Source organism: Streptomyces sp. NPDC006012 (genome assembly GCF_042871185.1).
GTDB lineage: Bacteria > Actinomycetota > Actinomycetes > Streptomycetales > Streptomycetaceae > Streptomyces.
This window is the reverse complement of sequence record NZ_JBIAIE010000010.1, coordinates 170,513-228,183: the sequence shown is the minus strand read 5'-3', so window position 1 is coordinate 228,183 and position 57,671 is coordinate 170,513. Positions and strand designations below refer to the sequence as shown.

General features: G+C 72.0%; 42 protein-coding genes and 2 pseudogenes (2 of these 44 running past the window's edge). 22 read left to right on the top strand and 22 right to left on the bottom strand.

Annotated elements, in window-relative coordinates:
- Both vanX and ACFYPJ_RS20150 read right to left on the bottom strand, forming a co-directional pair.
- Positions 1 to 295 carry the start of a D-Ala-D-Ala dipeptidase VanX gene (vanX, locus tag ACFYPJ_RS20155; protein ID WP_389018658.1) on the bottom strand. The gene continues 314 nt to the left of window position 1, outside the view, so the window shows 295 of its 609 coding nt (coding positions 1–295); the start codon lies at positions 293 to 295; its stop codon lies beyond the left edge, outside the window.
- A pseudogene (locus tag ACFYPJ_RS20150) lies at positions 292 to 576 on the bottom strand (ATP-grasp domain-containing protein); the annotation flags it as partial. The gene vanX and the pseudogene ACFYPJ_RS20150, both read right to left, overlap by 4 nt.
- On the opposite strand from ACFYPJ_RS20150, the pseudogene ACFYPJ_RS20145 reads away from it, so the two are divergent.
- Positions 577 to 879 (top strand): annotated as a pseudogene (locus ACFYPJ_RS20145) (glutamate ligase domain-containing protein); the annotation flags it as partial.
- 45 nt (positions 880 to 924) lie between these two features.
- Here ACFYPJ_RS20145 and ACFYPJ_RS20140 read toward each other — a convergent pair.
- A complete protein-coding gene (locus ACFYPJ_RS20140; RefSeq protein ID WP_389018655.1) occupies positions 925 to 1,077 on the bottom strand; it encodes a hypothetical protein in 153 nt (50 codons plus the stop codon).
- A gap of 153 nt (positions 1,078 to 1,230) precedes the next feature.
- On the opposite strand from ACFYPJ_RS20140, the gene ACFYPJ_RS20135 reads away from it, so the two are divergent.
- Positions 1,231 to 1,653 (top strand): hypothetical protein, encoded by a 423-nt coding sequence (locus ACFYPJ_RS20135; RefSeq protein WP_389018652.1) that lies wholly within the window; start codon positions 1,231 to 1,233, stop codon positions 1,651 to 1,653.
- Between the two features lie 332 nt (positions 1,654 to 1,985).
- Positions 1,986 to 4,559 carry a DUF6185 family protein gene (locus ACFYPJ_RS20130; protein WP_389018727.1) on the top strand — a complete coding sequence of 858 codons (2,574 nt, stop codon included), beginning with the start codon at positions 1,986 to 1,988 and terminating at the stop codon, positions 4,557 to 4,559.
- 536 nt (positions 4,560 to 5,095) lie between these two features.
- Here ACFYPJ_RS20130 and ACFYPJ_RS20125 read toward each other — a convergent pair.
- The 6 genes from ACFYPJ_RS20125 to ACFYPJ_RS20100 all read right to left on the bottom strand — a co-directional run bounded on the left by ACFYPJ_RS20125 (position 5,096) and on the right by ACFYPJ_RS20100 (position 18,276).
- A complete protein-coding gene (locus tag ACFYPJ_RS20125; protein ID WP_389018649.1) occupies positions 5,096 to 6,037 on the bottom strand; it encodes a class I SAM-dependent methyltransferase in 942 nt (313 codons plus the stop codon).
- 341 nt (positions 6,038 to 6,378) lie between these two features.
- On the bottom strand, positions 6,379 to 10,236 hold the full coding sequence (locus ACFYPJ_RS20120; protein WP_389018646.1) for a S8 family peptidase: 3,858 nt from the start codon (positions 10,234 to 10,236) through the stop codon (positions 6,379 to 6,381).
- A 346-nt stretch (positions 10,237 to 10,582) separates the two neighbouring features.
- Positions 10,583 to 12,433: a glycosyl hydrolase family 28-related protein gene (locus ACFYPJ_RS20115; protein ID WP_389018643.1), complete on the bottom strand. Its 1,851-nt coding sequence runs from the start codon at positions 12,431 to 12,433 to the stop codon at positions 10,583 to 10,585.
- Between the two features lie 275 nt (positions 12,434 to 12,708).
- Positions 12,709 to 16,098 (bottom strand): S8 family serine peptidase, encoded by a 3,390-nt coding sequence (locus ACFYPJ_RS20110; protein WP_389018640.1) that lies wholly within the window; start codon positions 16,096 to 16,098, stop codon positions 12,709 to 12,711.
- 212 nt (positions 16,099 to 16,310) lie between these two features.
- The gene (locus ACFYPJ_RS20105) at positions 16,311 to 17,354 is read right to left on the bottom strand and encodes a helix-turn-helix domain-containing protein (protein WP_389018637.1); all 1,044 of its coding nucleotides are present in this window, start codon (positions 17,352 to 17,354) and stop codon (positions 16,311 to 16,313) included.
- Between the two features lie 400 nt (positions 17,355 to 17,754).
- Positions 17,755 to 18,276, bottom strand: coding sequence for a hypothetical protein (locus tag ACFYPJ_RS20100; RefSeq protein WP_389018635.1), 522 nt, complete (start codon positions 18,274 to 18,276; stop codon positions 17,755 to 17,757).
- 359 nt (positions 18,277 to 18,635) lie between these two features.
- On the opposite strand from ACFYPJ_RS20100, the gene ACFYPJ_RS20095 reads away from it, so the two are divergent.
- From ACFYPJ_RS20095 to ACFYPJ_RS20075, 5 genes are all read left to right on the top strand, one after another.
- Positions 18,636 to 19,199 carry an RICIN domain-containing protein gene (locus tag ACFYPJ_RS20095; RefSeq protein ID WP_389018632.1) on the top strand — a complete coding sequence of 188 codons (564 nt, stop codon included), beginning with the start codon at positions 18,636 to 18,638 and terminating at the stop codon, positions 19,197 to 19,199.
- Between the two features lie 861 nt (positions 19,200 to 20,060).
- The gene (locus ACFYPJ_RS20090; protein ID WP_389018629.1) at positions 20,061 to 21,467 is read left to right on the top strand and encodes an acyltransferase domain-containing protein; all 1,407 of its coding nucleotides are present in this window, start codon (positions 20,061 to 20,063) and stop codon (positions 21,465 to 21,467) included.
- A complete protein-coding gene (locus ACFYPJ_RS20085; protein WP_389018626.1) occupies positions 21,464 to 27,736 on the top strand; it encodes an SDR family oxidoreductase in 6,273 nt (2,090 codons plus the stop codon). Before ACFYPJ_RS20090 ends, ACFYPJ_RS20085 begins: the two co-directional genes overlap by 4 nt.
- Positions 27,737 to 27,777: 41 nt before the next feature.
- Entirely contained in the window at positions 27,778 to 28,419 is a 642-nt protein-coding gene (locus ACFYPJ_RS20080; RefSeq protein ID WP_389018623.1) for a 4'-phosphopantetheinyl transferase family protein, read from the top strand.
- Positions 28,392 to 29,165, top strand: coding sequence for an SDR family NAD(P)-dependent oxidoreductase (locus ACFYPJ_RS20075; RefSeq protein WP_389018621.1), 774 nt, complete (start codon positions 28,392 to 28,394; stop codon positions 29,163 to 29,165). The genes ACFYPJ_RS20080 and ACFYPJ_RS20075 overlap by 28 nt, the downstream gene beginning before the upstream one ends.
- A 377-nt stretch (positions 29,166 to 29,542) precedes the next feature.
- On the opposite strand, the gene ACFYPJ_RS20070 is transcribed toward ACFYPJ_RS20075, so the two are convergent.
- On the bottom strand, positions 29,543 to 30,148 hold the full coding sequence (locus ACFYPJ_RS20070; protein ID WP_389018618.1) for a helix-turn-helix domain-containing protein: 606 nt from the start codon (positions 30,146 to 30,148) through the stop codon (positions 29,543 to 29,545).
- An 89-nt stretch (positions 30,149 to 30,237) separates the two neighbouring features.
- Between ACFYPJ_RS20070 and ACFYPJ_RS20065 the strand changes: the two genes are divergently transcribed.
- Together ACFYPJ_RS20065 and ACFYPJ_RS20060 are read left to right on the top strand one after the other, a co-directional pair.
- Complete coding sequence (locus tag ACFYPJ_RS20065; RefSeq protein WP_389018616.1) at positions 30,238 to 30,864, top strand: class I SAM-dependent methyltransferase; 627 nt, start codon at positions 30,238 to 30,240, stop codon at positions 30,862 to 30,864.
- A gap of 43 nt (positions 30,865 to 30,907) precedes the next feature.
- Complete coding sequence (locus ACFYPJ_RS20060; RefSeq protein ID WP_389018614.1) at positions 30,908 to 31,408, top strand: DinB family protein; 501 nt, start codon at positions 30,908 to 30,910, stop codon at positions 31,406 to 31,408.
- Positions 31,409 to 31,662: 254 nt separating this feature from the next.
- On the opposite strand, the gene ACFYPJ_RS20055 is transcribed toward ACFYPJ_RS20060, so the two are convergent.
- The gene (locus ACFYPJ_RS20055; RefSeq protein ID WP_389018612.1) at positions 31,663 to 32,277 is read right to left on the bottom strand and encodes a CGNR zinc finger domain-containing protein; all 615 of its coding nucleotides are present in this window, start codon (positions 32,275 to 32,277) and stop codon (positions 31,663 to 31,665) included.
- A gap of 77 nt (positions 32,278 to 32,354) precedes the next feature.
- Here ACFYPJ_RS20055 and ACFYPJ_RS20050 point away from each other — a divergent pair, with 77 nt between their 5' ends.
- The 4 genes from ACFYPJ_RS20050 (at position 32,355) to ACFYPJ_RS20035 (ending at position 36,384) form a co-directional block, all read left to right on the top strand.
- Positions 32,355 to 33,158: an MBL fold metallo-hydrolase gene (locus ACFYPJ_RS20050; RefSeq protein ID WP_389018609.1), complete on the top strand. Its 804-nt coding sequence runs from the start codon at positions 32,355 to 32,357 to the stop codon at positions 33,156 to 33,158.
- Between the two features lie 427 nt (positions 33,159 to 33,585).
- Positions 33,586 to 34,092 (top strand): SigE family RNA polymerase sigma factor, encoded by a 507-nt coding sequence (locus tag ACFYPJ_RS20045; protein ID WP_389018606.1) that lies wholly within the window; start codon positions 33,586 to 33,588, stop codon positions 34,090 to 34,092.
- 10 nt (positions 34,093 to 34,102) lie between these two features.
- Complete coding sequence (locus ACFYPJ_RS20040) at positions 34,103 to 34,501, top strand: hypothetical protein (RefSeq protein WP_389018604.1); 399 nt, start codon at positions 34,103 to 34,105, stop codon at positions 34,499 to 34,501.
- 191 nt (positions 34,502 to 34,692) lie between these two features.
- Complete coding sequence (locus tag ACFYPJ_RS20035) at positions 34,693 to 36,384, top strand: dolichyl-phosphate-mannose--protein mannosyltransferase (RefSeq protein WP_389018601.1); 1,692 nt, start codon at positions 34,693 to 34,695, stop codon at positions 36,382 to 36,384.
- 75 nt (positions 36,385 to 36,459) lie between these two features.
- Here the strand turns inward: ACFYPJ_RS20035 and ACFYPJ_RS20030 are convergent, their stop codons facing one another.
- Positions 36,460 to 37,068, bottom strand: coding sequence for a DUF2690 domain-containing protein (locus ACFYPJ_RS20030; protein ID WP_389018599.1), 609 nt, complete (start codon positions 37,066 to 37,068; stop codon positions 36,460 to 36,462).
- Positions 37,069 to 37,724: 656 nt separating this feature from the next.
- Here ACFYPJ_RS20030 and ACFYPJ_RS20025 point away from each other — a divergent pair.
- Positions 37,725 to 38,777 (top strand): NAD-dependent epimerase/dehydratase family protein, encoded by a 1,053-nt coding sequence (locus ACFYPJ_RS20025; RefSeq protein ID WP_389018596.1) that lies wholly within the window; start codon positions 37,725 to 37,727, stop codon positions 38,775 to 38,777.
- Between the two features lie 333 nt (positions 38,778 to 39,110).
- Positions 39,111 to 39,704 (top strand): YbhB/YbcL family Raf kinase inhibitor-like protein, encoded by a 594-nt coding sequence (locus ACFYPJ_RS20020; RefSeq protein WP_389018593.1) that lies wholly within the window; start codon positions 39,111 to 39,113, stop codon positions 39,702 to 39,704.
- A gap of 108 nt (positions 39,705 to 39,812) precedes the next feature.
- Here ACFYPJ_RS20020 and ACFYPJ_RS20015 read toward each other — a convergent pair whose 3' ends face one another.
- The 3 genes from ACFYPJ_RS20015 to ACFYPJ_RS20005 form a co-directional block, all read right to left on the bottom strand.
- Positions 39,813 to 40,310 carry a hypothetical protein gene (locus tag ACFYPJ_RS20015; RefSeq protein ID WP_389018591.1) on the bottom strand — a complete coding sequence of 166 codons (498 nt, stop codon included), beginning with the start codon at positions 40,308 to 40,310 and terminating at the stop codon, positions 39,813 to 39,815.
- Positions 40,311 to 40,312: 2 nt separating this feature from the next.
- Positions 40,313 to 41,746: a molybdopterin-dependent oxidoreductase gene (locus tag ACFYPJ_RS20010; RefSeq protein ID WP_389018588.1), complete on the bottom strand. Its 1,434-nt coding sequence runs from the start codon at positions 41,744 to 41,746 to the stop codon at positions 40,313 to 40,315.
- A 306-nt stretch (positions 41,747 to 42,052) separates the two neighbouring features.
- Positions 42,053 to 43,429 carry a glycosyltransferase 87 family protein gene (locus tag ACFYPJ_RS20005; RefSeq protein WP_389018586.1) on the bottom strand — a complete coding sequence of 459 codons (1,377 nt, stop codon included), beginning with the start codon at positions 43,427 to 43,429 and terminating at the stop codon, positions 42,053 to 42,055.
- Positions 43,430 to 43,884: 455 nt separating this feature from the next.
- On the opposite strand from ACFYPJ_RS20005, the gene ACFYPJ_RS20000 reads away from it, so the two are divergent.
- Both ACFYPJ_RS20000 and ACFYPJ_RS19995 read left to right on the top strand, forming a co-directional pair.
- Complete coding sequence (locus ACFYPJ_RS20000) at positions 43,885 to 45,057, top strand: MFS transporter (RefSeq protein WP_389018724.1); 1,173 nt, start codon at positions 43,885 to 43,887, stop codon at positions 45,055 to 45,057.
- A gap of 457 nt (positions 45,058 to 45,514) precedes the next feature.
- Positions 45,515 to 46,150, top strand: a complete 636-nt coding sequence (locus tag ACFYPJ_RS19995) for a ScbR family autoregulator-binding transcription factor (protein WP_389018583.1) — start codon at positions 45,515 to 45,517, stop codon at positions 46,148 to 46,150.
- Between the two features lie 73 nt (positions 46,151 to 46,223).
- On the opposite strand, the gene ACFYPJ_RS19990 is transcribed toward ACFYPJ_RS19995, so the two are convergent.
- Positions 46,224 to 47,375 carry a tetratricopeptide repeat protein gene (locus ACFYPJ_RS19990; protein WP_389018580.1) on the bottom strand — a complete coding sequence of 384 codons (1,152 nt, stop codon included), beginning with the start codon at positions 47,373 to 47,375 and terminating at the stop codon, positions 46,224 to 46,226.
- A 59-nt stretch (positions 47,376 to 47,434) separates the two neighbouring features.
- Positions 47,435 to 50,311, bottom strand: coding sequence for a CHAT domain-containing protein (locus ACFYPJ_RS19985; protein WP_389018578.1), 2,877 nt, complete (start codon positions 50,309 to 50,311; stop codon positions 47,435 to 47,437).
- A 23-nt stretch (positions 50,312 to 50,334) separates the two neighbouring features.
- Here ACFYPJ_RS19985 and ACFYPJ_RS19980 point away from each other — a divergent pair, with 23 nt between their 5' ends.
- From ACFYPJ_RS19980 to ACFYPJ_RS19970, 3 genes are read left to right on the top strand one after another with little or no spacing between them, the layout of a single operon-like run.
- Positions 50,335 to 50,703, top strand: a complete 369-nt coding sequence (locus ACFYPJ_RS19980; RefSeq protein WP_389018576.1) for a hypothetical protein — start codon at positions 50,335 to 50,337, stop codon at positions 50,701 to 50,703.
- Complete coding sequence (locus tag ACFYPJ_RS19975) at positions 50,700 to 51,590, top strand: hypothetical protein (RefSeq protein ID WP_389018574.1); 891 nt, start codon at positions 50,700 to 50,702, stop codon at positions 51,588 to 51,590. The genes ACFYPJ_RS19980 and ACFYPJ_RS19975 overlap by 4 nt, the downstream gene beginning before the upstream one ends.
- Complete coding sequence (locus tag ACFYPJ_RS19970; RefSeq protein ID WP_389018571.1) at positions 51,587 to 52,132, top strand: hypothetical protein; 546 nt, start codon at positions 51,587 to 51,589, stop codon at positions 52,130 to 52,132. Before ACFYPJ_RS19975 ends, ACFYPJ_RS19970 begins: the two co-directional genes overlap by 4 nt.
- Before the next feature lie 151 nt (positions 52,133 to 52,283).
- Here the strand turns inward: ACFYPJ_RS19970 and ACFYPJ_RS19965 are convergent, their stop codons facing one another.
- A complete protein-coding gene (locus tag ACFYPJ_RS19965) occupies positions 52,284 to 53,528 on the bottom strand; it encodes an MFS transporter (protein ID WP_389018568.1) in 1,245 nt (414 codons plus the stop codon).
- Positions 53,529 to 53,660: 132 nt separating this feature from the next.
- On the opposite strand from ACFYPJ_RS19965, the gene ACFYPJ_RS19960 reads away from it, so the two are divergent.
- Positions 53,661 to 54,587, top strand: a complete 927-nt coding sequence (locus ACFYPJ_RS19960) for a LysR family transcriptional regulator (protein ID WP_389018565.1) — start codon at positions 53,661 to 53,663, stop codon at positions 54,585 to 54,587.
- 131 nt (positions 54,588 to 54,718) lie between these two features.
- Here the strand turns inward: ACFYPJ_RS19960 and ACFYPJ_RS19955 are convergent, their stop codons facing one another.
- From ACFYPJ_RS19955 to ACFYPJ_RS19940, 4 genes are all read right to left on the bottom strand, one after another.
- Positions 54,719 to 55,618 (bottom strand): HpcH/HpaI aldolase/citrate lyase family protein, encoded by a 900-nt coding sequence (locus ACFYPJ_RS19955; protein ID WP_389018562.1) that lies wholly within the window; start codon positions 55,616 to 55,618, stop codon positions 54,719 to 54,721.
- Positions 55,615 to 56,955, bottom strand: coding sequence for a CaiB/BaiF CoA transferase family protein (locus ACFYPJ_RS19950; RefSeq protein WP_389018560.1), 1,341 nt, complete (start codon positions 56,953 to 56,955; stop codon positions 55,615 to 55,617). The genes ACFYPJ_RS19955 and ACFYPJ_RS19950 overlap by 4 nt, the downstream gene beginning before the upstream one ends.
- An 89-nt stretch (positions 56,956 to 57,044) precedes the next feature.
- Positions 57,045 to 57,524: a PfkB family carbohydrate kinase gene (locus ACFYPJ_RS19945; RefSeq protein ID WP_389018557.1), complete on the bottom strand. Its 480-nt coding sequence runs from the start codon at positions 57,522 to 57,524 to the stop codon at positions 57,045 to 57,047.
- Positions 57,521 to 57,671: the 3' end of an ADP-ribosylglycohydrolase family protein gene (locus tag ACFYPJ_RS19940; RefSeq protein ID WP_389018555.1), read on the bottom strand. Its footprint extends 1,280 nt past the window's final position; only the last 151 of its 1,431 coding nucleotides appear in the window; its start codon lies off the right edge, out of view — the gene reads right to left on this strand; it ends in the stop codon at positions 57,521 to 57,523. Before ACFYPJ_RS19940 ends, ACFYPJ_RS19945 begins: the two co-directional genes overlap by 4 nt.

Here is a 57,671-nt window from a genome sequence, read left to right as displayed (position 1 = left end):
TATTCGGATAGTGTCGTGACTTCGTCCGGTCGTCCTCCGGCTGTTCCGACCAGCGCAGAAAGCAGTCGACGGCGCGCTGCGGGCGATAACCGTCCCAAAGCAGCAAGCCGAAGCCGAGGGATTCAGCCTTCTCTCGCGCTCGTTCCAGGGCTGCACACAAGGCCCTCGTGCCGACGATTCGATTGGCCAGATAGCCGTCCACCGGCTTGCCGGTGAAGTTGTCCCACGTAGCGTACTTGGCATCCCAACGTATTTCGGAGGCCAGTTCGTCCACAAAGACGAAGTCCTTCCTCATCGGCTTTTCCCTGTCAGTGCCAGCGATACGGTCTGGTCGATTACTTCGCTTAGCGGCATCCCTGCGGCGGCCACCATCCTCGGATAGCGGCTGTACGACGTCATACCGGGAAACGTATTAACCTCGTTGAGGACCACTGCTCCATCCTTCGTGAAGAACAGGTCCACCCGTGCCAGTCCCCTGCATCCCAAAGCTCGATAGACGACCATGGCCGTACGTTGAACGAGCTGGCGCGACTCCGCTGGAATATCAGCGGGAACGATTGCCGTCGAGTTGTCAGACTCGCGGCGATCGAGGGCGACCGCCGCATCGCCGTCCTCGGCGCGATGCTTGAGCTCGGCGCCAACAGCGAGGCCGAGCACCTCGCCGTCGGACGGTACGCCGCCTCCCGGACCGATGTGGTGGACGCGGTCGGCGAGGCCGCCCGGCCGATCGCCGACGGCGCGGGAGAGCGCGCAGTGGTGGCGACCGACAACGACGCGGCAGTCGACTGGTTGCGCGGCCGCCTCGTCGCCGGCGACATGGTGCTCGTCAAGGCATCCCGCGCGGCGGGGCTGGACGAGGTCGCCGCTGCGCTCGCGTAGTCGGCCGGCCCGAAGTCCGCCTTGCGCCTCAGCGCCCGCGCCGCCTCATGGCAGCCGCGTCCGGGCGGCGGCCTGCTGGTCCAGCACGTAGGCGACCCGCTCCCCCCAGCTGGTGTCCGTGTCCCACTTCGGACCGCGCAGGTCAGGGCGTACCGCTCCCGAGAATCGATGGGGTGACCGTTGGAGGGGTTCAGGCATGGAGAGCAGATCGTGTCCTGGATTCGTAACGACGCCAGGCGAAGCACAACGGGCGGGGAGGCCAGCCCATCTAGGGGATCAGCGAAGCGCACCGGGCGCTTTCGCCGAAGGAGATGGATCTCACCGGACGGGGGATCCACGAGAGGGAAGTCCATGACCAGGACGAAGAAGGCCGGGCTGAAGACGCGGGGCGGCCGTGTGGCTGTGATCGGTGCGCTGGGTCTGGCCTCGGTGGCTCTGGCCGCCGTGCCGGCGTTCGCCAAGGGCACGGTGGACATCACGGCGCCGCACACGGCACATGTCGGCAAGACCATCACGATCAAGGCGCACGGCGACGACGACAGTGCCGGCTACCTGCACCAGCTGTGCCTGGAGGAGAACGGCTACGGCGAGGGGTGGCACCAGGAAAACTGCAGCGCCGCGGTCAAGGGGGACGCACGGGTCACCGCGAAGGGCACGGCTGCCGCGCCCGGCGACCTCAAATTCCGTGCCGTGCTGTACGGCCTCACCAGCAAGCACGACCAACACCCGGTGCGCTTGCACGCCTCTGACGTGGTGACGGTGCACGTCCGCTGAGCCGGCAGCGCTGCCGCTGACAACGGGCACGGCAGCTGCTGACGGGGCTGGAAACGCCCACGGGCCGGTTTCCCAAGCTTGAGAAACCGGCCCCGCGCCCACCTCAGCTCGCAGTCCGCTGCAGCAAGTCCGAGGCGAGCTGCGCCCGGCCGGGGCCTGGTCCTCGGGTGAGGACACCTGGCTCACCCGGCCGGGTCCCGCTGTCCTGCGCACCGGATCGCTCCTTGCCGGAATCCACTCGTCCGGGGTATAGGTCTGTGGTCCAGGCGGTGCGCGATGGGTGGGGGGGCTCGTTGGGGCGGGGGCTGCGGCGGATTGTCTGTCTGTTGTTCATGACAGCGCTGCTGTGCATGGTGCCGGGCACGACCGCTCAGGCGGCGGACGACGAATGCCGCACCGAGCAGTTGAAGTCGGCGCGCGTCACGGCGTCGGTGCGTTTCAAGCACGAGGGCGAGGACTACACCAAGGCCGAGGGGCGCCTCACGGTGAAGGCACCCAAGTCCTGGAGCCGGGCGGCAGATCTGCTGCTGAACGGGGACACGGAACGGTACCGGACGGCCATGCGGTGTCTGCTGCGCTATCCCGACGATCCTTTTCCGTACCGGGACACGGAGGGGCGTACGGTGCCGCCGAAGGTGACCGTCGAGAAGAAGTGGGTGACGGTCGACCAGCGTGTCACGACCTGGGCCGTCAGTCTGCAGACCCGTGACTTCGGCCCCTGGCGCCTCACCCCGGGCAACCGGCTGTGGCACCTGGAGCTGATACCGGTGCCCGCCCTGGACGGGGCCTGGTGGCGGGAGGTCACCGTCGATCTGGGAGGGCGGGCCGCCCGGAGCGTTTCTCCGGCGCCGGATACGGGTGCCACGACCAGGCTGACCTGGACCAGCGAGAAGGCGGGCAAGCCCCCCGCGGTCTCGGTCACCCTGCAGCCGCCGGCGGCCAAGGCATCGGCGGCACGGTGGAGCGAGGACCCCTGGTATCTCTTCGCCTCGCTGGCCTGGCTTCCGTTGGACGGAGTGTTCCTCGTCCTGCTCCTGGTCACGGTGCGCGCGGTGCGGCGCGCGCCCGCCTCCGCGCCACGTACCGACGCCGAAGCACACACGGCCCGCAATCTGCTGGTCACAAGCTGGTTGGTGTTCGCCATCACCGCCGTCCGGTACTTCGACGACGGGCTGCTGAGCCACCTCGCCGGCCGGGGCGCGGCATTGTTCTGGACGGACCGGCACCGCACCGCCGTCCATTTGGGACTGACCCTTCTCACCGGGCTGGCGCTGTGCGTCTTCGGCAGACCGGGACGGACCGCCGTCGTCCTCGTCATCGCCGCCGGCGGATACGTGACCGCTGTGGCGTGCCGTCCCGAGTGGTTCGCGCTGCCCTCCCAACTGTGGCTCGACTGGGAGAATTCCCCCGACGAGGTGCTCTGGTTCCGGGAGAACTGGGCCATGGTCGCGTTCGCCGGGGCCTGCGCCTGCCTGGTCTTCGTCTGGCTGGTGGGCGCCACAGCCTCCCTGCTACGACTGTGGCGCTCCGCCGATGCCCCGGCGCCCGGCTGGCCGCGGGGCCGCTTCCCGCACGCTCTCCTGGCTGCGCTGGTTCTCGTATCGGTGGCGGTCGCCGCGATGAGCGTGTGGAGCGCGCAGAACCTGTGGGAGTACCAGAGCTGGCTCAGCAGGCGCAATGGGGACGAGGTCTACGGCCTATGGCATGTGGCGACCCTGTTCAACGACATACGCTGGTTCCCCTCCGACTGGCTGGACTGGTTCTACGGAACCTACCTCTGGTGGTGGTGCCCGTCCCTGGCGATCCTGGCCGTCCTGCGCGCCCGCCACCAGGCAGCCGTCCCGGCGGCCGCCCTCCTCCCACCGGCCGAACTGCGCACCCTGAAGGTGTTCTTCGTCGTCTGTGTGGCGCCCTTCGCCGGCTGGTACGCCGGTGTTCCCCTGCCCCTGCTGCCTCTGCTGGCGCTCTGGCTCACCCTGACCGGCCTGCTCGCCCTCGGAACCCGGCGCGCGGTCCTGTACCGGAGGCTGGTCCCGGGCCATCGGCTGCACGAGGTGGCCAAGGAATCCGGCCGCCGGCAACTGCTCAGGGCGGCGCGGCGCCACCGTGAGCTGCATGCCCAGCTGCGCCGGCTGGAGCAGGGCCAACAGGAGGGAGATCGCTCCCAGTTGGAGCACGAGCTGGACCGGCTGCACCGGCTGCCGCACCCCTCCCCGCCGCCCGGCCTGCCGAACACCTGGATACGGCTGCCGCCCTCCATCAGCCCCGTGGAGCTCGCCCTGGCCTGGGGGCCGCGGACCACCTGGTGGGGCAATGCCTGCCGGGCCGCGTACTTCTCCGCGCTGATCTCGGTGCCCGCGGTCGCCATACTGACCTGGGCCGAGCAAGTCCGCGGCGTTCGGTGGGCCGACAAGTTCGTGCAGCGCTTCGGACTCGTCGAAACGGTGACGGCTGCGGTCTCCAATGAACTCCTCTGGGTGGGCGCCGGCTTCACCCTCGGTGCGCTGTGGCGTGTACTGCCCGGCCGGCGCGGGCCCGCGCGCGCGTCCGGGCTGGCGCTCGCCTACGCGGCTCCGGTGCTGGTGCAGTGGGCCGGCAACTGGATCGTCGGCCAGCCCCTCGGCACCTGGCCGCTCGACCTCAGCCTCACCCTGCTCGTCCTCACCCTGACCGGAGTCGCGATGGACATCGACACCTTCCGCGGGGAGAAGCACTACTGGCCCACCAGGGCAAGCATGCTGTTGTCCGTGTACCAGTGGCGTACGGCCTCGGTGCAGATGGCGTTCCTCATCGGCCAGCTCGTAGCGCTGGTGACCATCTGGCAGCAGCTGAAGGGGAACGACCCGATGATCCTGATCGAGCGGAGTCCCGGTGAAAGCACCGGAGGCGAGGGTTCCGGAAACTAGCCGGTCACCGCCCCGGAGGCGGCCGCCGCCAACACCGGCACGCCGCGGAGTACGTCCGAGCGGGCCGCTCCGGGCCATAGAGCCGGCCCACCGCCACGGCCGGTCGGCGATCGAGTGGCGGCCAGGAATGGCCGAGGCCGTGGTGTGACAAGCCAGCCACGGCATCCGGAAGTTCAACCCGGATATTCCGGCTGCAGAGCGCGAACCCGCTGGTGGTACCTGTGTGCCGGTGGCCAGGAGGTCGATGGATATCCGATCGCGTGAGACGGTTGCGAGCCGGCACGCTGCCCCCATGGATCACGCGGAAGTGCTCCTCATCGGCGGGCGGGCCGGAGTCGGCAAGACGACGGTGGGGTGGGAGGTCTCAGCGTTGTTGCGGGCCGCAATGGTCTCGCACGCGGTCATCGATGGTGACCCCACGGGCCAGCCGCGGACAGCGTCAACTCCGCCGGAACCCGGCTCGCTTCACGCGCGCCCGCCCACCTGCCCTGCCCCCGACCAGGGCCGGCAGAAAGCACTGCCGGAGTTCTGGGCGGTCAGCTCCTGCCGGTGCGCGCCTTGCGTATGGCCCGGGTGACGACCGGCGGCAGCACGTCGACGGCAACCCGGCGGACCCGGCTTCGGCGGCGGGATGCGGTCCGGGCGGCCGGGGCCGCGGGAGCAGGTGCCGCCGCAGGCGCCGGCTCCGCGGCCCGGGACTCCGTCTCGGCGGCCCGCTCCGCATGCCGGGAGAGCGGGAACGCAGGCGCCGGCATCTTCTTGGACTTCAGCCGGATGATCCGGTGCCCGGCGGCCTCCTGGACGCTCAGGTGGCAGTCGGTACGCTCCTGCACCACGGCCAGCAGGTCCTCCTGGACCTGCTCCGGGTCGTCCCAGGTGCCGTAGAGCTTCTGCGTGCTCAGGCAGACGGGCCGCAGGCCCCGGTTGAGCACAGCCTCCCAGGTGGCTATGGAAACGCCCGGCGTGTGCTCGGAGCGGAAGTCGTCCAGGACCACGATGCCGCCGGGCAGCAGCAGGTCCCGGGCCGCTTCGATGTCGCCCCGCACGTGCTCGTACAGGTGGGAGGCGTCGATGTGCACGAACCGGCAGGAACCGCTTTCGACCTCGCCGGGCACCACGGAGCTGGGTCCCTGCAACACACGCGGAAGTTCGTCGTGGAAGGAGCGGTAGTTCGCCTCGAAGACGCGCCGGGTCAGGGCGCTGTAGGACTTGACCGACTCGGCCCGGTTGGCGTCGTCCGGGGCGTCACCCTCGAAGAGGTCGCACACCGTGTACTTCTCCCCCGGCTGCCGGTGCCGTCCGGTGAAGATCGCGCTCTTGCCCATATAGACACCGACCTCCAGGAGGTCACCGTGCATTCCGGCGGCCTCCTGCCTGTTCAGGAACCAGTCGAAGAGCGTCTGGTCGAGCACCGGGAACCAGCCGGGCACGTCATCGAGACGATGCGGCAGCCGGGTTTCTTCCTGGATGGTGGCCATACGGGAGGTACTCCCTCGCTACGGAGCCTGTGTCTTGTCTGCAGAATGCCTGTGGAGCAAGGCACTACAGTGCCCATCCCGAGCAGCAGTCCGAAACCCACGAAGAGGCCAACGGTCGCTGAACATTCGGTCACCCCGCCCGCCCCGTAGTCAGGTACGCGGTCACGGATCCCACCGGGTCGCTCGTCGGCCTGCCGACGCCGGCCGGGCGCCTACCAGGGCGGACGCCACACCGGAGAGCGGAAACGGACGTCGTCCGCTCCCGCTCTCCCTGTCCGACACGACGTCGGCGGGCGCCGGGCTGATTCGCCCGGCGCCCGCCAGTCACGGCCGCTCCGCCGTCACTGCCCCGAGAAAGGGCCGCGGTGCAGGTAGGCGTGGTCGATCGTCTGCCGGACGCTGTCGCCGGCGGCGTCCTTCGCGGTGACCCGCAGCGTCACGAACGCGTCCTGGTGCACCGAGGAGGGGCGTTGGACGGTGGCGGTGAAGTCCGTACCGCTGCCGCGCCGGTCCGTGCGGGCCGTGGTCCAGGTCCGCCCGTCGTCGTACGAAGCCTCGACCTTGAGGGACACCCCGCGCGGGGCGGCCAGGCCGTCCGGCATACGCACGTGGAGATCCACGCTGTGCGACCGCTGCGGGCCCACCGCGTTGCGGGCGTCCACGGGCACGGCGTAGTCGACCTGGAGCAGCGGCAGCACATCGGTGGTCGCCGCGGTGTCCGAGGCGAACGTCCAGGACGTCGTGGTGCCGGTGCCGAACTTCCAGTCGGCGGAGGTACGGCTGGTGGTCAGGTCAAGCCGGTAATCGGCCTTGCCCGTCGGCACCTCGATGTCGCCCCACGCGCCGTTGTCGGACTCCGCGATGCGCTGGCCGTCTCGGTACACCTCCGCTCGGGCGACGTCTTCCCCTTCCTCGTCGCGCACCGCGGACGCTCCGGTGCCGATGCCCCCCGACCCGCCCCACTCCGCGTACGACCAGTGGCCGGTGCCGGAGTCGGAGAACTCCGGGATGTAGAACGACAGGGTGTCACCACTGCGCACCGAGGCGGGAAAGCCCTTCGCACCGTGCGGGATCGCCGGGCGCACCGGGGCCCCGAACCACTTCTCCGTGGCACGCTGTCCGGGCTGGTAGGTGTGGGCCGCGTCGTGCATCCCGACGCCCAGCGCGATGTCCCGGTCCACGACGGTGTTGTGGTGCACGGTGTGGCGCCACAGCGTGTCACCGGCCGTCACATACTCCACTCGCTCCTGTCCCATGAGCACATCACGGCTGCTCTGGTTCCAGGCCGTGTCCTGGTAAGGACGCCATCCGAAGCGCTGCTCGCTCCCCCAGGACGATGCCCCGGTACGCGTGTAGGTGGCGCGCACCACCGCGCTGTTGCGGTCGGAGACCGTGTACACCAGGTGCTCGGGGACGCGCTGCTGGGAGACCTGCATCACGTCGTACAGGTACGGGCTGTGCACCGTGCCGGAGAAGTCCACCGAGGTGGAGCGCTTTCCGGCGCGCTTGAGCAGGTCGGTGCCCTCCCCCGTGCCGGCCCGCATGACGGGCAGGGCCAGGCGGTCGCCTTCCGGGTGCCAGCGCGTCCAGGGGTAGAAGCCCTCCGGCATCACCAGCATCAGCGCCTTGGCCCCGGCGTCCGCCGCCGCCTGCGCGAGCGCCTGGTCGTCGCCGAAGTCGTAGCGGACGACGGCGAGCTTCCCGCGCACGTGGGCGGCCTTGAGGTCGTCAGCGGTGCCCGCGCCTGCGTCCACCGCGGTCAGCCGGGCGCCCTTGTCATCGAAGACCGGGGAGGTCGGCAGGTAGTACGGGGTGAAGGCCGAGGAGGTGCCGGACACCTTCGCCCGCAACTGGGGCGCGGTCATCTGCCAGCGCGAGGCGAACTCGAAGGTGCCGTCGGTGACCTGGGCCGTAGGGCTGACGTAGATCCGCTTGGCAACGTCGAAGAACATCACGCCCTGGATCAGGCCGTGTCCGTCGATCTTGCGGTACGTCTGGTAGCTGAGGATGCCGCGCTGCTCGGCGGACTTGGGCGTGCGGATCTGCACCTCGGTGACCTTGGAGGCGTCCAGCGTCACCGTGGTGTCCTTGGTGACCGTCACCTGCGGGTTGATCACTTCGACCAGTTCCTGGCCGTCCGCGGCGTCGTCCACGGTGCCGTAGTCGACCTGGTAGGTGCCGTCCTCGACGACGGCGACCGCGGAATCGGCGCTGGTGTACGAGACGAAGCCGTCGGCGCCCCAGATGGTGGGCAGCGCGCCCGGCAGCACCTTGCCGGAGCGGTCGCGGACGACCACGGAGAGCCGGTGCACCGGCGCGTGCACGACCAGGGAGAGCGTGGTGTGGGCCAGGACGGTGCCGTCGGCACGGGTCACGGTGGCGTAGCCGTAGTACGAGCCTCGCTTGGCCTTCGTCGCGTCAGTGCTCAGCGGCACGTCGGCGGAGGCGCCGGGAGCGAGGCGGAGGGTGTCGGCGGCGGGCGTGACGACCCCGGCCGGCAGGGGGATGTTGTCGGCGTTCGCCAGGGCGACGGCCAGCTTCAGGTCGACGGGCTGGTCAGCGGTGTTGGTGTAGTGCAGGGTCGCAGCCTGCCGCTGTCCGTCGGAGCCCACCTGCAGGGCAGGCAGGGTCACGCTGCCGGTGGCCGTGACCGCGCCCATCGCCGCCGCGACGTCGATCCGGCCACCGCCCTGCGCCGTCACCTTGGTACCGGACACGGTGTGCGCCGTACTCACCAGCGCGTCCTTCAACTGCTGCCCCGTCCAGTCGGGGTGCTGCTGGGCGAGCAGTGCGGCGGCACCCGCGACGTGCGGGGTCGCCATCGACGTACCGGACGCGGCCGTGTAGTACGCGTCGACCGGACCGCCCATCGTCGTGCCCGCGGCGCGCGCTGCCACGATGTCGACACCCGGAGCGGTCACATCCGGCTTGACGGCCTTGTCGCCGAGGCGTGGGCCGCGGCTGGAGAAGGGCGCGAGGGAATCGTCGCGGTCGACGGCGCCCACGGTCAGCGCCGCGTCGGCGGCACCCGGCGAGCTGACCGTGCTGTCGCCTTGCTCGCCGGTGTTGCCGGCGGCGGCCACGAAGAGGGTGTCGCCCGAGGCGGAGAGCGTGTTGACCGCCTGGCTGATCGGGTCGGTGCCGTCGGACGGCTCCTCCGAGCCCAGGCTCATGTTGACGATCTTGGCATGCTCGGCCGAAGCCCACTCCATGCCGGCGACGACCTGCGACTCCGAACCGTAGCCGTCGTCACCCAGTACCTTGCCGATCAGCAGATCCGACTTCGGCGCCACCCCCTTGCGGGAGCCGGAGGACGCCGCGCCCGTGCCGCCGACGATCGACGCCACGTGCGTACCGTGCCCGAAGTGGTCCACGGTGTTCGAACTGCCGGAGAAGTCCTTGGACTCCGCGATCCGCCCGGCCAGATCCGGGTGTGTGGCGTCGACGCCGGTGTCCAGCACCGCCACCTTCACACCCTGGCCCTCGTATCCCGCCTTCCACGCCGCCGGCGCGTTGATCTGCGCCGTACTGCGGTCCAGCACCGGGGACACCTTGCCGTCCAGCCACACCCGCGGGGTCGCCGCGACGCGGGCGGCGCCCTTCGCGGTGCCCGGGATCAGTGCCTTCCAGAAGGCGCCGAGGTCGTCGTCCGCGACGCGCAGCGACCGCGCGTCGATGCTGTTCAGAGTGCGCTCGGGGGCAGATGCCATGGTGAACGCGGCGACCCGGTCCGCGACGGCGGCCGCGGCCTTCTCGTTCTTCGCCGTCGTCCGGGCCGCTCCGGAACGCGGGGCGGCGGAGACGATCAGCGGCAGCGCCGAGGTGGCCGCCTCGTCATAGCCCTGGGCGATCAGGGTGGTGACGTTGAAGAGACGCCGGTCCAGCGCCCCGGCGGCGATGAGGTCCGCGGCGTCCGAGGGCAGCACCGTCAGGTCGCCGCCGTCCTCCTGGTACGTGCGGAACACGATGTGTTCGCGCCCCGGCCCGGGTTCCACCGACGCGGTGGTGCGGCCGTCGCCGACGGGCGTCACCGTCACGCGGTCGCCGGTCACCAGCCGCACGGTCGCGGAGTGAGCCCTGGGTGCGGGCGCGAATCCCGCCGCGCTCGCTTCGGGCGTCTGCGCGGACGCGGACTGCACGCCCCCGGTGGTCAGGAGCAATGCCGTCGATATCGCCGCCGTCAGGCGGTTCCATGCCATCAGCCGAGCACCTTTCGTTCAGCGTGTGGTCACGATTAATACGAAGAATCCGCTGACGCCAGGGGCATGTCACTGTCCTCAGGTGTCACAGCTGCGACTTGTCCCAACGGCGCCACAGCAATGTCCTCGTCGACGTTTCCCCTTCCGGTCCGTGGCAGCGGCTCGGCGGCGTCCAGGACATACGTGTGCGGCTGCCGGGCATGCGGACCATGGATGCGCTACCGTCCCTCAGCGCAGTGCCATTGACCGTACGGGCGGCACCCGTCGAGAACCTGGGCTCCTACGGACGCCGTCGGCGGCACCGCCCGCGCCGGGCGATGCCGCCGGTGTCCCGTGCGCGGGGCCGTCAGTCCGTGACCACGGAGGTGTTCAGGCCCTTGTCGTAGTGGTTGCGCATGATCCGGATGTCGGAACTGCCGTGGAAGACGAACAGCGGGGAGGTGTACGGCGGGTGCTCCGCGCCGTCCAGCCGCCGGACGGTGTTGCCGGTGAAGGCGAACCCGCCGACGCTCTTGGCGTCGACGACGGTGACGTCACCGATGTCGAACGAGTTGCGCTCGACCGAGATGTTGTGATGCACCGGGTTGGCGGCGTCGACGACCTGGTTGGTCGGCTCCACGTAGATGACCGGACCGCTGGGCCGGGTGAACGAGTTCCCGCGGATCGTGAGGTCGGCGACCGGCCCGGACTCGTACCACTGGTAGGCGTCCGCCGAGACGTAGATGCTGGCCATGGACATCCCGTCGAACCGGTTGCCGGTGATGAGGACGGGTTTGCGGGTGGTGACCAGCACTCCGCGGGTCGGCACGTTGCGGAACACGTTGCCGGATATGACGACCGACGGGGTGGCCGTGATGTTCTCCACGACCGTGCCGCCGATCTCGACCCCGGCGGGAACCGGCCGGTCGAAGGTGACGGTCATCGTGGTCAGCGGCTTCTTGTGGTCCATCCCGCTCGGTCCGTCGACCGCGGTGACCACCGCGTGCGCGTCCGCCAGCGGTGTCATCGTGCGCTTGGCGGCGAACTCGACCTTGTCGCCCGGGGCGAACTGCGGGAATCCGGCGGTCTGCGGGTGTGCGTAGGCGAGGGTGAGGGAGGACGGCCCGGGTTTTCCGACGACCTCAAGATAAGTGCCGTGGATGTTGATCGGGTCGTCGTGCGGGCCGTCGAAGACGTTCCCGGTGATGGAGACCTTCCCCTTGACGCCGGACATCTGCACGAAGTCCGCGAAGGAGGCCGTCGACCGGCCGGACGCCGGATCGGGCGCGAAGTTCACCTTGTCGATGGAGATGTTCTCGCTGAACTGCCCCACCACTCCGAAGGACTGCAGGTAGTGGGCGTTCATCGAGCGCATCGTGACGTTCTTGGACTCCCAGATGAAGGCGCCCGGCTCGGTCCGCTCGATGAGACGCATCTGGTAGACGAGCCCGGCGTCCGCCGGCCGGGATGCGGTGGTGTAGTCGAGCCGGATCCGGTGACCGCCGAGGTCGGTGACCGCGGCGACGTCGTTGAACAGCGGGTTGTCCCCGCGCCAGGACCGTTGCGCCCTGGGGTCGTGGATCTGCGTGTACTGGAGTCCGTCGACACCCGACCAGTACGGCTGCCCGGTGGCCGGGCTGGTCTCACCGAGCCAGGTGACGTGCGTTCCGCTCACCCGGTACGGGCTGGTGGCGGGGATCGACAGTACGCGGTAGGCGTGCCCGTCGGCGACACCGGCGTCTGCGACGGTCGCGTCGATGACCTCGGGGGCCGCGTAGTCGAAGGAGAAGTTGGTGAAGGTCACATCGGTCGAGCGGATCGACGCGAACGCCGTCTGCAGGCCGTGGTAGACGAGCTTGGCTCCGCCGCCGTCGATGGTGACGTCGTGCATGTCCTCGACGAGCAGCCCGATCTTCTTGTCCCGGTAACGCTGGTCGGCGCCGACGGTGTTGGAGACGTAGAGCTCACGCGTCTCGGCCCGTTCGGGGTAGAGCTGATAGGTGCCTTGCGAGAAGACGACCCTGACCGGCCGGTCGACGCTCTTGGCGTGCCGGAGCGCCGCGGTGACAGCAGGCGTCGAGTCCGTCCGGCCCGTGGGGTCGGCTCCGTAGGTGTCCACATTGACCACGACCGGGGCCGCGCTCGGCGCCGCGGCGACAGGACTGCCCGCGGTGGAGAGCAACGCGAGCGCCACCCCGAGAAACACGAACCGAGACATAGCCCCTCCGGAGCACAGGTGACTCATGAAACATCCTATGTATATGCGGAGTTTCGCCGGGTTTCCGGCTGGATCCCCTCGCAGAGTCTCTATAGATCCGATCTCTGGGTCAATGGTGCCGACGAGTGAGCGCGCCTCATGACGCTGACCGACGGCTCTTCCACTGCGGGTTCGGCTCGCTGACGATTCCGAATGAGGTCACGGACGGCGGAGTCATGCAGGGAAGGCCGGGGCGGCCTCCTGTCGTGGGGAGACCGCCCGGCCGGACCCGGTGGTTACCGTACGTCGTAGGCGCGTTTGACGGTCTGTGTGACCGCGTTGCCGTTGGTGTCGATGAAGGTGGCCTTCGTCGTGACCTGCTTGCCGGAGGCGCCGGTGTGGTCGAGGACGGCCGTCCAGTTGCCGTCCTGCTGCTCGGCCGGCGGCTGGGTCCAGGTGGTACCGCCGTCGTAGGAGTAGGCCAATGATGCCTCCTTGATCGTGCCCGGGGTATACCCCGCGTGGCCCTCGACCGACAGGCCGACTCTGATGCCGCTCCGCGCAGGCAGGGTGTTCAGGTCGTCCACGGGCATGTCGTACGCCGGGAAGAGGATCGGCAGGCCCCGCGAGTAGACGTCCGGCTCCCGGTGCGAGCGGAAGCTCCAGGTGGTTGTGACGGCGGTGGAGCGCAGCCAGTTCCGGTCCGAGGACGGAATCTTCTCCAGGTTCTGCGTGAGTTCGTACGCGGAGTCCTCGTCCGGCACCCGGAACGCGTCGTAGGGCCACGCGCTGGTGGCGATCTTCTCGCCGTTGCGCTTCAACACCAGGTTGCCGAGGTCGCCGAACGATCCGCCGTAGGACCAGTGGTCGCCGGACCTGTCGAGCCAGAGCCCGGTCTGAATGCCCATCAGGTCACCTTGCCGCTCGGCGGCCAGCATGAGGTTGCCGTCGGCGTCGCGGGGCGCGGCCGGCCGCAGTGGTCCGCCGTACCACTCCTCCGCGCTGCGCTGTCCGGCCTGGTAGGCACGCTCGTGATCGCCCATGAACGCGGCGAACGGGACGCTGGTCATCGCGCCGTGGTACCAGGTGTCGTCGCCGGTCGTGTAGTAGGCGGTGCGGGTGCCGGGCACATGGATCGTCCCGAACGGGCTCACGGGAACATAGGCGTTGTCGCTCCCGTCGGGGCGGATGAACATCGCGTCGATGTAATCGGCCTCCTTGCCCATGGCCTTCCACGTCTCGGTGACTTGGGCCAGCCTGGAGTCATGGGGCCTGTAGACCTGGTCGGATTGGAGCGGGCCCTGAGTCGGGAACGACAGGTTGTAGACGTAGGACGACCCGTTCCCGGAGCCGCTCGCACGCCAGGTGGGCCGGAACTCGAAAGTCCCGGTCTTGGCACGCCCGTCGACATCCGCGTAGAACGCCTTGACGTTTCCGCCGGCCATGAGCGAGCCGGCCAGCTGCCAGGTGTCGTCCCACGTGCGGGAGTAGCTGAGCGTGGTGTTGTCCGCCGTCGAGGGTCGGTCGGTGTGCACGCTCAGCCGGTGGGCCTTGCCGGCGTCCAGGACGACCGTGGTGTCACGGGTGATCCGAAGCTCGGGGTGCGCGAGGTAGCTGACCGATTCGGGTGCGTCCTGTGCAGCGTACGTGGCCACGAAGGCGCTGAGAGCGTAGTCACCCGGACGCACAGCGTATGTCTGCTCGGCCGCACCGGAGTTGCTGCGACGCTCGCCCTTGTTCGTGTCGAGGCTGACGAGGTCCAAGGAGGAGACACCGCTCGCGGGCCTGCCGTCGCGGTCGATGGTCCTGACCCGGAGGGTGACCGTCTCCGGCTGTATGTAGAGCGTGACGGGGACGGAGACGTGCACGTCGTCGCCGGTGGCCAGGATCCGTCCGGTGACCGCGCCGTACTGGGCGTGCTTCAGACGGGCGGTCGGATCGATCCGGAGCGGTACCTGCGCGGTGGCCCCCGCGGGGACTCGCACCCTGCCCTCCTCCAGCTTGACGACGCCGGAGTGGACATCGCTGCCGTCGTTGCCGTGCACACCGCTGATCTTCAGGTTCAGGGTGAGGTCTGCACCGCCGGTGTTGGTGAAGGGCACGTGCACGGTAGTGCCGTCCGAGGCGCTCTGCGGCCAGTTGTAGGTGCCGGCCTGGACGGCGGGTGCGGAGAACACTTTCTGGTTCACCGCAGCGAACACGTCAAGGACGCCGCCCCCGGTCCGGTCTGCGCCGGCGACGTTGCCGTCGGTGCGTGCTGAGGAGACCAGCGCGGCCTTGACCTGCTGCGCGGTCCAGTCCGGGTGGGCCTGGCGAACGACGGCCGCAGCGCCCGCGACATGCGGCGTGGCCATGGAGGTGCCGGACATCGTCCGATAGGCGTAGATGCCGCGGCCGCCTGCGTTGGCCGCCGAGATGTCGACGCCGGGGGCGGCGATCTCGGGCTTGAGGGTGTGAGTGACGGCCACGGGTCCCCGGCTGGAGAACGACGCGGTGGTGTCGTCGTGGTCGACGGCACCGACGGTGAGCACGTCGGGTACGCAGCCGGGCGAGGAGACCGTCTCGGTGTTCGGGCCCGAGTTGCCTGCGGCGACGACGAACAGGGTGTGTGTGTTCTTCGAGAGCTGCTTCGTGGCCTGGGCCATCGGATCGGTGCAGTCGCCGATCGTGGGGTTGCCCAGGCTCATGGAGACGACGTCGGCCTGCTGGTCGACGGCCCATTGCATGCCGGCGATGATCCAGGAGTCCTGGCCGTAACCCTGGTCGTCGAGGACCTTGCCGATGAGCAGGGAGGTACCGGGGGCGACCCCCTTCTCCCGGCCGTCACTGGCTGCTCCGGACCCGCCGGCCGTGGAGGCGGTGTGCGTGCCGTGGCCCACCCTGTCATCGGTGTCCTTCGAGTCCGTGAAGTTCCTGGACTCGGTGACCCGGTCGGCCAGGTCGGGGTGCTCGGCGTCCACTCCGGTATCCAGTACCGCGACCTTGGTGCCTTTGCCGTCGTAGCCGGCCGCCCAGGCCTCCGGCGCGTGCACCTGCGCAGTCGACCGGTCCAGTGCGGCCTTGACCTTGCCGTCCAGCCACAGTTTGTCCACCAGGGCGCCAGAACGTGCGCGGGTGTCGGTGATGTCCTGCCAGAAGGTGGCGGCCGTGTCCTTGCCGGCCCTGAACGCGACCCCGTTCACAGCCGGGAGGTTCAGGCCCCGCTCGGCCCCCCGAGGAGCCGCCGGCGTGCTGTCCGCCACGTTCACACCGCTGCGGTAGGTGGCGATGACCGGCAGCGTACGGGTGTGTGTGTCGTCGTATCCCTGGCGGATGAGCCCGGTGACATTGAACAACTGCTCGTCGGCCTTGCCCTCCGCGACGGCCTGGGAGGCGTCCTCCGGATAGACGTAGAGGTCCTTGCCCATCTGATAGGTCTGGGCGATCGGCCGCGTACCGTCCGGGCGGGGCAACACAGCCGCCGAGCTGCGGCCCGACGGGTCCGTGGTCACCAGTACCTTGTCTCCGGTGACGAGCGTGACCGTCACCTGCCTGCCGCCCGCTGCCGGGGAACCGCTCCCGATGACGGCCCTCTTCACCGGGGCACCGTCAGGCGGCGTGTCCGCCGCCCCGGAAGGCGCGACCGCGGAGACGGCCAGGACGGCGGCGGTCGCCGCGCCCAAGGCTATTCGCGTTGTGGGACCCATGGATCTCCCTCGTTGACGCCGTGAACATGCCATGCAGCGGCTCCAACTTGGCAGACATGTGGATCGTGTGGTGACGCCAGGTGTGGCGGGTTTCCCGCGTGACGGATATCCGTCACGCGGTCGCGTCGACTGGTTCGTCGGCTCTGCGGGGCCCCTGGGACCGAGTGCTTCATCCGCCGGATGAGCGGTCGACTTGGCGGAAGCGCGACCGGTCAGTGCCGACCAGGCTCTGCTTCGTGCCCGAGCCAGCCCGCGCGTGCGGCGTGCCACCCGAGTTGCAGGCGCGAATCTGCTCCGGCGAGGTCCATCAGGCGGCGTGTCCTGCGCTCCACGGTGCGCAGGGAGAGGCCGAGTTGGGAGGCGACCCGCCGGTCGGAGAATCCCGCCAGCAACAGAACGAGGACTTCCAGTTCCCCCTCGGCTGGTTGCTGCTCGTCCGTCGGCTTCGCACCGACACCCCTGGTCGTGGCGTAAAGCGGCCGGGCCTGGGCCCATTCCTTCTCGAAGAGATGGACCAGTGCCGTCAGCAGGCTGCTGCGGTGCACGACGATCGCGCTCGGCTCGCCACCGGAGTCCGCCATGTCCACTGGCACCATGGCACGTTCCCGGTCCGAGACGACCATCTTCAGCGGCAGCGAGTCGACCAGGCGAAGCTCGATGCCCGCCATGATGGAAGCACGCGCATCCCTCGCCGCATCGGGGCTGTCTAGGTAGTTCTCGGCTGCCACGACCCGGAAGTCGACTCCGCGCTCCAGCGCGTGACTCTCCGAAATGTCGCTGGCCTCCCGTGGTACCGCGACGGGCGTTCCGACGAGGAAGACGAGCAGTTCCCGCTGTGCGCCGCGCTGCAACTGATGGAACCGGTGGGCGACCTGCTCCGCACCGGCCACCACCTCCACCACCCCACCCGCGGTGTGTACGGCAGTGCTGCGGTACTGCTCGATGAGCACCGAGAACGCGCTCTCGGCCTGGTGCAGCGCAGTGCGCCGCTCGGCCAGGAACGGGGCCAGGGCCACAGAGGGCGGAGTGAGGCGGTAGCGGATGAGCCGGGATCTGGCCGGGCCGGGTTCCTCGCGGTCGGGCTGGGTGGCGACGGATACCAGACCGCGTGCCTCCATGTCTGCCAGGACCCGGGCTGTCTCGGCCGCCGCGATTCCGGTCCGCCGGGCGAGATCGTGCGCGGAGGCCTCAGACTGGGCCATCAGCGCTGTGTAGACGGCCTCCTCGGACGGCCCCAGTCCCAGCGCCTGCAGCATCCGCAGTCCTCCTCACGAGGCAACTGGCAATCTTCGGTCCTTGCCGCAGCCCGCGTGGACCAAGCGGATTCCTGACATCCGAACCTTACCCAGGTGTCAGGACGTTGCCAGCCGCCGTTCGTGACCGCCGGCACCTGGCGGTCCCGTCATTTCCAGCACTGCTCCGCGTCAACGAGATCGAACGGCACGGCCCGAGTCAGCCCCTTCGGACCGCCGGAACCGAATCGGACGTTGCTACCGTGAAAACGCGGAACACGGCCGTCAAGTCAGGCAACAAGGCACAGTGGCTCGTTGCCGGTTGCTCGTTGCTCGTTGCTCGTGCGGTGCCCAACGGCGATCAGGAGACGCGACACACACCTTTGATGGATACCGTCGGCCACGGCCTGGCAGCGTTGCATGGTCAAGGCTCGACCGCGACCTTGGCGGCCACGATGATCAGCCCAAGCACCAGGTTGACGGCCCCGGCGGACACCACCGCAAGGTTGGAGGCACCTGCCCGGTGAGCCGCGACGCCGGCCCAGGTGACCTGCTCGGCCACGGCGACGCCGAGCGCCAGCCAGGCTGTGCCGGTGAGCCCCAGGCCCAGGAGCGGGCTGATCACAACGGCGGCGGCCGGTGGAACGGCCGCCTGCACGATGGGCCACTCACGGGCGCCGACCTGTCGGATCTCCTGCCAGGTCAGGGTCTGGTGGGGCCGCCGGTTGCCGACGATGTCGGCGTAGGCGTGGGCGGCGCAGAACACCACGCCGGTGCACAGCAGCAATACCACCAGCTCAAGGCGTGGGAACGGGCCGAGCGCACTGGCCCCGGCAATGACTGAAGCAGCCAGGAGCGAGCCGTAGATCGCGCCTGTGTAGTCGGTCCGGGCCGTGCCGGACGCTCCCTGCGCATCTGGTTCCTGCGGAGAGGTACGGGGTGTCACCTCTCCAGGATTACCGGAACGGTCGCATCCTGCCCCGCATGCGGCGCCGTGGCGTCGACGCGTCAATCTGGCGCCGTTCCCGTATCAGTCGCCCCGGTGACCGCCCAGCCAGGAAGGAACGATTCTCCATCTCGTGAACCGGCCAGTTTCCACCAGCCGTCGAGACACGCGGGCCCCGTCCTCCGACCCATTGTCGGCCGACACACCGGCGCGGCTACCCATGTGCATCGGTGCGCCAAACCAGCTCAGTGCGTATGGCCGAAACCACAGAGATCACCACTTTACGTAAGGGGCTAATTACTCTTTGCTGTCGCTCGTTCTGGGGGCTGTGCCCTCATCCTTCTCGGAAAGGATTCGCCATGACGGCACGTAAGCGGTGGACCGTGGCCCTCGGCGCCGCTGCGGCCGGCGCGGGACTGGTGCTCGGCTCCCATGTCTCGGCCACCGCCCAGCCTTCGCCGGCGCTCTCGTCCACGTCCGTCCAGGTCCAGCGGGTCACCCTCCGCCTGGCCTCCGACCCCGGCCAGGTGGCCAACGTCAGCGGTGGTTCGCAGGAGAACGGCGCCCGCGTCATCCAGTGGCCGCTGTCCAGGACGGACAACGAGCGCTGGGAACCCGAGGCGGTCTCGGGCGGCTACTACCGCTTCCGCGCGGTACACAGCGGCAAGTGCCTCAACGTCAAGGGCGGAGGCAACGAGAACGACACCGACATCATCCAGTACACCTGCGGCACCGCCGAGAACGAGCAGTGGAAGTTCGTGTCCAAGGGCATCGGTTACCAGGTCGTCGCCAGATCCAGCAACAAGTGCCTCAACGTCAGGGGAGGCGTCGGCCAGGGCAACCGCCTGATCCAGTACACCTGTACCGCAGGGGGAGCCCCCAACGACGTCTGGCTCCCCGTCTGGGAAACCGTCACCGGCTGACACTCCTTGCCTTTCGGTCCACGCCGTCAGGCAGCAGTCACCGGTAGCGAGCGAGCGCCCACAGGCGTACCCGCTCGATGACAACGGCCGTGGCCGGCCCGGCCCGCCACGGCCCGCCCCCCACCGTACGCCGGCCGCGCCCCGTCTCAGGGACTCGACGGACCGCCGCAACACCCCGACGACACGGGAACACCAGGACATCTCGCGACACGAGAACACCGGCTCGGCGCAGTTGAAGCGAGGGCGTCGGGGCGGCACGGCCGCCTCTTCCGTCGCGAAGAAGCGCATTCGGCTGCCTGGGAGCGCCCGGGCGTAGCGGACGGGGCCAACCCCGCGCATTAGGCTGACGAATTCTGGTTCCCGCCACCCCCTGGTCACCCGTGTGGGTGATGACTGCGGGCATTCACGGCGGGATGCTGAGTATGCGTGTGCATGGGGGGTGGGCGTTCGCCCTGGTTTCCTTTTCCGGTTCTGGTCTCCTTTCTCGGTTCCGGTTCTCTTTACCTGTTCCGGTTCAGGTTCCCTTTGCCGGTTCCGGTTCGGGTGCCGGTTTCTGCTCTGGCTACCGGTTTCTGTTCTGGCTCTCGTCCGCTTCTTCGTCCTGGTTGTTGTCCCGGCCCTGGATCTGGGCCTCGTCCTGGTTCTGGTGCCGGCTGTCACACGGCGTTCTCTTGCACACGCCCCGCTGTCCGCCCCTGAACGGGGCCGGTGCGGCGCCCCCAAGGGCGAGGGCCGCCGGCGGTGCCGTCGTCTCGCCTTTCCGGCTCCCGCGCCGCCGGACGCTGCCCGCGCAGCACGGACGGTACGGGCCTTCGCGGAATTCTTCGTTCTTCCGGTGTCGCTCTGTGTGGAGGAGTTGCTGTGGCCGAGCGCTGCGCTGTCGTGTTCCCCGGGCAGGGGGCCTACCTGCCCGCTGTCCTCACCCGGCTCGCCGCCGATGAACCGCTGGTCGAGGAGACGCTGCGGCTTCTGGACAGCGCCGCCGTCCGACTGGGGCGGAACGCTCCCTCCCGTTTTCTCCTCGACGAGGGGGCGCCGGCCTTGTCCGAGCTGGTGGACGAAGCACCCGCGGACCTGCACACGGCTCTGTTCGCCGCCGAGACGGTGATCTTCCGGCTGCTGACGGAGCGCCATGGACTGCGTCCGGACGTGCTGCTGGGACACAGTTTCGGCGAGTTGGTGGCCCTGACCGCGGCCGGCGTGTACGGGCTGGAAGAGGGCATGGCGCTGGTCGCCGCCCGCGACGAGGCGTTCGCCGCCTGCCCGCCGGAACCCGGCGGCATGCTGGCCCTGGACGTGTCGGCCTCCCGGGCCGAAGGACTGCTGGTGGGCCTGGGTGAGTGGGAGGTGACCCTGGCCGCGGACAACAGCCCCCGCCAGTGTGTGGTGTCCGGCCCCGCCGAACCCCTGGGCCGGGTACGGCAAGCCGCCGAGGCGATAGGCATCAGAACGACCTCGCTGCGGGTCCCGTACGCCTTCCATCACCGCATACTCGCCGCCGTGGCGGGCGACTTCACCCGCCGTGCGGCCTCGTTGCAGGCAAGGCCGGCACGGTACCTGCTGCACTCGGCGATCCTTGGACGAAGAGTCGACGACACGGACGCAGTGGCGGACCTGGTCGCCGCCCACCTGGTGCGTCCCACACGGTTCACGAGCGCCGTCCGTCTGCTGCACGCACAGGGCGTGGAGGTGTTCGTGGAGTGCGGACCCCGCGGCGTGCTCAGCGACCTGGTGACGGCGACAGTGCCGGGCGTACGGGTGATCGCGCCACTGCGACGCCGGGTCGACGGCCCCGAACTGGCCGACGCCCTGACCGGCCTGACGTCCGCTAACCCGACGGTCCCGGTTCACCGGCCCGGCCGGGCCCGCGCCGGCGCGGCGCACGATCGTACGGCGCGCACGCGTGATGCGTCCGCCGCAGGCGGGACAGCGACCGCGACCACAGTTGTCCGCAGCGCGACCGAAGAACCCTCGTCGGGTACGGAGCCGCTCCCGGACCGCCGGTCTCTCGTGGCCGCCCTGCGGACCCTGTACGCAAGCGCCCTGGGCTACCCGCCCGAAGTCCTGACCGACCACGCCGATCTGGAAGCGGATCTGGGAGTGGACTCGATCAAACAGACCGAACTCTTCGCCCAGGCCGCGGCCCGTTTCGGACGTACCCTGCCTCCGGACGGCTCCCGCCTGACCAGCTACACCACCCTGGACGCGCTGGCCGGGCTCCTTGCCGCTCTGCCCGCACACGCCACGCGCGCGGGGGTGCCGGCGTGAGCGGCCGGCCCGACGTGCCCGCGGCACGGGACCTGAGCGGAAAGATCGCCCTGGTGACCGGGGGCGGCAAGGGCGTCGGGGCGGCGATCAGCCGCGAACTGGCCCGGCACGGCGCCCTCGTAGTGGTGAACTTCTTCCACTCGCCGCAGGCCGCCGACGAGACTGTCGCCGCGATCCGTTGGGCCGGGGGCCGGGCGGAGGCGCTGCGGGCCAGTATCGCCAAGCACGACCAGGTGACCGCGATGTTCGCGGCGCTGGCGGACCGGCACGGCGGCGTGGACATCGTGGTCAACAACGCCGCGCGGGGCGTGTTCACCCGCTTCGACGACCTCACCGACTCCGATTGGCAGCGGGCGCTGGACACCAACGTCCACGGAGCCCGCTGGTGTGCGCTGGAGGCAGCACCGCTGATGGCCGCGCGCGGCGGCGGTGCCATCGTGAACGTCTCGTCCATCGGCGCCGGGCTGGCCATGGACAACTACCTGTTGGTGGGGGTCTGCAAGGCGGCTCTGGAGGCGATGACCCGGTATCTGGCCGCCGACCTCGGACCGCTGGGGATCCGGGTGAACACCGCCTCCGCGGGGCTGCTGGACAATTCCACGGCCACACTGTTCCCCGATGCGGACGCTCTGCGGGCGACCTGCGCCGCGGCCGCCCCGCTCGGCGGGGTGGGCCATGAGGACGATCTTGCCCGGCTGGTGGCCTTCCTCGCCTCTCCACAGGCCCGTTGGATCTCCGGACAGTGCCTGCTGGCCGACGGCGGACTGTCCGTGGGCCGCGCCATGCTCACCCCGCGCCCCTTCGCGGCGCCCATCGCCCCGGCCTCTCCGCCTCCGTCACGGACCGGTGCCGCACCTACCACCCCGTCTCCCCGACCGGCCGAGACGGCGGCCGCGTGGCCGTCCGCTCCGGCCGGGAACCCGCCTGCCGACCCTCCCCTACCGCTTCCCTCCCCCGCCGAGCCGCCACCCGCCGACGGCCCGGCCCCGGCTCCCGCCCGGCCTGCCGCGTCCGCCGACATGCCGACCCTCGGCAGCACCGGCGTCCCGGCCGCCGTGGCCGCCCCGCGGCCCGAACCCTCCGCCGCCCCGGCACCCGTCGGCCGTCACGGAACGGCCGGAGCGGCAGCGGTAGTGGGCAGTGACGACACCGAGCCGGTCGCGGCCCGCGCCGCGGCCAGGGTCGGCGGTGACGGCAGGGAGCGGTCGCTGGCACGCACGGTGGCCGTGGTGGGCATGGGCCTGGTGGCTCCGGGCGCCGACGGACCGGAGGCGCTCTGGCAACGGCTGTTGGAAGGCGTACCGCAGTTCGGCGAACCGGGCGGGCGGTTCTCCCTGGAGCACTTCTGGTCGTCCGAGGACGTCGCGGACCGCACCTACAGCCGGGTAGCCGGCTACGTCCGCCCCACGTCGGACACCGCAGCGGACGCCGAGCCGGACTTTCTCACCGCCTGGACGCGCACCGCGCTTGTCCAGTGCGACGCCCCGCGCCTGGCATCCGGTGCGGGCGTCCGCACCGCGTGCTTCACCGGTGCCTGGGCCGAGGGATCGCAGCATGTGGAGGAGAGCCTGCTCGTCGAGGCCGCCGCCGACGGCATCGCGGAGCACTGGGGCCCGAGCGCGCCCGAGGACCCCGAGGCACTGCGGGCGCTGCTCGTCCGTTGGCTGCGGTCCGCGCACCCGCACGCGGGAACGACCGCCCGACACCTGCCGCCGGCTGCTCTGCGTGCCGCCGTCACGTCGCTGCTGCCGACGCCGGTTCCGGTGCAGGTCGTCGACACCGCCTGCTCCTCCTCGCTGTACGCCATCGACCTGGGCGCCCGCGCCCTCCTGGACGGGGAGTCTGACCTCGCTCTGTGCGGCGGGGTGTTCTCCCTGGGACCGCGCTACAGCGTGTTGTTCTCCCAGTTGCGCGGGCTGAGCCGTGCGGGAGCGGTCCGTGCTTTCGACGCGCGCGCGGACGGGGTGCTGTTCGCCGACGGGGCGGCGTTCGTCGCCCTCAAACGGCTGGCCGACGCCCGGGCCGACGGTGATCAGGTCCTCGGGGTGCTGGCCGGTTTCGGCGCGGCGTCCGACGGGCGCGGCCGGGCCGTGCACGCCCCCAACGCCACCGGTCAGCAGCGGGCGCTGGCCCGCGCCCGCGCCGTGTCCGGCGTCCCACCGGAGCAGATCGACTGGGTGATCGCCCACGCCACCGGCACCCCGGTCGGCGACCGGGTCGAACGCGGCGTGCTGTCGGGCCAGTTGCCCCACGCCTGGGCCACGTCGAACAAGTCGGTGTTCGGCCACACCGGATGGGCGGCCGGTGCGGTCTCGGTCGTCCATGCCCTGCAGGGCATGGCGCACTCCACGATCCCGCCGCAGATCCCCTACCGCTGCCCCGACGACGCGCCACCGCTGCGGGTGCCGACCGAGCCGGTGCCCTGGCCGCGCCCGGCCGGCCGGCCACGGACGGTGGGGGTGTCGGCGTTCGGGTTCGGCGGGACCAACGGCCATCTCCTGATCCAGGACGCCCCCCGGCCCGGCGAGACCGCGCCGGCTTCCCTGCCCGCCCCCGTCGAGGACGACCCGGTGGTCGTCGTGGCCTGGTCGGCCCACCTGCCCGGGAACCCGGACACGGCGGACGTCGCCCGCCGTCTGGCCGACGGGCGAACCCCCGCGGCACGACGCTCGTTCGGCGCCCGCTACCCGCTCCCGTCCTTCGCCGAGGTACCCGTCCCCGCGCGCACCGCGGCGGCCGTCGACCGGGCCCAGCTGATGGCGCTGCAGGCCGTCTCCGCCCTCGTCCCGCCGAACGCCGCGCCCTGGTGGGAGGAACTGCGGGAGACCTGCGGGGTCTTCGCCGCCCACACCGGTGTCCCCGCCGCGTCGCCCGACCTGACCGTCCGCTGCCACGCCGCCTCGCTGGCCGCGGCAGCCGAGCGTCCGGCCCCGCGCGGACTCGACCGTGCCGAACTGCGCAGGGCCACCTCGGCGTTCCTCGACGCGGTGCGCGAGCGTACCCGGTGCGGGGAGGACACCCTGGCCGGCCTGATGCCGAACGTGATTCCCGCCCGGGTCGCCGCCCTGCACGACCTGCACGGCCCCACGATGGCCCTCGACAGCGGGCTCACCTCGGGCCGCAGCGCTCTCAGGGCCGCCGCCGCCCATCTACGGCGCGGGGAGCTGGAGTTGGCCCTGGTCCTGGGCGTCAACGGCGCCGCCGGCCCCCCGTCCATCCGCCTGCACGACATCGGCGAATCCCGCGAGCCGGCCGAGGGGGCCTTCGCCCTCGTGCTCACCCGCGCCTCCGTCGCCCGCGCCCGCGGCTGGCCGCACCTCGCCGATCTCGGCACCCTGCTGGCCCGGCTGCCGGCCGAGCGCGGCGCACCGGACGGGTGGAGCTACCGGGGAGCCGACGACCTGATAGCCGTCCTGCGGCACCTCGTCACCGATGCCCCGGTCCCCACGACGACCGCTCCGGCGCCGACGCTCCCGGAGGCGACGGCCCCCGACGCGACGGTGGCGCATGCAACGGCCCCGAGTCCGGCGACCACCGATCCCACGACCACGGGAACAGCATCCACTGCTGTGACGTCCACCGGTCCGACGACCACGGATCCGGCCCGTCCCGCCGAAGGCACCCCCGCTCCGGTCACCCGGCGGCACACCCTCAGCTGGGAGGCCGCCGGACCCTGCGGCACCGTGGCTCGGCCGCTGCCGGCCCGCACCCTGGTCATCGCCGGCTCCCGGTACGCGAGCAGCCTGCGCCCCCTGGTCGACGCCTGCGCCCACTGCCGCCTGGTCGCCGTCGACGGGGACCAGGATCCGCAGGAGGCCGTCGACCGCATCCTGCGCGACAGCCCGGAAGGGTTCCGGCACCTGCGAGTCGTCGCCGACCTGCACTCCGCACCCGTCTGGCCCGCCCCGCCTCCCGCCGGCGTACTGGCCGTGCAGGAGGCGGCGTTCTGGGCGGTCCGCCGACTGCGCGACCGGATCGCCGGGGGCGGCACCGTCGCCGTCGGCGTGACGGCACCGTACCTCGGGGAAGAGGCCGCCCCGCATGCCCATCTGTTCACCGGCTTCGTCAAGTCCCTGGCCTGGGAGCTGAGCGGCTCCACCGTGCGCGCAGTGGTCAGTGACAACACCCGGCCCGAGACCGTACTGGCCGCCCTGGAGGACGAACTCGCCCGCGCGGCCGACGGGTTGCCCGTGGTCCGACACCGCGGCGCCACCCGTTTCGTCCAGCGTCTCACCGAGAACGGCCCGTTCGCGGACGGCGGACCCCTGCCGCTCGCCCCGGGCGCGGTGGTCGTGGCCACCGGCGGCGCCCGCGGCATCACCGCCGCCTGTCTGCTCGGCCTGGCACGTCACGTGCCCCTGCGGGTGCACCTCGTCGGGTCGAGCCGCCCCGACGACCTGCCGGACGACCTGCTGCACACCCCCGGCCAGGAACTGCCCGCAGCCCGCGCCCGCTACATCACCGACCAGCGCACCCGCACGCCACAGCGGCCGGTGGGCGAGATCAGCGCCGCCTTCGACCGCCTCCTGCACGCCCGTGAGTCCGCCCTGACACTACGGGCCCTGCGCGAGGCGTGCGGCGCCGGGCAGGTCCACTTCCACACCTGCGACGTCACGGACGCGGACGCGGTGCACGCCCTGGCCGGCGCCGTCCGTGCCCGGGAAGGCCACGTCGATCTCCTCGTCAACGGCGCGGGACTCCACCACCCCGGCGACATCACCCGCAAGACGCTGCCCGGCATGCGCCGCATCCGCGACGTCAAACTGTCCGGCTACCACCATCTGCGCGCCGCGTTCACCGGCACCCTCGCCCCGCGCCTGTGGTGCAACTTCGGCTCCGTCACCGGTATCGCCGGCCTGCCCGGCGAGAGCGACTACTCCCCCGCCAACGACTTCCTTTCCGCCGCCGCCCAGGTCGGTACCGACGGCGAATTCACCATCGCCTGGACCATCTGGGACGAGACAGGCCTCGGATCCGGAGCCGTCGTCCAGTCGCACACCGCCCGCACCGCACGGCTGTCCCGCATGACCACCGTCGAGGGAGTCACCCACTTCCTTGCCGAACTGCGCCGCCGCACCGCCGGCGAGGGCGGGGACCACAGGCTCGTCACCTTCGTCGGCGACGCGGAGCACCGTTCCTTCGACACCCTGTTCCCCGGTCTGCGCTCCACCGGGAACCCCGGCCGGCTCCACCCGGACGACCCTGCACGCACGTCCCGTCGCACCGATCACTGCCTCCCGGCCCGGCCACCCAGCGAACCCGCGCCGCCCCAACCACCCGGAAAAACCACCGCGGTCGCACCGCCCGGCGAAGCCACCCCGGCCGGGCTGCTCGACAGGCCCGCCACCCGCCAGGCCGACCACGCCGTCTGGGACCTGGTCCTCGACCTGGACGCCCACGGCTTCCTGCGCGACCACCTGGTGGACGGCAAACCCACCGTGCCCGGTGTGCTGCTGGCCGACATCGCGGTCCAGGCGGCCCGTACCCTGGCTCCCGGGCTGGCGCCACGCGCCGTCGACGCACTCTCCTTCCGCACCTGGGTCCGCGCCCGCGGCGACGGCAGACCCGCCCGGTACCGCGTGGCGGCCCGCCGCCGCGGTTCCAGGACGGCCTGTGCGGTCAGCGTGAGCATCCGCTCCGACGTCGTCACCCCCGACGGGCGCGTCCTGTCGCGCGACCGGGAGCACTTCCGCGCCACGGTCCGGCTGGGCGGGCCGGTCCCGCTGCCCGAGCCGTACGGCCCGCTCACCGCAGCCCACCGCCCGGTCGGCGACCCGTACTACGACGCCGCCTCCCCGGTCCTGCTCACCGGTGCCTTCCGCGCCACCGACCGGTGCCGCACCACCGGTACCGGCACCACCGCCCACTGGCGTCCCGGGCCGCCGCAGTTGTCCGCGCTGCCCCGGCTGTCCACCCCGGCCGTCCTCCTCGACAGCCTCGCCCGCACCCCCGCCCTCCAACCCACCCCGGACGGACAACACGCCGTCGCCGTCCCCCACCACATCGAACGCATCACCCTGTACGAACACGGCGACGACCACGACCTCGTCCGCGCCCACCCCGCCGGGCTGCGGCTCCAGCATTCCCCCGCCACCGCCACCAGCACCGCCAGCACCGAGGACGGCCGCGTCATCGCCCAGATCTGCGGCATGCGCGCCACCGTCCTCGCCCACGTCCCGGCCCGCCCCCACCCAGCGGTCACACCCGCAGGACCAGCCACACCGGCAGGGCCGGCCTCCGGCCGCCACGACCAGGCCGTCGGCGCATGACGCCGCCGGCCCACGCACCCGCCGACGCCGGCCATCGCCGGGTGACCTCCGCAGCAGGCCCGGTCGACCTCTGGTGGCACATCGGCCCGTACGGGCCGCCCTTGCCCGGCCGGGCCCTGCTGCGTCACGCCGTCGCGGTACGGCACGCCCGACCGCCCGACACCGTCACCGTCGTCCGTGACCCGTCCGGCCGCCCCGCGCTCGCACCGGCACAGAACCTGCCGCCCCTGTGCCTCACCGCCGCCCACAGCGGCCCCGTCACCGTGGCCGCGCTCATCGCCACGCCGTGGGGCGGAACCCGGATCGGCATCGACATCGAGCACCTGGCGTCCCTCCCGCCACCGGCCCTGCTGCACTACGCCCTCCGCCCGGACGAGCGCGCCGCGCTGGCCGACCGGCCCGCGACCGCACGCAAGGAGGACTTCCTGACCCTGTGGACGGCCAAAGAGGCCGTTGCCAAGGCCCTGGGCTGGCCCCTGCTGCGTGCCCTCGTCGACGTGGAGATCGCCCTGTGCCCCCGGCCCGCCCTGGCCCGGCTCGGCCACGACCGGGCCCCCCTCGGCTGGCAGTTGCTGCCCCTGAACCTCCCCGGCACACCGCACACCGTCACCCTCGCCGTCCACCACCCGCCATCCAGCCCACGACGGGAGAGCCCATGGACCTCACCGGCAGGACCGCACTGATCACCGGAGCGACCCGGGGCATCGGCCTGGCCATCGCCCACACCCTCCACGCCCATGGCGCCCGGCTCGTCATCACCGGCCGCTCGAAGGACAGCGGCCGCGCGGCACTCGCCCGGCTCGACGCCGGAGACGACGTCACCCTGTGCGTCGCCGACGCCACCGACCGGGCCGACGCGGAGCGCGCGGTCGACGAGACCGTGGCCCGCTACGGGCACCTCGACATCGTCGTCAACAACGTCGGCGGCGCCAGCGACTTCGCCACCGTCGCCGACATCACCGACGACACCTGGCACCACACCCTCGCCCTCAACCTCGACTCCGCCCTCTACACCACCCGCCGCGCCCTGACCCACCTGGTCCCGCAGCGCTTCGGCCGCGTCATCAACATCTCCTCCATGGAGGGCCGCGACCCGGACCCCGGCCTGTGCGCCTACGCCGCCGCCAAGCACGCGCTGATCGGATTCACCCGGGTCCTGGCCAAAGAGGCGGGCCCGTACGGTGTCACCGCCAACTGCGTGTGTCCCGGTGCCGTCGAGACCGACTGGTTCACCGAACAGGGGCCCCGGGCCGCGCGCGTCCTCGGCACCGACTACCCCGGCCTGATCCGCCACTTCACCGGCCGCACCGCCACCGGCCGTCTCACCCGGCCCGAGGAAGTCGCCGCCGCCGTCCTGCTCCTCGCCTCCCACGCCGGCTCCGGCATCACAGGCGCGTGCATCCCCGTCGACGGAGGCACCACCGGGTGAACACCTCCCCACGGAGAGCATCGACGACGGCCGAGTCGCCGCCCTCGCCGACCCGTTGCTCTCACCGAGCCGCCGCGGAGCGGTCCAGCCCATGCCCGGCCGGGGACCGCGGCACGGGCGGGCGAGTCCCTGTGCTGAAGCGGTCGGCCCCTGCGTCGGGCGTGTTCAGGCACCGGTACATGTCACGCCGCCGTCGCCATGCGCGATCCGGCCGGGATGAAGCCGGCGCCGTCCGGGACCGGAAAAGGCGAGGGCATCGCCGAGGTCAGCCGGGACAGCCGGGACAGTTCGGCGCTTGATCGTTCGCCTGGCCCTGCTGCTCCGGCATCCCGGTGGGGCCGCCGCTGACGCGACGGCGGAATCATGCTCTGCGGTCGTCACCGGGGCTCCGCCCGGGCCGGGCGATCGAGGTCGGTGCGGACGTGCGCACGCAACCCTTGCAGGCCGAACAGGATGAGGAGTTCGACCGCTCCACCGTCGGCACTGCCCAGCCAGTGCGGCAAGGACGTGTCGAACTCGGCGGCCTCGCCGGGCGGCAGGGTCAGGTCGCGCTCGCCGGTCACGAGCCGCAGCCGCCCGTTGAGCACGTAGAGCCATTCGAAGCCCTCGTGGGTCTGCGGGGTGGGTTCGAGCGGTTCCGGCCGGGCGGGGATGATCATCTTGAAGGCGTGCACTCCGCCCGGCCGCCGGGACAGGGGTACGAAGGTCATTCCGTGCCGTCTGATCGGCTTGAGGTGGATGCGGGGGTCGCCGGTGCGCGGGGCACCGACGAGGTCGTCCAGCGGAACGTCGTAGATCCGGGCCAGCGGCAGCAGCAGTTCCAGACTCGGCCGGCGCTGTCCGCTCTCCAGTCGGGACAGGGTGCTCTCCGACACCCCGGTCGTCGCCGCGAGGTCGGCGAGGGTGATGCCGCGGTCCCGGCGCAGCGCACGCAGTCGCGGCCCCACCGCGTCGAGCACGGAGTCGTCCGTCCTTGGGTCCATGGGACCCATCTTGCCGTTACCGCAAGTTTTCGTGCCAGGGCGTGGTGCGCCTGGCGAGACTGGGCGCCCGCCGACGACAAGGAGTCATGATGAGCACCACCGATGCGGTCGCGTTCTGGAACGGCGTCTACGCGGCCCGGCCGGCGGCCGACGACCCGCAGCCGAATGCCCGCCTCACCGAGACGGTGACGGGTCTGCCGCCCGGTGCCGCGTTGGACCTCGGATGCGGTGACGGCGGGGACGCCCTGTGGCTCGCCGGCCGGGGCTGGCAGGTCACCGCCGTCGACATCGCGGCCGTGGCGGTCGAGCGGCTCACCGCCCTCGCCGACTCGCACGGCCTGGGCGACCGTGTCATCGCCGTGCAGCGCGACCTGCACGAGTCCTTCCCGCCCGGCGGGTTCGACCTGGTCTGCGCGCACTACCTGCACACCCCCTGTGACCTGGACCGGGCAGCCGTCCTGCGGGCGGCCGCGCACGCGCTGCGCCCGGGCGGGCGGCTGCTGGTCGTCGACCACGGCTCGACCGCGCCGTGGTCGTGGCAGCAGGATGCCGGAACCCACTTTCCGAGCCCGCAGGAAGTCGCCGCCGGAATCGATCTGGCCCCGGAGACGTGGACGGTGGAGCGGGCCGACGCACCCCGCCGGATCGCGACCGGGCCGGGCGGGCGCACCGCCCAGGTCACCGACCATGTCCTCCTCCTCCGCCGTACCACCTGACCTGGCGGTTTGCGCCACCCCCGACGAAGGAAGGCGACCACCGTTGCCCAGCACCACACGCCGCGACCGCCGCGGCGACACCCCGCCACCCCGGACCGGCAGCAGCGAGACCGCGGTCCTGCGCGGATTCCTCGACTACCTCCGTACCTCGATCGCCGCGAAGGTCGACGGTGCTCCCGAGCCGCAGGTCCGTACGGCCGCGGTGCCGTCGGGCACGAACCTGCTCGGCTTGCTCAACCACCTGACGTTCGTCGAGCGCTCGTTGTTCCTCGGGGACGACGTCACCGACTGGCCGGCCACGTTCCGGGCGGCACCGGCGGACAGCGTGGCCGATGTCGTGGCCCGCTACCGAGAGGCGGTCGCGCGCGCGAACGGTGTCCTCGACCGGTGCACCGATCTCGGCGCACCGGTCCCCCGGCCGCGTCCGGGGCGCCCCGCTCCCAGCGTCCGCTGGGCACTGACCCACATGATCGAGGAGACCGGCCGGCACGCGGGTCACGCGGACATCCTCCGCGAACTGGCCGACGGTTCGACCGGCCGCTGATCCGCTTTCACCGCCGGGGACGCCTTCACCACCGGTGCGACGCCTTCACCGCCGGGCGAGGCGAGGGGCTCGGCAGACGGGCGGCGCAGTCGGCGACGGCCGGGGATCCGGGTCGGAGGCGGTAGGCCGGCCGACCGCCCCGTGAGGGTCGGTCGAGGGGACCGGCGGCCTCCTCGCCGAGCCGTTGGTCGCCGCACCGCCGAGCGCGGAGGCCGCGACGAAACCGGCCGACCGCCCGGGAGGGGCGAACAGCGTCACGGGGAGGTGGTGCGGCGGGCGTAGGCGCGGGCGGCACGGGCCCGGTCGCCGCAGCGGACCGAGCACCAGTGCCTGCGGCCGTAACGGAGCAGGTAGCGATTGCAGGGGACCGAGCCGCAGGCAGTGAGGCGGTCCGCGTCGGGGCCGGTGAGCAGGTCGGCGGCGTCCGCGGCGAGGACGGCCAGTGCATGGTCCACGATCGCGGTGGTCGGGTGGGGGGCCGCGCGGTAAGGGCCGGTCTTGTCGTCCCAGTGCAGCAGTGGGGTGGTGGGGACACGGGCCATCGCGTCGTTGACGGCCCTGACCGCGGCGGGCAGGGCGGGCACGGCCTCGGCACGGGAGGCGAACAATGACCTGATCTGCTCTCGCAGTGAGCGCAGTTGTGTCGCGCACATCTCCCGCATGCCCGCGTCGACCGGCGCGAGTCCGCGTTCCGTCAACCAGCGGTTGGCCTCCGCGGGCGTGCCCAGAAGATCGACCAGGTGCCCGCCCGGCAGCGCGATCGCGCTGTTGACAAGGGCGAGCGAGAGATGCGCTTCCTCGCCCTGCGCGGGCGGCAGGCGGGGCTGTTCGATCGCGGGCTCCTTCCCGGGTTCCTCCACATTCCTCATGGTACGGCTTGCACTCATCCGTGAGAAACGACTACGGTCACCTCACGGTTCAATGGAATTCTTCCGTGAGGTGTTTCGTGTCTTCTCTCCCGGCAACGGCCAAACGGTTCCCTGTCCGTGCCCTGGGTGGGCCCACCGCCCTCTTCGAGTACGGCGGCCTGCGATTCCTGACCGATCCGACGTTCGACGGCCCCGGCGACTACGGCGGGCCCGGCCGCCCGCGCCTGACCAAGACCGCCCCCTCCGCCTGCACCCCCGCGGACCTGGGCCGTATCGACGTGGTCCTGCTCTCGCACGACGAGCATGCCGACAACCTCGACACCTCCGGCCGGGCCCTGCTCGCCGACGTCCCCCTCACCCTGACCACGCCGGGCGGCGGTGAACGCCTGAGCGAAACCCTGAAGGAACAGGTCAAGGGCCTGACCGACTGGGAATCCGTCGAACTGGAGGGCCCCGACGGCGGCACGGTCACCGTGACCGGTGTCCCCGCCGTCCACGGCCCCGGCTCCCGAGAGGCGGTCGAGCCCGTCACCGGCCAGGTCGTCGGCTTCGTACTGACCGGCGAGAACCTGCCCACGGTCTACGCCAGCGGCGACAACGCCTCCCTGGACGTGGTCCGGGAGATCGCCGGCCGCTTCGCACCCGTCGACACCGCCCTGCTCTTTGCCGGCGCCCCCCGCTTCCCTGTCCTCTTCGACAACCGGCTGCTCGTCCTGGACAGCACCCAGGCCGCCGAGGCGGCCCGCATCCTCGGCGCCCGCCGCGTGGTCCCCGTCCACTACGACAGCTGGGCCCATTTCAGCGAAGGCCACGACGAGTTGGAAGCCGCTTTCACCGCCGCCGGTCTGGCCGAGCGCCTGGACTGGGGCCGGCAGGACTGACCTCTGCACCTGCAAGGTGGTTTCGGCGGGCGGAGGGCCTGCCACGGGTCGGAGCGCGCTGCCCGTCCGGAACCCGGATCAACCTGCCGGGCGGGAAGCTGCGCATAGCGGCGGCAGGCCACCTGCCGCCCCCGGTGGTCTGCCACGCCGACCGCTCGACGGACATCACCGAGACGGTCCCCGGGCTGTCTGCCGATCTGTGCGGCGTCGGGCCGCCGCCGTGGCCGATACCGATGCCGAGGCATGTGAGCCACACCACAGGGCGGGGGTGCATAGCGGGGTGGGGCCCAGTGCCTTTATCAAGGGTGTAGGGGCGTGTCCGCGGTCGGGCGGCGGCGCAGGAAGCCGATGAGGCATGCCGCCGCGCGGCCCGCGCGGCTGGGGAAGAGGCCGACGTGCTCGGCAGGGAGGGTAAGGGTCCACGCTGATGGGGCAGTTGCGGGCCGACGAGTTCGACCGGTTCGTGGCGGCTCGGTGGTCGGCATTGCTTCATCTCGCGCGGCTGCTCACCGGCGGAGACCGGCACCGGGCCGAGGATCTGCTGCAAGAAGCGCTCGTCAAGCTGTGGTTCGCCTGGCCGAAGGTGGCCGGACAAGCACCCGAGGCGTATGTGCGCAGAGTTCTGGCCCGTGCCGCGGCGCGTTCGGCGCGGCGGCGCTGGTGGGGCGAGCACCCAGTGGATCAGTTGCCCGACCCGCCGGAGGTGGCGGACGAGACCGCCACAGTGGACGAACGGACCCGGCTGGAAGCCATGCTGGCGTTGCTGCCGGCGCGACAGCGGGCCGCGGTGGTGCTGCGCTACTACCAGGACCTGCCCGAAGGGCAGGTCGCACAAGCGCTGGGGTGTCCGGTGGGGACCGCCCGTTCGCTCACGGCACGCGGCGTCGCACGGTTGCGGCAGCTTCTGCCCGAGGCCGTCGAGCCGGTCGAGTGAAGAAGGAGTCATGGATCACTTCGAGCAGGAGCTGGCACGACTGCTGCGTGACAGCCGGGAGGAAACCCCCTACGAGGACCGGCACCGATACCGCCTGCGGGCCGGCATTCGCGCCCGCCGCCGGGCCCGGGCGACCTGGCTGGCCACCGGCTCCGCACTGACCGTCGTCGGACTCGCAGTCGGACTGGTGGTCCTGCCGGGCTCCTTGGCCCGGGGCGGGCCCAATGGCCCTCAGCCCCGCCCCGTCACCTCGGCCGCGGTCCCGATGCCCTCGACGGCCCGCCCCGCCTCCACCGCCCGAGAGGTTCCGGTGCCGGCCTGCGCGTCCGCCACCGGCCCCGTACCGATGCCGTGCCGTCCTCCGACGCCCGAGTCGGTCCCGGTACCGACAGGGACCTCAACCACCTAGGCGGCGCCTTGCCAGGTTCAGGCGGTCCGGACGCGTACGGGCTGCCCGATCCGGTGTGAGCGCTCAACGCGTCACCGTCCGTCGGGCAGTTGATCCCCGTTCGGCGCTCGCCCTGGTCGCCCGCTCGTCCTGGTCCCCACGAGTAGAAAGCTCTCCACGTGATCCAAGAGAAGGGGTCCCCGTCTGTCGGCATGCCGCGGAAGGCGGGGATTGGTCAGCCGGGCTCCTGGGAGCAGAGGCTGCGCCGGTTCGGGCACGTCGAACGCCCGCGTACGTCCGTACGCGACCGCCTGGTCGAGCCGTTTCCCGAATCCGGATCACAGGTGTGGCGCATGCTCGGGCTGTCCCCGGCGGCGGCACTCCGGCCGGCGCGCTGGTCGGGATGGGGCGGGCCGCTCGTGGTGACACTCCTCGCCGGGCTTGCCCGCTTCTGGCATCTGAGCAGCCCGCGGGCGGTCATGTTCGACGAGACGTACTACGCCAAGGACGCCTGGTCCTTGCTGCGACTCGGCTACGAGAGCACCTGGCCGGACCGCAGGATCTCCGACCCGCAGATCCTGGCCCATCCCCAGGTGATCCCGCTCTCCGACACCGGGGCCTTCGTCGCGCACCCGCCGACGGGCAAGTGGGTGATCGCCCTCGGCGAGGGGTTGTTCGGACTCAGCCCGTTCGGCTGGCGCTTCATGACGGCCGTCCTCGGCACGTTGTCGGTGCTGATGCTGTGCCGGACAGGACGCCGGCTGTTCCGTTCGACCCTGCTGGGCTGCCTGGCCGGAGCCCTGTTGGCGGTGGACGGCCTGCACTTCGTGATGAGCCGCACCGCCCTGCTCGACCTGGTCGTCATGTTCTTCGTACTGGCGGCGTTCGGATGTCTGCTCATCGACCGGGACGGGGCGCGGGCCCGGCTCGCGGCGGCCCTGCCGGTGGACGAGGACGGCCGGGTACGCCCGGACAGACACACCGGGGAGCGTGCCGGGACCGGAGTGCGCCCCTGGCGGATCGCAGCCGGCCTCTTCCTGGGACTGGCGGCCGCAACCAAGTGGAACGGCCTGTACTTCCTCGCCTTCTTCGTGGTCCTCACCTTGTTGTGGGACGTCGGTTCCCGCCGCGTGGCGGGGGCGCACCGCCCCTGGCGCGCGGTGCTGCGCAAGGACCTCGGCTGGTCGGTGCTGTCCCTCGTGCCGGTCGCGGTGGTGACGTATCTCGCGACATGGACCGGCTGGTTCCTGTCCGACAAGGGCTACGGACGCCACTGGGCGGACGGCCGCGACAGCGCCTGGTCGTGGATCCCGGCGCCGCTTCGCAGCCTGTGGCACTACGAGTACGGGGTGTACCAGTTCAATGTGGGGCTGCACACCCCCCACACATACGAGTCGAACCCGTGGAGTTGGCTGGTCCTCGGCCGCCCTGTGCTGTTCCACTACGTGTCGCCCGCGCCCGGGGCGGACGGCTGCCGGACGACGGCCGCCTGCTCACAGACCGTCCTCGCCCTGGGAACACCGCTGTTGTGGTGGTCGGCTTGCTGCGCACTCGTGTACCTGCTCTACCGGTGGGCACTGCGCCGCGACTGGCGCTCGGGCGCCGTCCTGTGCGCGGTGGGTGCCGGTTGGCTGCCCTGGTTCCTCTACCAGGACCGCACGATCTTCTCCTTCTACGCGGTCGTCTTCGTGCCCTACCTGAGCCTGGCCGTGACGATGATGCTGGGCGCTCTGCTGGGTCCGCCGGGATCGCCTGCCAGGCGCCGCGTACCAGGCACGGTGGCCGCAGGCGTACTCGTCCTGCTCATCGCCTGGAACTTCATCTATTTCTTCCCGGTCTACAGCGGGCAGACGATCCCGTACGCCGACTGGCGCGACAGGATGTGGCTCGACACGTGGATCTGACTGCGGCCGCACGGCTTGCGCGGCCCCGCTCCCGGCTGGTGCCGGCGGGCGTCGTGGGGCGCGTTCACCGCGCGGTCAGCCGGTGCTGTCGAAGCACTCCCTGTCAGCATGCCCGAGGGAGGGGTGGTAGCACGCGTGCAGGTCCGCAGGGTGGGGGGCGGCGATCATGGTCGTCGTCGTCATGTCCTCGGCGGCCGGCCGTGCTGCGTCGACGGCGCTCTGGGGACGTGCGTCAGGGCCGGTGATCTCGATGCGGAAGCCGGGGTGTGTGGGCCGGGCGCGGATCCATCCGGCCCGGCAGCTGGGGCTGAGCCGGATTTCGAGCCGGGTGCCGTCGGCTGCCGTGTGGGAGGCCGTGGTGACGGGGTCCTCGCACGCCGTCGTGCGTGGGTTCCTGCCTTCGCAGGACCGCAACTGACAGACCGGCGGGCGGGTGACCGTCCCGGCGGCGGCGGAGCGAGAGGCGTGGATGACGGCGGCCGGCGTCACCATCGCCGCACACGCCAGGAAGACGCCGACCGCCGTACCCACGGGCCGCCCCGACTTGCTGATGGCTGTCGCTCGCGGCAGTTCGGTGAGGGTCAGGCCGCTGCCGTCCTTCAGGTCGCGCAGACCGGTGACGAGACGGGAGCAGGCGGCGGGGAGATCCCGGGGCAGCTTTCGCCAGCGAGCCGCGGAGTACACCAATGCACCGGTCCTTCCTGCCTGGGTCGTCTGTTCCACGTGCCGTAGCAACGCCCATGTCTGCTCGCCGGGCTGGCCCTGGTGCGCGGTGGCGTGCGCGGGCCCGTCCGTGGGGCGCTGCTGGTCGCGGGTGCGCTGACGGCCGTGGCCCTGCCGGTGCTGCTGCGTCCGGGCCCCGGCCCAACCCCTCGGTCCTGCCGCTGGACTATCCCCGCACCTGGCTGCTCACGCTGGTGGGGGTGCCCACGGTCACCGCGCTGCTGCTCGCCGTGCGGGGATTCAGCCGGCACCGGCACGAGCACCGTCCGCCGACCTGACGCCCGCCGATGACCGCGCCATCCCGATCCGTCGCGCGCCGTCCCGCACCGTCCGTGCACGGTCGGCCCCACCGACGGCCCCGCGGCACGGCCAGCGTGCCCGGCCGCGCCCTGGTTTCGCACACCGGTCGGCCCTCCGGCCCACGCCTCGGTCACCACTCCGGTCCGGGCTCCGGGCTGAGCTGCGCTCCGGGCTCCGGTCCGGGCTCGGTCCGCGCTCTGCCGGCGAGGACGCCCGCGGCGGGGCAGCACCTGGCCGGAATCCATCCGCCTTACGTACCCGTGACGTTCCGGCGAGGCCTGTCCGCGGGCGCCCGGACGGGACTTACGGTCGTCACCATGCTGATCCTGGTCACGGGAGGTGCGGGCTTCATCGGTTCGCACATGGTCACCGCCCTCACCGGCGCCGGGCACGAGGTACGTGTGCTCGACGCCCTGCTGCCCGCCGCGCACCGCGCTGCCCCGGCGATCCCCGAAGGGGTGGACTGGCGGCATGCGGACGTCCGCGACGCGCGGGCCGTCGCCGATGCCCTGCGTGGCGTCGACGCCGTATGCCATCAGGCCGCGATGGTGGGGCTCGGGAAACACTTCGCCGACGCGCCCGACTACGTCAGCTGCAACGACCTCGGCACCGCAGTGCTGCTGGCCGGCATGGCCGACGCCGGGGTGGGCCGCCTGGTGCTGGCGAGTTCGATGGTGGTGTACGGCGAAGGGCGCTACGCATGCCCGCGCCACGGTGTGGTGCGGCCGGGACCGCGTCAGGTGGACGACCTGTCGGCGGGCCGCTTCGAACCGCCCTGCCCCCGGTGTGGCGAACCGCTCGCCCCGGGGCTGGTCGAGGAGGACGCGCCTCTCGACCCGCGCAATGTGTACGCGGCCACCAAGCTCACCCAGGAACACCTCGGCGCCGCGTGGGCACGGGCGGCCGGCGGACGGGTCGTGGCGCTGCGGTACCACAATGTCTACGGACCGGGGATGCCGCGCGACACCCCGTACGCCGGTGTCGCGTCCCTGTTCCGCTCCGCACTCGCGCGTGGCGAGTCGCCGCGGGTGTTCGAGGACGGGCGGCAGCGGCGGGACTTCGTCCACGTCCGGGATGTCGCCGAGGCCAACGTGGTGGCCCTGACCAGGGTGGACGGTCTACCGGGCGGCGGCTTTCGGGCGTACAACGTGGGCAGCGGCGAGCCGCACACGGTGGGAGAGATGGCGGCGGTCCTCGCCGTGGCGTGCGGCGGGCCGGCGCCGGTCGTGACCGGTGACTTCCGGCTCGGCGACGTCCGGCACATCACCGCTTCCTCCGAGCGGCTGCGCGACGAGCTGGGCTGGAAGGCGCGGGTCGGCTTCGCGGAGGGGATGGCGGAGTTCGCGGTGGCGCCGTTGCGCGCCGGATGACACGCCGTCACCTGCCTGCTCATGATGGACGGCAGCAACGGCACCGACGGCGGGCCCGGCCTCCCCTCCCGCCTGCCGCCTGCCGCATCGTCACCGGCGGGCGACAACCGGAGCGGCCCCGGCCGTGTCCTCGCGCCGCCGTCCGGCAGGGCACCCTGATGGCCGTACCCGGCGGAACGCCGTCAAGGGCATCCGGCCGCCGTTCGACAGCGTCGTACGCGCCTTTCCGGTGCGTGCCGCCCGGCCGGTGTCTTCGTCGGAGGACCGACGGGGCACGGAGCCGGAAGACCCTCACGAGCAGCCGGTGACTTCCGCCCGTCATACGGTTCCGGTATGAAGCACCGATTCCTTGTCTCAGGCGCGCTTGCCCTGGTCGCGCCGCTGACGACCACCGCGTGCTCGTCGTCCTCGCCGTCCACGTCCGCCCAGTCGCCGTCCGCGGTCTCCCGGGCCACGGCGGTGCCCACCGGTCCCTTCGCCCTCGGCCGGGGCCAGGGTTTCGACGCCTCGGGCGCGTTCCTCTCCCTGATGACCTGTGACAGCCCCCACGACTACTCCCCCGCGCTCACGTTCAAGAACGTCCCCGTCGGGACCGCCGAGCTGGCCCTGTCCATGGTCGACCTGGACAACCACAAGATCCACTGGCTGCAGGTCGGCCTGCCCGCGACGGCGTCGGGAACGAAGGCCCACACCCTGACGCCCGGTGCCAGGGAACTCCTGAACGACCTCGGCGAGGCGACGTATGACGGCCCCTGCCCGCCCGCCGGTCAGACGCACCGGTACCAGCTCACGCTGTACGCGCTCCGCACTCCGCTGCCCGCGTCCTTCGGCCGGGACACCTCGCCGAGCCAGATCCTCAAGGAACTACGCAGCCACGCCGATGCCACCGCGGTGCTGGTCGCCCCCTACACACGGAAAGGACCGTAGCGGCGGTTCACACGGGTGGAATCGGCCTCCTCGCCCGGCGGCAGGGCGGCCGACGGCCTCGGGCGGTCTGACCGGAACGCGGACGCCGGTCGTCCGGTGCTCCGGCCCTCACGGTGCGGCGCCCGGCGCGGGTCGTCCCTCGTCGGCGTGGGCGGCTTTGCGGACCCGGCGGAGCTTGGCGGCGAAGGCAAGCGCCGAGGCGACGAAGAGGACAGCGGTGATGGCCAGCCACCGGCCCAGATAGACCTCTGCGGACAGCCGGGTGGCACCGGGGTACGGGACCGACAGGTTGAAGACGAGCGGGAACCAGACCAGCAGGAGCAGGCCGGAGAGGAAGCCGGGGACGCGCAGGTAGTTGGCCCAGGGCACCCGCGGTTCGGGAGCGGCCCGGTGCCGGAGGACGGAGCCGGCCGACTGGTCGGCGAGGGAGTACAGAGGCAGCAGGATCAGGTCGTGCAGGATCGCCGCGCCGACGAGCCAGATCGCGACTTCGAGGGGACGGACGGCGAACAGCCGCACCATGGCGTAGCCGGCGATGGCGAACGAGGCGATCAGGGCGAGGAGGTGGAGGGGGCCGGAGCCGTACCAGCGGACGAAGCGTGCCATGGTCAGATCCTGAAGGTGAGCCGGTGCACCCACTTGGTGTTGTTCACTCCGGGGTTGGCCGGGACGATGACGCGGGCCGGGAAACCGTGATCGAGCGAGAGGTCCGCGCCGTTGACGTGCAGGGCGAGCAGCGAGCGCGGGTCGTGGATCTGGTTGCCCCGCAGAAGAACCGAGCTGTAGGGGCCGGGTGGTTGGACGGACTCCACCAGGACGCTTCCGGCTCCGGGGCTTCCGGCCATGGCCGCGAGGTCGGTCAGCCGCAGGCCGCTCCAGTGCTGGTCGGAGGTGGACCATCCCTCCACGCAGGCGATCGGCAGTGCGGCGGTGTGCTGGGACAGGGCGAGAAGCTGCGCGCGGGTGAAGACGCGCGTCGGACCGGGGCCGTGGATCTCCAGCCGCCAGTCGGGGCCGACGTGCGCGGGGGTGACGCCGACGGACGCGGCCGTCTTGTTGATCTGAAAGCCGTTCGGGCCGCTGCCAGGAGTGCGGTTGTGCGGTGCGAGCAGCGCGGTGTAGCGCAGCCAGCCGCCGATGCTCTGCCCCGCGGTGACCGCGAGCAGGAGCAGCGACCCGCCTCCCACCATGGCCAGCGCACCGCGCCGGGTCATCGTCGGCGGCGCGGGCGCGACCGGGACCAGACCGTCGGGATCGGGGGGCTCGGGCCGGGTGTGGGCGAGGTCGGTGCGCAGTTCGGCGGCCAGGCCGCGGGAGCGCAGGGCGCGGGTCATCCGGCCGAGCCTGAGGCACACATGGACGAGGAAGGCGGCGATGAACACCCAGGCGCCGTAGAAGTGCAGGGTGTAGAAGGAACCGGGGAAGACGTAGTAGAGCTGGATGTTGAGGATGCCGGTGACGAATTCGAAGATCGCGCCGCCGACCAGCATGAGCAGGGACAGCCGCTCCAGCCCGTGGGCGACGGAGCGGACCGGCGGCCACTCGAACAGCTTCGGGATCACCGACCACAGCTTGGCCAGCAGCACCGGCACGAGGACCACGCCGAGCGTCACGTGCACGCCCTGGGTCAGCCGGTAGAGCCAGTACGGATGCGTGGGCCAGTGGAAGAGGTAGAAGCCCAGCAGGCCCTTGTCCGGGGTCTGGTCGTTGATGCGGCCGAGTCCGGGGTTGTAGGAGGCGTAGGAGAGCATCCCCGTGACGAACAGCACCGGAATGCCGATCAGCAGGACCAGGCCGAACACGGACGTCAGCCACGGCCCGCGGAGGGGACTGCGCCAGAAGCCGGGGCGGAACGCCCCCGGGGGAGGCGGAATCCGCTCGGCCCGGCGCTTGAGGGCCCGGAGGCGGGCGGCTCCGTTCCCGGCTCGCGCCGTCGCGGCAGCACGGGCACGCTCGACGAGCCCGCGCGCCCGGCCCTCGTCCGGGGTCGGGCGCTGTGGCCCGCCGGAGCCCGGGACCGGCGGCCGTCCGCCGCTGTCCATCGGCTGCCTCCTTCCACCGCCGGCCCGCTGCTCGGCGTCGGGTCCGGACCGGCGTCGTCCTGACTGTCCAGAGCCCTGTCGGAAAGTCAGCTACAACCTGACACGGATCGAGTCGGGGTGCCGTGCCGGGCGTGCATGCGGGTGTCCGCTGTCAGCCGAGCGGCTGAACGCCGCCGCACGGTGGCCTGCTGCTGACGGGTGCGGCGCCTGCGGCCGGCCCAGCCGCAGGGCTCTGGTGCATGGCGTGGCACCTCCGGCCCGCCCGGCCGCAGGGCCCTGGTGCCCGGGCCGGCCGGAGGTCCTCCCTCAGGCGCCGGCCGGCCGCAGGTCTCCGCCGCCGCGCGCCCGCGCGCGGACGAGTGCGCCGGCGAGCACCGTCAGGGCGGCCGACCCGTACGCGGCGGCCTGGACGCAATTCCACTGCAGGGCGTCCGCGATGTAGAGCGCCGTGCCCGCGGCGGTGACGGTGAGCCATTCCCACCGTCCGCCCATGGCCACGAGGGCCACGACGAGCAGCGCGTACCAGTAGTAGGCGGGCGAGGTGAGCAGCATCGCGGTGCCCGTGACCAGCAGCGAGCCGTGCCACGGTCGCTGTGGATCGCCCCGCCGCAGGACGTAGAAGGCGCTGAGCGCGACCAGGGCGACGGCGACGGGGGCGGCCCACTGGTCCGGCAGCACCAGCCGGAGCAACGCGAACCGGCCGACATCGCCCGAGTCGTAACCCTCCTCCCGTAGATAGCCGGGGAGATAACCCAGGACCGCGGTACCGGAGGTCAGTACGTAGGGGAGATAGACGAGCACCACGACGCCGGCGGCCGCGAGCAGCACGCCCGCCGTTCTCCGCAGCCGGGCACGGGGAGTGACGCCCGGCGCCAGCACCCCCGACAGCACGCCCGGCAGGGTGAGCACGGGAAGCAGCTTGACGGCGACGGCCGCGCCGAGCAGCGCGCCACGGCGTACTCCCACCGCCGTACCGAGCGCGGCGACCGTGAGCAGCACTCCGAGGGTGTCCACGTGGGCGTCGTTGACCGCGGCGAACGGTACCGCCGGACACCAGGCCCACAGTGCCACCCGCCGTATGTCGCCACGGGTTCGTCGCTGCACCAGCAGCAGTACGGCCGTCGTGGCGACGGCGAGCAGTGCCCCGGCGAGTTGCAGGGGCTTGTGCCGCCCGCCTGCCGGGGAGACGGCGTGCACCAGCAGGAACCATCCTTCGGCCACGGGCGGGTAGATCGTGCGTGCGGACGGCCTGTTGATGTGCGTGCACCCGCCCGGCACCGGGTGGAGGTCCCACGCACGGCACTCGGTCCGGGCGGGGAAGATCCACGGTTCACGCAGTCGGGCGAGCTGTGGCGCGTCCGGCGGGTAGGCGTACGGGGAGATCCCAGTGGCCTGTACGGTGCCGTCCCACGCATAGCGGTACATGTCGTCGCTGGTGCGGGGCGGAGCGGAGAGCGCCGCCCCGCACAGGGCGATCCCCCCGGCCAAAATCAGCGTCACGGCGGTGCGCACCGGCACCCGGCGCACGGTCCACGCCGCGCCGGCGAACAGTGCCCAGGCGGCGGCGTACCAGTACAGCAGCGCGGTCGGCCGGCCCAGATCACCGCCCATGCGGACCGTCCCGGCGACGACTGCCGTGAGGGCGGCGAGAAGCGTCGTGGCACAGAGCGTGCGTACTCCCACACCCGCCACAGTGGCAGCCGCGGACGCGCCGCCCGGACTCGCCGCGCCGTGTCCCCGGAACCAGCCGTGGCCTCGAAGACGTACCGGTACGTGTCAGGGGAGGACTCGAACGTGTCACGGGCGTGCCGGTACGTGTCACGGTGGGGGCCGGGACTCGTCGAGGGAGGGGCGTGCTCCTCACGTGCGCAGCGGGCACTGCCGTGTGCGCGTCGGTCACGGCGGCGAGGAGTCGTCCGTGCTCGGCCTGCGACGCGCCGCCCCCCATTACGTCGTAATAGCCTTGAGGAGTCGACGATTTGGGGTCGGCCGGCACCTCATGGTCGAGTCGGCGTCCCGGTGGCCCAGCCCCAGCGGGCGGTGGGCCCTGACACGCCCGGCACCGGCCTTGCGTGCCATCCCGTACCGGGCGGTTACGGTGAGATGTGGCCAGTCACGACACCGGACGGCGTGGACGGGTGCGTCGGCCGGGGTACGGCGCCGCCGCGGGTGTCTTCGCCGTCGGGATGATGGGCACCACCCTGCCGACGCCCCTGTACGAGTTGTACCGTCGGCAGATCGGGTTCTCCGAGCTGATCGTGACGGTGGTGTTCGCCGTCTACGCGGTGGGGGTCATCGCCGCGCTGCTGGTCGCCGGGGACTTCTCCGACGTGCTGGGACGGCGCCCGATGCTGTTCTGGGCGCTCGGTCTGTCCGCGCTCAGCGCGGTGTGCTTCCTGTGCGAGGGCGGTCTGTCCCTGCTGTTCACCGGGCGGGTCCTGTCGGGTTTCTCCGCCGGTCTGTTCAGTGGCACCGGCACCGCTGCCGTCCTGGAACTGGCACCGGCGGGGCGCCGCGCACGCGCCGCGTTCGCGGCGACCGCCGCGAACATGGGCGGCCTCGGACTGGGTCCTCTAGTGTCCGGTGTCCTCGCCGAGTACGCGCCCTGGCCACTGAAGCTGCCCTTCCTCGTCCACCTGGTCCTCCTGGCGTCGGCTGTCGCGGCCACCTGCCTGCTCCCGGAGACCGTGCACCGCACCAGTCCCCGGCCCCCGCTGCGGCCGCAGGGCATGACGGTCCCGCCCGAAGTGCGCGGCGTGTTCATGCCGAGCGCGCTCGCGGCCTTCGCGGGTTTCTCCCTGCTGGGTCTGTTCACCGCGGTCGCCCCGGACTTTCTCGCCCGGACGCTGGGCGAGCACAATCTCGCGGGGGTCGGCGCCGTCGTCTTCACCGTGTTCTGCGCCTCCACCGGGGGGCAGTTGCTCATGGGACGGGTCGGACCGCGCAGGGCACAGCCGTTGGGATGCCTGGTGCTCGTCGCGGGTCTGCTGCTCGTCGGAGCCTCGCTGCTGCTGGCGTCGCTGCCGTTGCTCCTCGTGGGCGCCGCGACCGGCGGCGTGGGCCAGGGGCTGGCCTTCCGTGCGGGCCTGACCGAGGTGGGCTCAGCGGCACCGGACGCCCGCCGAGGGGCCGTCATCTCGGCCTTCTTCGTGGTCGCCTATGTGGGGATCTCCGTGCCCGTGGTCGGGGTCGGTGCCCTGGCGGTGGCGCTGGGGGTGCGGAACGCCGGCCTGGTGTTCACGGGGTGTGCGGTCCTCGTCGTCTCCGGGGTGTGCGTCGGCCTGTGGCGCCGGCCCGCCGTGGCGCCCTGAGGGGAACGGCAGCGGCGGTGCGGCGGCCGGAACGAGTGTCTGCCGTGTCCGGCATCATCGTTGTGTCTGTCGCAGGCCCCCGTTGACGGGCACGGGGCCGTCGGAGGCACCACAACTGTGCTGGAGCACGTGGAACGTGAAAGAGTCACCTGTACTCGGACCCGGCGTACCGGCTCGGGCAGGCCACCCCTGATCGTCCCCGGTGCCCCGGCCGACGCCGCCGCACGACAAGCCGGTCGTGACGGCGCTGGACGTGCCCGGACCGGTCCAACCCATCCGTCCGGCCCAAGCGTCAACGGGGGCGCCCGGCACGATGACGCCCCGCGATTCTGTGGGGCTTTCCCAAGCGGCGCTCGCCAAGCCGGTCATACAATACCCAACGTACGGTTTGTTTTTAGCCGATCGGCCTGACCGGTCATCAGGCCGACACGTCCTGGGGGAACAGGGAATCACCACGATGGCACGACAGGAACGAGCGATCGCAACGCGCCGGAGACTGCTGAGGGGGGCGGCCGAAGTCTTCGACGAACGCGGCTACGCGGCCACGAGCATCAACGAGATCCAGGAGCGCAGCGGCATCACCAAGGGTGCCATGTACTTCCACTTCAAGTCGAAGGCGGAGATCGCGAACACCGTCATGGCCGCGCAGACCGAGATCCCGGTCGAGGTGCGCAGCCCGTCCGAATCGCCGCTGCAACAGGTCATCGACTTCACGCATGTGCTGGCCCACCGGCTGCGCACCGACGTCCTGTTCCGGGCGAGCATCCGGCTCACGGTGGAGCAGGGGACCTTCCAGTCCGACGAATCGGACATGTACGACTGGTGGCTGCACGCCTTCACCCGCGATCTGGCGCGCGCCCAGGGTGCCGGAGAACTGCGTGAGGAGATGACTCCCGAGGATGTGGCGGCCAGCGTGGTGGGCTGCTTCACCGGCATCCAGATGCTCTCCCACGTCATCTGCGGCCGTCGTGACCTCCATCAGCGGCTGGCCTGCTGGTGGCAGCAGATCCTCCCCGGCATCGCGACGCCGGACGCCGCGGCCGAGGCCCGGCCGGCCGGGTCACCGGAACTCGACCTGTCCTACGACACCTGACCGCTGTGCGAAGCAGGAGCCCGGCGCGCCCCAACCGTCCGACGAGCCACCGGCCGTGATCGGTGGCCGCCGGTCACCGTGACCGGCCGGCGTCCCCCGGCCCGGCCTCCTGGCCGCCCAACTGCGTGAGGATGTTGGTCAGTTCGCGGAGGCGGGGGTGATTGGGGCCGTGTGTGCCCTGGTAGCCCTCGATCGCGTCGCGCAGCAGCGGCACGGCCTCCGCGGTGCGGCCCTGGTTGGCCTTCATCGCCGCGAGGTCGACCTGCACGCCGAGGGTCTTGGCGTGCCGGGGGCCGTGCGCCCGCCGGTACCCCGCAAGCACCTCGGCGATCAGCGCCTCGGCTTCGGTGGCGCGGCCGAGCCGGTTCAGGACGACCGCGTAGTTGTGCCGGGCGGTCAGGGTGTCCGGATCCCGGTCGCCCTTCAGCCGTGAGCGGACCTCGACCAGTTCCCCGTACATCGTCAGGGCCTCGGTGTGCCTGCCCTGGTGGATGAGGACGGCGGCGAGGTTGTGCCGTACGGTCAGGGCCAGGTCGCTGTCGGCGACAGTGTCGGTCAGCATCGCCCGGTACATGCGCTCGGCCCCGGCGAGCCGGTCGGGCGAGCCGCGCAGTGCGCCCGCCAGGGTGTTCCTGCTGCTCAGCGTGTCCGGATGGGTGGCACCGAGGGTGCGGGTACGGCGGGCGACGGTGTCCCTCATCAGCCCCTCCGCCTCCTCCCCGCGCCCGAGGCCGAGCAGGACGTTGCCCAGGTTCGTCGCGATCGACAGGGTCTGCGCGTCGTCCTGGCCGCGCAGCCGCTCCCACCCGGCCAGCGCCTGGCGCAACCGCTGTTCGGCGACTGCGAGATGGCCGCCCTCCTGCAGGAGCCGGGTGAGGTCGTTCAGCGCCAGAAGTCTGTTCTCCTCGTCGTTCGCGCGGGCGGCGACCAGCCAGTCGAGCAGTTCGACGGCGTCGTTGCGCCGGCCGGGCTGCCCGCCCAGGGCCACCGCGTGCACGTGCAGCGCGTGCAGTGTCTCCGGGTGCTCCAGGCCGAGTTCTTCGCGTTTGCGCTCGAACTCCAGGCCGGACGCGAACTCTGCGGTCACCGAGAGCTTGATGTCGACCAGCGGTACGTCGCCGCGCCGCTCCGTCACCTTGATCTCGGCACTGCCGAAGTCACCGACGTAGTGGTCGGTGATCTCGGGCTGATTCCTGTTCGTCTTCTTCTTGCCCCAGAACGCCACCTCACCAGCATGGCCGAAATGCCGCACCGGCGCCCATGGGTTGGACGTTCAGGTGGCCCTTATCGGCCGGAATACAGGTACGCCGCCCACAGCGTCGGGGTCCTCGGGTAGCGATCCCGGCAGCGGCGGACGGCGTGGTGCAGGACCGTCGCGACGTCCTCGCCCCCTGCGATCCCCTGGTGCAGGTCCACCGCCACCAGCCGGGCGACGTGGTCGTTGACCTGCCACAGCGTGCCCACGACCTGCGGATAGCCGGCGAGTTGGAAGGCCGACACCAGGTGCAGCCCCTCGTCCGGGATCCGGTGGGTGCCGAGGGACGTCTCGCAGGCCGACAGCACCGCGAGCCGGACACCGGAGAGGTCCAGCGCCGACACGTCGAGCACCGACAGCGAGCCGTCGTGCAGCAGCAGATGCCCGGCTGACGGATCATCGGGGTCGTTCGCCGCGTGGCAGGCGAAGTGCGCCGACGCGTGCGTGGCCAGCGCCGCACGGACCGTGCCGACCGTCGCCTGCGGGCCGGTCAGCCGCGTCGCCGGAGTCAGCGCGGCGATCTGGCCCGCCTCGCGTTCCGTGCTGCGCAGCGCCTTCGCGCCGGGTGCGTCGCCGATCGCCACGACCACCAGGTCGTCGCCCGCCCGTGCGTACCGGTCCCGCGCGTGCCGCAGGGCGCGCAGCGTCGGGGTGTAGGCGGAGACGGCCCGGTCGAGGACCGTGGCACCGTCCGGGAAGCGGCCGGCCGCGTGGAGCGGGAGCAACGCGAGCTGGCCCACCGGCGACCACCAGATCCGCGGCGGGGTGCCGGACGGTGCGGCGGTGTGACCGAGCCGCTTCAGCACCGGTTCGGCGACGACGTCCCACAGCCAGCCCAGCACCCGTGTGACGGTGGTCTGGGCCTCGGACTCCCCGGGTCCCGGCCGGGTCGCCGCGGCGAGTGCGGTTCCGAACGCGTCGGCCTGCTGCGCCACGGAGTCCGGTGTCACGCCCGGCAGTTCGACCGTCGTGACGCCCGCGGGTTCGACGATCAGCGCGTCGCTGCGCAAGGCGCTCACGTTGATGAGGACGACCGGTCCGTCCTCGGTGGCGGCCAGCAGGTCGGTCAGCTCGGGTGGCGCGAGGAAGTCCTCGAATCCTGGCAGGGCGCGGGCCTCGCCGAGCAGCCGCCCCAGACGGATGTCCAGGCCGTGCCGCTCGTCGGCGGCCGCGCCCAGGAGATGCCCGGACGGGGCCAGCCGGTCGAACGCCTCGCCCAACCGATCGGCGAGTTCCGGTGCGGCGGCGTGCAGCCGGGTCAGATCGGTGCGGCTCTGCAGCACCTGCCCGCCCAGGACGCCACGGCCGAGTTCCAGCAGTCGTACCGCGGTCTGCGGGTCGTTCGCCCACACGGCACTGGCGGCCGCGTCGGCGGCGAGGCCGTTCAGCTCCTCCAGCATCCGTTGCTGGTCCAGGCGGGCCAGCCGCCGCGGGACCACCAGCGGAAGCAGGCCGACCGCGAACGCGTAGGCGTCCCGCGCCCGGTGCCAGTGCGCTGCCTCCGCCTCCGTGCGGGCCCATGCGCGGGCGGCCCTGATCCGTACGATCGGCTGCGCCTCCTCCGTCCGCGCCGCCTCGTGGAATGCCTGCCCCGCCGCGGCGAGGACGCCGGGGTCCAGGCTCGTCCCGTAGCGGGCGTACAGGGCGTCACCGTAGTTGATCTGGGCCGCGCCGCGGCGCGGAGTACCGGGAGCGGTCGCCCGGACGACGCTGCCCAGAGCCGTCACGGCCCGGCCCAGGGCCGCGGGGTCGCCGCTGAAGCGGTGGTCGGTGAGCCAGAGCCGGCCCAGGTTGCCCAGCGCCGCCACATGGTCCGACCCGCCGTACGGCACCGACTCGACGACCTGCGTGTACTCGGTGACGGCCTGCGTCAGGTCGGTGCGCAGCCGGGTGCGCAGGAACCGGTCGTGGTGCAGCAGCCCGAGCAGCAGTGGGATCGTGGCGTCCTTGCTGCCTCGTCCGCGCGCGGCCCGGCCGGTCTCCACGGCCTGGTCAAGCAGCTCGATGTCGTCGGTCTGTTCGACCAGGTCGTGCACGGCGATCAGGTAGTTCTCGCACCGGTTGCCCCATGAGCGGGTGCCGGCCGGGGTGGCCGCGAGCACCTCGTGCAGGAGGCCCACGCCTTCCCGCAGGGCCGCGAGGTCGCCGGTGTACCGGCCGCGGTCCCGCAGCGCGGCGGCGAGGTCCACCTTGAAGTCGAGCAGCAGGGCCGATGTGCTCGGGGCGCCCGCCACCGCGGCCCGCAGGTGGCCGATGGCGGTCTCCCGCACCGATTCGTCACCCGTGTGTTCGGCGGAACTCTGCAGCACGTCGCCGAGGAGGTTGACCCGCAGCAGGTGGTTGAGGTCGTCGGCGGGCGACGTCCGGACGCTCTCCTCAAGGACGCGGGCCGCCTCGACGAGCGCGGTGTGGTCGTCGGTCAGCGTGTACCGCTGGTAGAGGGCCCTGCCCAGGACGAACAGCACCGCCGGTACGGGTGGCAGCCGGGACGCCGACTCGACGGCCTCGGCGATGTACGACGCATCGCGGGTGTGCTCGGCCAGCACGGTCAGCGCCTCGGCCCGCATCGTGGCCACCACCCGCCGCTCCTGCTCGTCCAGTTCCGGGAGCGCCGCGTCGCAGCCGGCGATCGCCTCGTGCAGCGCCGACACGTCACCGAAGTACTCGAAGTGGTCCAGCAGCAGGGCACTGAGGTTGGCCCGCAACGTGTGCCCGACCGGATGGTCCGGCACATGGGCGATGGCGGTGCGCAGCAGGGCGATCCCCTCCAGCAGATCGGCCGGATCACCCGTGTACCGGTGGCGGTCGCGCAAGCTCATGGCCAGGTCGAGCATGGCGTTCACCGAGCCCTCGTCGGCCAGGCGCCGGCTGTGCTCGATATCGCTGTCGAAGGGTGTCGGGGTCACTGTGCGAGGCTATCCTCACTACGATGAGCGCTGACCAACTCGCCATCCTGTGCGAGCGTTTGGCCGACTGCGCCGACGCGGTGCGGACCTCGCCGGAGATCCGGGCATGTGCGGAGTCGATCGCCGACCGGGTACGCGGCGGTACCGCGCCCCTCGAACTCGCCGACGACTTCGACGAACTGGAAGAACTGCTGCTGCAGGCCGGATACGCGGCGGGGCTGAGCCCGGTCCGTGTCTACGAGCGGCTGCTCGGCGCCGGCGACGGGCACCGTGTCCTCGAAGCCCTCACCTGCCCCGGCGGCAGCTGCTCCCGTATCGAGGCGCCGGGCGCGGTGCCGGTGGAGTGCCTGGTGCACCGGCGGCCGATGGCCGTCACAAGGCTGGGGTCGTGACCAGGTTCCTGGAGGCGCTGGGCGGCAAACTGGCCGAACGGTGGCTCGCCCTGCTGCTCGGCCCCAGCGTGCTGCTGATGGGCGTGATCGCGGCGGGGGTGTCGCTCGGGCACCGGCGCTGGCACGACACCGGCCTGCTGCTCGACCGGCTCGACCGACTGTCGGCACAGCCGGCGCTGCGGACCGGTGGCACGCTCGTCCTCGTCCTGGCGGGGGTCCTCGTCGTCTCCACGGGCCTCGGGCTGGCGGTCACCGCGCTGGGCGCCGTGGTGGAACGGCTGTGGCTCGGCGACCGGCCGCGACGGCTCACCGCCCGGCGCCGGCGGCGTTGGGACGCCGCGCAGGAGCGGTTCGACCGCGCTCTGGTGGCGGCGGCGCGGGCCGAGCGCACGCCCGAGGCGGCGGCGGCCGCGGCGCGGGCCCGAGAGCTCAACGCCCTGCGCAACCGCATCAGCCTCGCGCCGCCGGCCCGCCCGTTCTGGCTGGGCGACCGGATCGCCGCGGTGGACACCCGGGTCTGGGACAGCTACCGGCTCGACCTCACCTCGGCCTGGCCACGGTTGTGGCTGACGCTGCCCGAGGACGTCCGTGCCGAGATCGGCACGGCCCGCGGCAGTCTGGCCGCGGCGACCCGGCTGCTGGCGTGGTCCGTCGGCTATCTCGCCGTCGGCCTCGTGTGGTGGCCGTCGGCGGTCGTCGGCGTCGTCACGGCCGTGACCGCCTGGTGGCGGGCGCGGGCGGCGGGCGCGGCGTTCGCGGAACTCGCCGAGTCGGCCGTCGACCTGCACGGCCGAGGGCTCGCGGAAAGCCTCGGCATCCCCTGCGCGGGCCCGCTCACCGAGGACGTCGGCGCCGAGATCACCACCTTGCTGAGGAAACGGACATGACCTTCTTCTCCCGCCGCCGCAGGCCCGTCGACTCGCCGACCCTGGACGACCAGGCCGTCCTGGTGATCGACCAGCACGCACTGCCCTACAGGTCGCCGCACTGGTACGGCCATGCGGACTACCACGTACGGGTCTTCCGGCCCGGGAACGCGCCGAGACCGGTCGTCGTCATGGGCGATCTGGACAACGACCCCGTCGCCTCGGTCACCAACAAGTGCCCCGAGGTCACGGCGATCGTCGCCGACCTGGTGCTGCGCCGCCACGGCGTGCACCCCACCCGGTTCGAGGACCACGCCCGGTGGCTCACCTACTACGCGGCCGCCGGTGTGATCGGCGAGAGGTTCTGCGAGGTGCACGACTTCGACGTGGTGCCCGGTTACGAGCCGCCGCTGGTCGAGGTCAGGTACCGGGACCTGCGGCGCGACGAGGCCGAGGATCTTGTGGGCGGGCCGCTCGGCAGCTGGCAGCGCCAGGACTACACGGCCGAGGAACTCCAGCGGCGCGGAGTCCGCGTGATGCACGTGCACTCTGCCAGTTCGTGATCCGGGTGCACTCGGCGGGTTCGTGATGCAGGAAGGCCGGGCGGCGGTCTCCGTCCGGACGCGGGGCCCTCGGACCGTCGCCGTCAGCCGGCCCGGCGGCGCGGGGAGCACCAGCAGTCCACGCGGCCGCAGAGGGACGGGCCGCGCTCGGTCAGGGGGTGGTCATGGTCTGCTCCGCCGGGTTCGACGGCGCCTTCCCACGGAGCTGGAACAGCAGCGGGGTCGCCAGGAGGAAGACCCCCGCGAGGGCGATCGCCGTGCGGGGGCTGGTGGCGGCGGCCAGCACGCCCCACACGGCGGTCAGGAGCGCGATGCTGGCGCTGCTGCTGATCGACCACGCGGTCAGGGTGCGGGCGACGCGGTCGGAGGCGATGTGGTGGAGGCGGTGGGTGGCCACCAGCGGGTTGAACACGCCGAAGCAGGTCACCACAGCGAACTGGACGCCGATGACGAGCAGGATCCCGGGGACGCCGGGTCGGACGAACGCCAGCCCGACGGGCCAGCAGCCGCGCAGTACTCCGGTGACGAGCAGCACCCTGTGCTGTCCGAAACGCGCCACGAGCCGTGGCGCGAGGCGCGCGCCGAGAAGACCTCCGGCGCAGGGCAGCGCGAACACGAGACCGTACTGCCAGGGGGCGAACCCGAGGCGGCCGACCAGGAGTACGGCGAGCAGCGGGTCGGCCGCCATGATCAGACCGTTGACGACGATCGTGTTGAAGAACAGCGGGCGCAGCGCGGAATGGGTGAGTATGTAGCGCCATCCTTCGAGGAGTTCGGCCGCACGCGGCCGCTGTGCGCCGGTGCGCGAGGGGCGCTGTTCCGTCCCGCCGATGGCGCGGATGCCCAGCGCCGAGAGCAGATAGCTGACGGCGTCGGCGGCCACGGTCGTCACCGGGCCGAACAGACCGATCGCGGCACCGCCGAGCGGGGGTCCGAGCACGGTCGCGCTCCACGTCGTGGACTCGAACCGGCCGTTCGCGACGAGGAGGTCGGCGGGCGCCACCAGCGCCTTCAGATACGCGCCGCTGGCGGCCTTGAAGGCGATGTCGGCCGCGGCGGTGACGACGGAGACGACGAGGAGTTGGGGGAAGCTGAGCCAGCCGAGCAGGTACGCGGCGGGGACGCTCATCAACGCCGCGAACCGGGTCAGGTCCATGGCCATCATCACCGGCCGTTTACGGCGGAACTCCATCCACGGGCCGAGCGGAACCGCCACCAGGGCTCCCACCGCACGCCCCGCGGCGGACAGGGCCGACACCTCGGTCGGCCCGGAGTGCAGCACGAGGACCGCGATCAGGGGAAACGCACCGAACCCGAACCCCGTGCCGTACGCGCTGACGGCATACGCCCCCCACAGCCATCCGAAGCTCCTCCCCAGCGCCCGCCTGCTTGCCATGCCCCACACAACCCTTGCCGTTCGGAACAGCCTCTTCTGACCAACGGCATCAAAGTGCTGACGGATGCCCGGATCAAACAACCGACCCGGCAGGAAAGCACAACCATCCGTTGTACCGATAGCCTGACCGGTGTGGATCTCGATGCTGTGCGCACCTTCGTGACCGCCGCGGACGCGGGGCGGTTCCAGGACGCCGCCGACGAACTGGCGGTCACCCAGCAGGCCGTCTCCAAGCGCATCGCCACCCTGGAGAAGGTCCTCGGGGTGCGGCTTTTCACCCGCACCGCGCGGGGCGCGACGCTCACCATCGACGGGCAGGCGTTCCTGCCGCACGCCCGCGGTCTCCTGCGGGCCGAGGACCGGGCTGTCGCCTCCGTGCGTCCCGGCCGTCGTGCGCTGCGCGTCGACGTGATCGGCCGACGGCTCGCCCCGGCCGCCCAGCTGGGGGACTTCCGCCGCGCGCACCCCGAGGTCGAGCTGGACGTCGTGACCCTCTTCGATGTCGACGCGGCCGTCGACGCGATCCGCGCCGGCACGATCGACGCGTCCTTCCGTGCCGTCACCATGCCCGGAAAGCGGCTCCCGGACGGTATCGGGGCCACCCGCGCCTTCGACGAACCCCTCCAACTGCTCACCGGGCCCTCCCACGAACTCGCCGCCGCCCGCGCGGTCCGGCCCGCCGACCTGGTCGGGCACCGGATCTGGATGCCCGGCCTCGTTCCCGGAACCGAATCGACCGCCTACTACGACGATCTGGCCGCCGCGTTCGGACTCACCATCGAGATCACCGGCCCCGACTTCGGCACCGAACCCCTGCTGGACACCATCGCCGACTCCCGGTCGCTGGCGACGTTCGTCGGGGAGCAGACCCGTCTGGTCTGGCCCGCCGACCACGGCCTGCGGCGCCTCGCCCTGCGGGACCCGACGCCGGTCTACCCGCACTCACTGGTATGGCACCACGACAACCCGCACCCGGGCCTCGCCACGCTGCGCGACCACTTCCGCTCCGGACGGTTCGGCCACGCCGAGGCCGGGACGTGGACACCGGCCTGGGCATAGCGGACCGGACCGCCGCGTCACGCGGCGGTCCGGTCCGCGAGCGCGTCGGTGTACCGCGGTGTGATGGGTGCGGTGCCGCGGCCGACCCGGCGCACGGCCCCTCGCCGCCGCCCGGTCCGCCGCGGCCGGCCTCAGGTCCGGGCCGTGCCCCGGCGGTTCGCGAGAGCCAGGACGCGCCGGGCCGAGGCCACCACCGCCGGGTCCACGAAGCGGCCGTCCGGCAGGGCCGTCGCCCCCGGCGTCACCCGCGCCGCTTCGACCGTCTCGTGGGCCGCGGCGATCTCCGCTTCGCCCGGCATGAACGCCCGCGCGATGACCGGGAGCTGACGCGGGTGGATCGCCGCCCTGCCGAGCAGGCCGAGGGCGCGGCCCCGGCGGCAGGACACGGCCAGTCCGTCGAGGTCGCGCACGTCCGGGTAGACGGACTGCGCGGGTGGCGCGAGACCGGCTGCCCGCGCCGCGACCACGGCGCGCACCCGCGGCCAGGAGAGCCCTTCCTCGTCGGTGATCCCGAGGTCGGCGCGGAGATCGGCCTCGCCGAGTGCGATCCCGCGGACCGCGGGATGGGCGCCGGCCACGGCGAAGGCGTTCTCCAGACCGAGCGCCGACTCCAGCAAGGGGTACAGCGGTGGCGGCCCGGCCGGGCCGCCACCGGCGAGCGCCTCGACGACGGACCGCACGTCCGCGGCCGAGGTCACCTTGGGCAGCCGCAGCCCGCCCAGGCCGGGCAGCGCCCCGAGTGCCGCCAGGTCCGCGGCGGCCCACGGGCCGTCCAGCGCGTTGATCCGCACATGGACGGCCGCAGGGCCCGGCAGGGGGGCCGACAGCAGTTCCGCGGTGGCCGCGCGCGCGTGGTCCTTGCGGTCCGGCGCGACGGCGTCCTCCAGGTCGACCACCACCACGTCCGCACCGGACCGCAGGGCCTTCTGCACCACTTCGGGCCGGTCGCCCGGCACGTAGAGCCAGGTCAGGAAGGCTTCCGACAGTTCGGCGGCATCCGTGCCGACCGCGGCGGAGGTGGCGGCGCTCATAGGACCTCCTCCTCGCGCAGGGCGTCCCGTTCCGCCCCGGTCAAGCCCAGTTCGGCGAGGATGCTGTCGGTGTCCGCGCCGTGCGGGCGGCCCGGCCAGCGGATGGCACCCGGCGTCGACGACAGCCGGAACAGAACGTTCTGCATCTTGATCGGCCCCAGTTCGGCGTCGTCGACGCGGGCGACGGTGCCCAGCGCCTCGAACTGCGGGTCGGCCAGCACGTCCCGCACGTCGTAGATGGGTGCCACCGCCGCCTGCGCCTCCTCGAACGCGGCGACCACCTCGTCCCGGTCGTGGCGTGCGATCCAGGCGCCGACGGCGGCGTCGATCTCGTCGGCGTGCTGCGCGCGGCCCGTCCCGGTGGCGAACCACGGCTCGGACACGTACTCCGGGTGCCCGACGAGTTTCATCACCCGCTCCGCCACCGACTGGGCCGACGAGGACACCGCGAGCCACTTGCCGTCGGCCGTGCGGTAGGTGTTGCGGGGCGCGTTGTTGACGGACCGGTTGCCGGTCCTCGGCTGTACATAGCCGAGTTGGTCGTACCAGAGCAGTTGCGGTCCGAGCATCGCCAGCATCGGTTCGATGATCGCCAGGTCGACGATCTGTCCGGTGCCGGTGTGCGCGCGTGCGGCCAGCGCCGTCATCACCGCGTACGCGGTGGCCAGCGCGGAGACCGAGTCGGCGAGCCCGAACGGCGGCAGGGTCGGCGGCCCGTCGGGTTCGCCCGTGGTGGCCGCGAAGCCGCTCATCGCCTCGGCGAGCGTGCCGAACCCGGGGCGGCGGGCGTACGGGCCGAACTGGCCGAATCCGGTGACGCGGGCGAGCACGAGCCGCGGGTTCGCCGCCGACAGCTCCGGCCAGCCGAGGCCCCACTTCTCCAGGGTGCCGGGGCGGAAGTTCTCGATGACCACGTCGGCGTCCGCGACGAGCCGGAGCAGGACGTCCCGGCCGCCCGGGGTGGACAGGTCCAGGGTCATGTTCCGCTTGTTGCGGCCCAGGTGCTTCCACCACAGGCCCACCCCGTTCTTGGCGGGGCCGTGGCCGCGGGACGGGTCGGGCCGTCGCGGGTGCTCGACCTTGATGACGTCGGCGCCGAAGTCCCCGAGCAGGGTCGCGGCGATCGGTCCGGCGAACAGCGTCGCGAGGTCGAGGACGCGCAGTCCGGCCAGCGGGCCGGGGCCTCCGCCCGGGGACGGCCGGCGGGCGGAGGTCTGGGCTATGGCGTCGTCGGTGCGGGGTCCCGGCTCCGCCGTGGCTCCGGATGCGGCGCCGGGGTCGGCGGCTGTGCCGGGCGCGGTGCCGGAACTGGAGCGGTCGGGTGGTGCGTCGTGCATGGTGGTACCTCGGCTTCCTCGGCCGGCCGGGCACGCGGGGTGCGGCAGGCAGGTGTACGGCGGACGGCGGCGGACGGCGCCGCGTGCGGTCAGGGCGGGCTCGGCGCGACCCGGTCGGCGGCGGCGCGGTCCGGCGGGGAGGACGAGGCGCCCGGCCGCCGGACCGACAGCGCGCACGCGGGGGTCGCCCGGGCGAGGGCGCCGGCGACGGGCCGCCCCTCGCCGAGTGCGACGGCCGGAGCGCCCACGACGGTGTCCCCCGCCGCGGTGATGTCCGCCGTGGCCGTCCGGTGGGCCGGCGCCCTCAGCCGCGCGGCGGCCCGGGCGCCGTCCAGGGCGGCGTGCAGCCGCGGCCCGAAGTCGTCGTCCCCGACGGCGCCGAGCGTCGTCGCGTCGCCGCCGGACCGTGCCGCGGCGACGGCCTGGTGGGCGCCCCTGCTGTCCGCGACCGTACGGAACGACTCCCCCGCGACGGTCTCACCGCGGGCGGGTGCGACACGGGTGCAGGCGGCGACGTGCGTGTCGGTGCTGCCGAGGACCGCGATCCTCTCGCGGGGCGCCACGGTCATGCGGTGCCCTCCTGCTCGCGTCGCCCGGCTGCCGGAGCGGGCGGCTCGACGACGGCCGCGGTGCGCCGTGCCAACTCGTCGAAGCCGATGCCGTCGAGCCCGGCGACGGTCGTGGCCAGCCTGTTCTTCAGCGGTCCGGTCCACCGG

Coding starts and splice junctions, on each gene's coding strand:
- ACFYPJ_RS20140 (WP_389018655.1), bottom strand. CDS start 1,077: ATGCCTGAACCCCTCCAACGGTCACCCCATCGATTCTCGGGAGCGGTA.
- ACFYPJ_RS20135 (WP_389018652.1), top strand. CDS start 1,231: ATGACCAGGACGAAGAAGGCCGGGCTGAAGACGCGGGGCGGCCGTGTG.
- ACFYPJ_RS20130 (WP_389018727.1), top strand. CDS start 1,986: ATGACAGCGCTGCTGTGCATGGTGCCGGGCACGACCGCTCAGGCGGCG.
- ACFYPJ_RS20125 (WP_389018649.1), bottom strand. CDS start 6,037: ATGGCCACCATCCAGGAAGAAACCCGGCTGCCGCATCGTCTCGATGAC.
- ACFYPJ_RS20120 (WP_389018646.1), bottom strand. CDS start 10,236: ATGGCATGGAACCGCCTGACGGCGGCGATATCGACGGCATTGCTCCTG.
- ACFYPJ_RS20115 (WP_389018643.1), bottom strand. CDS start 12,433: ATGTCTCGGTTCGTGTTTCTCGGGGTGGCGCTCGCGTTGCTCTCCACC.
- ACFYPJ_RS20110 (WP_389018640.1), bottom strand. CDS start 16,098: ATGGGTCCCACAACGCGAATAGCCTTGGGCGCGGCGACCGCCGCCGTC.
- ACFYPJ_RS20105 (WP_389018637.1), bottom strand. CDS start 17,354: ATGCTGCAGGCGCTGGGACTGGGGCCGTCCGAGGAGGCCGTCTACACA.
- ACFYPJ_RS20095 (WP_389018632.1), top strand. CDS start 18,636: ATGACGGCACGTAAGCGGTGGACCGTGGCCCTCGGCGCCGCTGCGGCC.
- ACFYPJ_RS20075 (WP_389018621.1), top strand. CDS start 28,392: ATGGACCTCACCGGCAGGACCGCACTGATCACCGGAGCGACCCGGGGC.
- ACFYPJ_RS20070 (WP_389018618.1), bottom strand. CDS start 30,148: ATGGACCCAAGGACGGACGACTCCGTGCTCGACGCGGTGGGGCCGCGA.
- ACFYPJ_RS20065 (WP_389018616.1), top strand. CDS start 30,238: ATGAGCACCACCGATGCGGTCGCGTTCTGGAACGGCGTCTACGCGGCC.
- ACFYPJ_RS20055 (WP_389018612.1), bottom strand. CDS start 32,277: ATGAGGAATGTGGAGGAACCCGGGAAGGAGCCCGCGATCGAACAGCCC.
- ACFYPJ_RS20045 (WP_389018606.1), top strand. CDS start 33,586: ATGGGGCAGTTGCGGGCCGACGAGTTCGACCGGTTCGTGGCGGCTCGG.
- ACFYPJ_RS20040 (WP_389018604.1), top strand. CDS start 34,103: ATGGATCACTTCGAGCAGGAGCTGGCACGACTGCTGCGTGACAGCCGG.
- ACFYPJ_RS20035 (WP_389018601.1), top strand. CDS start 34,693: ATGCCGCGGAAGGCGGGGATTGGTCAGCCGGGCTCCTGGGAGCAGAGG.
- ACFYPJ_RS20025 (WP_389018596.1), top strand. CDS start 37,725: ATGCTGATCCTGGTCACGGGAGGTGCGGGCTTCATCGGTTCGCACATG.
- ACFYPJ_RS20020 (WP_389018593.1), top strand. CDS start 39,111: ATGAAGCACCGATTCCTTGTCTCAGGCGCGCTTGCCCTGGTCGCGCCG.
- ACFYPJ_RS20015 (WP_389018591.1), bottom strand. CDS start 40,310: ATGGCACGCTTCGTCCGCTGGTACGGCTCCGGCCCCCTCCACCTCCTC.
- ACFYPJ_RS20010 (WP_389018588.1), bottom strand. CDS start 41,746: ATGGACAGCGGCGGACGGCCGCCGGTCCCGGGCTCCGGCGGGCCACAG.
- ACFYPJ_RS19995 (WP_389018583.1), top strand. CDS start 45,515: ATGGCACGACAGGAACGAGCGATCGCAACGCGCCGGAGACTGCTGAGG.
- ACFYPJ_RS19980 (WP_389018576.1), top strand. CDS start 50,335: ATGAGCGCTGACCAACTCGCCATCCTGTGCGAGCGTTTGGCCGACTGC.
- ACFYPJ_RS19970 (WP_389018571.1), top strand. CDS start 51,587: ATGACCTTCTTCTCCCGCCGCCGCAGGCCCGTCGACTCGCCGACCCTG.
- ACFYPJ_RS19965 (WP_389018568.1), bottom strand. CDS start 53,528: ATGGCAAGCAGGCGGGCGCTGGGGAGGAGCTTCGGATGGCTGTGGGGG.
- ACFYPJ_RS19955 (WP_389018562.1), bottom strand. CDS start 55,618: ATGAGCGCCGCCACCTCCGCCGCGGTCGGCACGGATGCCGCCGAACTG.
- ACFYPJ_RS19950 (WP_389018560.1), bottom strand. CDS start 56,955: ATGCACGACGCACCACCCGACCGCTCCAGTTCCGGCACCGCGCCCGGC.
- ACFYPJ_RS19945 (WP_389018557.1), bottom strand. CDS start 57,524: ATGACCGTGGCGCCCCGCGAGAGGATCGCGGTCCTCGGCAGCACCGAC.